The organism is Mycolicibacterium sp. XJ879 (assembly GCF_053483935.1).
On record NZ_JBEFTH010000020.1, the window covers coordinates 1 to 48006 of the forward strand.

Genomic DNA, 48006 nt, shown 5'->3' on the forward strand with positions numbered 1-48006 from the left:
ACACCGACAAATTCACTCGCACTGACTCAGACTTTTTGACGGGTCGCGTTATCCACAGCGCGGCCGACGTTGAGGAGGTTGAGTGAGGCATGGTCCGATTCCCGGGCCGCAGAGATCTAGCTCTTTTCGTTGGGAACTCACGAACGCCAAGCAATCAAGATCAGCGCACCGCTCGCGCCCACAGCGATCAGCAGCGCCACCAGCTGGTTGATCCGCACGCCGCCCCAGATGACAGCCGGCCGTTCCCGCAGGGGCTCGAGAATGAACCGTCCGACGCCATACCAGGCGAGAACGGCCAGCGCGCAACTGCCCGCAGGGGATCCCGTGGGCCACGAGGCGAGAAAGCCGAGCAGACCAAGCAGCCACCACGCCATCTCGAGGAATTGGACCGGAACGCGTCGCTTACGCACGCCAACGGTGTCATGCAGGAAAACCCCGAGCGGCCCGTCGGTCTCGCGCCCGCCGCAGCAGCCGTTGAACACACAGCCCAGCCGGATCCAGAAGCCGCCCGCGAGTACGCCGACGGCCATCTGATCCCACAACACGGCCGCCGGTATGTCGATCACGGCCGCAGCGATGACCGAGACGGGGACAAACGTCAGCAGGGCCCCGAACACGCTCATCCCTCCGGACGCGGTGCGCCACAACGCGCGTGGTGAGCCCGCATCGAGATAGCGCGGCGCATGGACGAGCAAGTGATACATCCGTGCGCCGATCAAGCCTGCGAGTGCCGAGACCATCGCTGCCAACCCCACGCGCAGCGGCGACAGCCCCGCCGTGTCTGCCATCGCCGCCGTGGTCAGCGTGCCGACACAGATGCCCGCTGCCAGAAAGATTTTGTACGCGTTGACCCGACGACCCGCGATCGTGAAGAACCGCGGAAACCCTGACACGGAGACGCCCGATTTACCCCGGGACGGCACCGACTACCCTCAGCAGTTCGATCCCAGTCCCAAGCGCACCGACCGCCAGCGCGACATCGGCGACATTGAACGCCGGCCAGAACCGCAGGCACACGAAGTCCGTGACCGAACCCCGCAGCCAGCTTTCCACGACGTTGCTGAGCGATCCGCCGAGCAGCAGCCCGACGAACACAGCGGACGACAGCAGCGCCGTGGCGGCGATCATCAGTGCCCCGGCTGATACGGCCCAGAGCCCCAGCGTGTTCGGCACAGTCTTGGCCGATCGCGCCAGCCACAATCTTCCCGCCACCATCCGCAGACTTCCGAACGGCCCCAGCCGCACGACGTCGAACTGGGGGCTGCGAACCAGAAGCTTCACCGCTTGATCGGTCGCCAGCACGACGACAGCGGTCAGAACCAGTTGCATCTCAACCATTCGTGACCGATTTCGGTCGCTCGTGGTGCGCCGTTCCGAATTGGACGTGTGCTACGCGCCCGTCGGCGTCGATCTGAATCGTGGTGGGCCAGCACCTAAGTCCGTATCTGCGCGCAATCCGCTGCTGGTGGTCCTGCGCGAGAGGGTAGGTCAGCCGCAGGCGCTTGCGGATGTCGTCGACCGCCTCGGCGTTGACGCCGCCGTGAACGCCGACGATGAACGGCGCCTTTCGGCCGTCCTGGTACATCTGCTGCAGGCGGCTCAACTCTGAAAGACATGGTACGGACCACGATTGCCAGAAGCTGAGAATCACATCGCGGCCGCGAAACCGGTGTAGCGCATACTGATGCTCGCCGTCTTGGAACCTGATATCGGGCGCCGACGCACCTGGTGAGACAGCCAGCTGGAGTGGACGAAAGCCTGACGGCGCCGACGGGCCAGCGCAGTTGTCCAGCGCGGCAACGATTTCATCGGGCTGGGGTCCGCCTTCGTGCTTCCAGACGAACTCTCGCCTGGCATTGATCAAATAGGTCGACGGCAGGCGGGAGACTCCGAACGTCGTTGTCCATCCGCCCTCGTCGTCCTGGGTGATGTGCATTGCGGGAAGACCTTCGCGAGGCAACCCGAGCCGGCGTTCCACCTCGCCACGAGGTGCGTCGAACGTGCCGTTCGACACCACGACAACGACCGTCACCGAAGAGCTGTCGCGAGCTCGGCGCAATGCCTCGAGGAGCGGCTGAAGCGGCCGATCCTGCTGATCATCCACGAAGTACACCAATGCATTCCGCCGTACCGAGGTGTCTCCGGGTAAGGCGACCACGCTTGCGTGCCCGGCGATCGCCTGGCTCAGCGGGACCGTGTCGGCCACATCGGGCCGCCAGATCGGCACCGTCACCGGCCCCCACCACGACGGAATGTCTATCGCGAACTCCGGTTCCTGCACCTGACACGTCGTACCGGCCGCGACGCTCGACTGCTGCCCCGACGGTCCGATCTGACTGCCCTCGATGCGCAGGCAGACCTGGCTGACGTTGGTGGGGCCTGCAGGCTTGGCAAGGATGAAGCGGTGCTCGTCGGCCACGGTTTTCTGGACGCCTGACCAGATGCTGGCGGGATGCGAGTGCTCCACCCACGTCCAGACGAAGCGTTGGACGGTGCCGGCGGGAATCCAACTGTTCAGTGCCGTGAACGCGGCGCCGCCGTGGGTCTCCTCGACGGTGACCACCGGCGGACGGCGGTTCTGGCTGCGAATCTCGCCGCGTACCAACGCGATCTCGGGGGTGATGTCGACGGCCGTGTAAGAAGCCGACGCGGCGGTGTCGAATGCGCGCAGCCCGCGGGTGAGTGCATTTCTAGCATCGTCGAAAACGCGGCGGATCGCTGGTTGGTTCTGCACGAGCGCGTTGTCGAGTTCGGTCGTCACGACGCTGGTCGCCCTGCTGTGCGGGATGAACCACGACTCGTCGACGTCGGGCTCGCCATCGCGTTCGAGGCTGATGCCCTGGCTGCTCGTATCCAGGACCAATACGACGCGCTGTTTGAAGCTGACGAACCCGTTGGGCGCCCACACGGTGTCGGTTTCTGCCGCGACCCGCCCGGCGATCTCGATCGCGCCCGACTTGAATGTCAACGTCGGTCCGGAACTGAACCGCAAGCGGTAGTTGACCGAAACGGATCCGCCGAAGATGGTGCTGATCGTGAAGGTCAACGGGGGTCGGTTTCTGACTGCCTGACGGATGGCCTCGACGTCGATGAAGGTGTTGACGTGTTCCTTGCTGACCGCAAAGCCGAATCCGCTTGAGCCGAGGAAGGATTGCGTGAGCCCTTGCAGCCCGCCAGGTGGAGCCGGAGTTCCTGAGAATTGGTACGGCAGGGCGATTATCTGGCCGGGCCCGGACCCGACGCCCTTGAAATCAGCGAAAGCGAAGTCGTGGGGCAGATCGACGGGCAGCAGGGACACCCCCTCGCGGATGAACTTGCGAACCTCAGCTGCGATTCGGCTCACAGCCGGCGGGGCCAATCCGCTGCCCGGCGCAGCGATGAAGTCGATCTTGGCGTCCTGCGCCGACGGCCGGATGAGCAGCCGGCGTCCGGTTCCGTACGGTATCTGGCTGACATCGAACGTGGCGTGCACCTCGCCGTGCACCGATGGCGGCAGCTCCGTCGTACCGGGGTCCGGGTAATACTGCGCCCGGACCGCCGCGCGGATGACGACCTCGGTGGACGAGCCGTCCGGCACTGACACCGTGATCGACGAGATCTGCAGTTTGGCTCTGCCGCGCACCACGTTAGGGGGCAGCTCGATTGCCCAACCCCGATCGAACCCATCGAATGCGTCCGCGAACCTTCGCACGGTGCCAGGCGGTGCGGTCGCCGTCAGTTGGCCGCGCAGATCGGCGAGCCCGCGGCCCGAGGTGGTGCGCTGGTAGGCGACCAACCAATTCGCGAACGCCCCGACGTCCGCGCGTCTGCGGCGAGGATCACCGATGCGCGTGGACACACTGTGCATCAGCTTCAGCGGCGTATCCAGGTCACCGTTCTGGTGCAGGGTTCCCAACAGGCCGTTGATCTGTCGCGCGGCGATGTGCACCGCCGCGGGGTACTCGCCGGTGAACGGATTGGCCATGGCTGCCTCGCTACGAGATCGGGGTAAGCCGCACAGCCAGCTCGGCGTAATCGACTCCGTCGGCGCGCTGTGCGGTGATCGGGACCGACGCGTTTCCCGGCGCATCTCCGATGACGATGCCGATGCCGTCGGCTTGACCGGTGAAACGCAACGTCTGGTTGTAGTTGGTGATGGCCCCCGACGCGGTGGTGAACATCTGCACGACCATCTCGTAGACGGCCGAGGTGACCGTCTGTGACAGCGATGTCCCAGCTTCCGTGCCGGCCGCTGCGGTTACAGCGCCGAACGCGGACACTGCGAGGTAGGAAGCCGAGCATCCTTCGACGGTGATGGACGCCGCGCCCGCGCGCTCAACGGCCACCGCTACCGGCTGGTCGCCCGTCGGAGGGTTCAGCAAACCAAAGAACTCCTGGTAGATGAAGGTGCCGTTGATCGCCGTCAGGGCCGCATTGTTGAGGCCGACGACGCCGAGTGAGGTCATCGGATTGTCGCCGTAGGTCGCCGTGCGGGTCGGCGATCCACTCGGCGGTAAGAAGCCACCCCGATGCGCCCACCGCATCCCGACGATGACCGCGGTGGAATCGGCAGATGCGGTGTGGTTCCATGTCGCCGCGGCGCTGTTGGTGCCGGACCCGGAACCGCCCGCGCCTGCGGCGTCAAAGGTCGGCGGAGGGAAGGTGGTGCCCGTGACAGGCGCGGACGGCAAAGATGCGTCGCCGTCGGCGAATATGGCCTTCGCCGTGTACGTATAGCTGGTGGCCGGATCGAGTCCGGGATCCTCGCGGCTGAGCAGCGACGCGACCACCTTGAATCGATAGGGCGGATCCGGGGGTCCGGTCGGGTTGACTCTAGTCCTTTCGAACTCGATTTCCGTTGCCGTTGGGTCGATCATCCACGTCAGCGTGATGACGCTCATGCTCTTGCCGGCGGCCGATTCGATCACGGGTCCGGGTTCTGGGTCGTCGATACGGTCAAGACCAAAGACCTGATCGCAACCGGCGAACCCGAGCAGCAGCACGACCGGCACGACGATGGCCGGAACAATGAGCACGAGCAGCAGCCACTCGGACATCAGAAGGTTGAGCATATTCCGCGGTGCCCCACACCGCGGGCCTTTGGTGGCGAGGGCGCCGAGCAAAACTCGCGCGGTTCGCGCGCGCTCAGCTTCGGTCGAGATCCCACTGGCCGAAATCAGAAGCGAGGACTTCGTTCGCATCGACCTGCGTGCCGCCCATGGCGATACCGGTGTCCGGCCCGGTGACCACCACCGCCTGATACAGCACCGCCCGCGGCTCGCGCTTACCGGCGGACCACGCCTTGGTCTGCCAGGCCCACCAGTGCCCGTCTGACGTCGAGCGGCCGATCACCGCATCGTCGATCGCCCACGCGCACACCCGCGCGTGGCCGTAGACGCCGGTGCGCTCCACGCCCACAACGGAGTTGATCCCTCGAAGCCACTGCACGGCAACGCTTTCCCAGGTGTCGAGGTCGATATCCTCGTCGATGCTGAAGAAGATCGGCGCAGACTCCGGACCGCCTGCTGCGGCGTGCCACCGCAACGCGGTCTGCGCATCCGCCGCCCCGCCCTGATAACCGCGGGTGTAGTCCGACGGCGTCGCCCAACCCGGCTTGCCGTACTGATAGCAGCTGACCACGTGCAAACCGGCCGCCCGCAGTGCATCCGCGTACTCGCGGGTGACCGGCTTGAAGTCGAAGTCGGCGCCCGGCCGCAACTCGGACACGTAGACCAGCGCCCCGTCATAGCCGGCCGCCTTGATCTGCTCGGCGGGCACCTGCCGGTGGGTGAAGTCGACCAGCCGCAAGGGCCGCGCATCGGCCGTCGGCGCAGCAACCGCCGCGCCCGCCATACCGAGCATCACCAGCACAGGTGCGGACGCGCCAAATCTGAGGACGTCGCGCCGCGAGAAAGGTCGCGGTCCGTCACTCGCGTTGTGCACCGCGTGATGGTAACAACGCTGCGAGGCTATCCATCGCGCTCTGAGCGCCCCGTCCGGATCGCTGCCCAGACCAGTTTCGCTGGTGGACTTCACGTATAGGCGACATGAACCTCATGAATGTGGCCCTCGAAGGGGAACGGGGCGCGTTCGCGGTAGTCCATTGACACGGGTGAGCCCAGACAGGTACCGATGTCTAAGCAGTCGTTGGCCGTGAACAGCAGCGGGGCGCTCACTGGAACCTGGCCTGCCGCGAGGATCTCCTCGCCGCTGCGCAATGTCACGTCCAGCGGACCACCGGGCCGCTCCTCGGCGTACCGGGTTTCGACGCTGATAGTCGCTCGGCCCGCCGATAGCTTGTTCGGGGATCGGATCTTTGTGCGCATCAGAATGAACAAGTTGTATTCGTAGCAGAGGTAGCCGTCGTCGAGGTAGCACGTCAGGCCGCCCGCCGCGGCCCCGAGTGCATACAGCACACCGTTGGCGCTCTCAGGTAGGTCGGCGTCGATCGTGACTAGATTGTTCTTATTGCCCAGCGCCGGGGCGCAGAACTCTGGCATCCGGATGGTGTCGCCGCAGAACCGCCACTGCCGGTACGGCGGCGCGATCCGCAACTCGGGGTGGTAGACGGGCACCCACAGGCCACCGCCGACGGGCAGTACCGAGTTGCGTGCGGCCTCGATGGCGAACATCTCGCGCATTTGAAGTAGCTTCTCCGGCTGCAACCTGGCAAGGTCGTGTGCTTGCGACCAGTCTTCGTCAAGGTGATACAGCTCCCACGTGTCGTTATCAGGGGTCCAAGTGTCGATACCTTCGGGTTGTCCTGGCACCCACGGCAGTCGCGGACCGCGCGCCGATGCCAGCCACCCGTCGTGGTAAATCGCCCTGCTGCCCATGATCTCGAAGTACTGCGTCTTCTTTCCGCCGGCTGCGGACCTGTCGATCAGCGTGTGCGCGAAACTGGCGCCCGCCAGGGCAATCTGCGGCTCCCCGTACACAACCCGGGGTGGCTCAATGCCGAGAACGTCGTAGATGGTGGGCACGATATCGTTGCAGTGCAGGAAGACATCGCGGGGCGTCGTGTCCGATGAGATCTTGGCGGGCCACCTAACCGCCATCGGGTTGCGGGTACCGCCGAGGTGCGATGCCAGCAGCTTCATTCCTTTGTACGGCGTGCTGCCTGCCCATGCCCACCCTGCGTGATACTGGTTGTCGACCAGCGGGGAGCCGAGCACCTCCAAACCGCCCAATTCATCGAGCGCATCGATGTGTTGACGAACAGTGGTAGGAATCCCGTTCTGCGCCAACAGTTCTGCGATGGTACCGTTCTGGCCTTCGCCCGACGAACCGTTGTCACCCCAGATATAGAAGAACAGCGTGTTGTCGCCGTAGCCCAACGCGTCGAGCTCGTCGGCAAGCCGGCCGACCTGCGCGTCGACGTGCTCGGCGTAACCCGCGGCGACTTCCATCAGCCGGCGCTGGAAGGGCCTCTCGTCTGCGGGGATGCTGTTCCATGAAGCAAGCGTCTCGTCACGCTCGGTGAGTTCACAGTTCTGCGGAATCCAGCCTTTCTCCTTGGCGCGCGCGAACACGCGCTCCCGGTACGCATCCCAGCCGTCATCGAACTTGCCCGAGTACCGGTCAGCCCATTCCTTCATGATGTGGTGGGGACCGTGCAGGCAGCCGCTGGCCCAGTACATGAAGAAGGGCTTGTCGGCATTGAACGCCTTGTGACGCCTCAACCACCCGATCGCATCGTCGGCCAGATCCTCGGAAAGGTGATAGCCCTCTTCGGGAGTTCGCGGTGGAGCCACCACGGTGGTGTTGCGGACCAGATGCGGCTCGTACTGAGACGCTTCGCCCGCGAGGAATCCGTAGAAGTATTCGAAACCCAATCCGGTGGGCCAGTTTTCGAATGGACCCGCAGCCGTGGTTTCTTCGGCGGGGGTGTTGTGCCACTTACCGAACGCGGACGTGGCGTACCCGTACTGTTTGAGCACCTCGGCGACCGTCGCGCTGCTGCGCGGGATCTTTCCCGCATAGCCGTCCCAGTCGTTGGCCAACTCGGCGATCTGGCCGTTGCCGATCTCGTGATGGTTTCGCCCGGTCAACAACGAGGCTCGAGTTGGCGAGCACATCGCCGTGGTGTGGAACCGGTTGTACGACACACCTTCCGCGCATATTCGGCCCATCGTGTCGGTGCGTACCTCACCGCCGAAGGTCGACGGCAGACCCGGCCCGGCGTCGTCGATCAGCACGATCACGATGTTGGGGGTGTCGTCGTGCAGGCGGGGCGGGATGACCCGCTGCGAATAGGTCGATTCCTGCAGCGTTCGCCCCGCGGTGCTCGCGGACGGCACCGTCGCGAAAGGCAGCGTCTCGCCGCCTGGCAGCTTCGGAGCAACGATGTCTTCCACGCCCACGGTGACTCATTCCCCTGCTGGTTTCTGCTTTTTTAGTCACCTTACGGCCGGCCTGACAATGTCATCGGAGAAACAACGGTTGTGATGCACTCCTGACGTCCTACGCTGGGGCGCGCCCGCACCGTCAATGGATGGAGGTGGCAATGGTCAGGTTCGCCGCGTCGGCCCTGCTTCTCCTGGCATGGGTCACCTCGTGTGGCCATGCGTCAGCGCCCGCTGTGCACCAACCCCCGTCGCATACCCTGACACCGCCGGTCGTGACCAGCCCGGTGCGGACGCCGACTGTCCCGCCCACGCCCGACATCCCGGCCGTCTCCGAGGTGATCACCGACGCGATCGCCGCACATCGGCTCCCCGGTGCCGTCGCCGCCATCGGGCACGGCGGCAAGGTCGTCTTCGAGCGCGCCTACGGAGTACGCAAACTGGCCGGCGAACAAGGGCTCCACGGCGCACCTTCACCCGCCGAGCCGATGACCGCGGACACCATCTTCGACGTCGCGTCGCTGACGAAACCGCTGGCCACGGCGACCGCCGTTATGCAGCTCTACGAACAGGGCAAGGTCGAACTCGACAAACCCATCCAGACCTACCTGCCCGCATTCAACCCGGACAACGATCCGCAGCGCGCCAAAATCACCGTGCGCATGTTGCTCACCCACACGTCGGGTGAACCGGACGTGCTGGACCTGCGCGAACCCTGGGGCCTCGACCACGCCGACAAGGCAGGGGGCATCCAGCGCGCTCTGAGCGCCCCGCTGCTGTCGGAGCCCGGCGCGGTGTTCCGCTACTCCGACATCGGCTTCATTCTGCTCGGCGCGATGGTCGAAAAGGTCACGGCCCAGACATTGGACGCCTACGTTCAGCGCAACATCTTCGCGCCGCTCGACATGCGCGACACCCGCTACCTGCCGCCGGCGAAAGCCTGTGGGCCCCACAAGATCAGGGGAGTGGCACTGGCGTGGGCGCCAGAACGAGGCAACCAGAAAAGCTGTACCGCGGGCACCTGGAACACGGATCTGTTACCGCGGATCGCACCGACAGCGCTCGACGGAGAACACGCCGCCGACCCCGCCGAGAACCCCAACTTCGGCCGCTTGCTGCGCGGCACGGTGCACGACCCGACAGCGCGTCGCATGGGCGGGGTCGCCGGATCAGCGGGCGTGTTCTCCACCGTGCACGATGTCAGCCGCTTCGCCCAGGCGCTGCTGGATCGGCTGGCGGGTCGACCGAGCCCATTTCCGTTGCAGCAGGCGACTTTGCAGTTGATGACGACCCCTCAACAACCTGGCCATTCGACCGACCAGCTGCAAGCAGCCAAGGCCGCAGCCCGCGCTGGCGCTCCGAGATATCCGGCGATCGGGGGACAAAACCTGCGCGGCTTCGGCTGGGACATCGACACCGGCCACTCCCGGCCGCGAGGCACGATCTTTCCGATCGGCAGCTTCGGCCACACCGGCTTCACCGGAACCTCGCTCTGGCTCGACCCGGGCTCAAACACCTACGTCGTACTGTTCACCAACGCGATCCACTTGCCCGGCAGCCGGCCCGTGTCCGATCTACAGGGTGCGGTGGCGACGGCCGCGGCCCAAGCGCTGGGTATCTGAGGTCGAGCTCGGTGTCATGGCCCAGGCCGCCAAACCCACTGCGACAGCGGAAAGTACGTGCCAGGCGCCGTGGAACTGCCACAGGCTGTCCGGCCGGCACAGCGGTGACCCCGAACGTCCTGCGGCATAGGCGAGCATGCCCAACGCGAAGACCCCGGCAGCCGTCGCCCACAATGCCCGTCGCGCCCGCAGGCGGCTGCGGGCCAGACCGGCGGCACAGATCACGACGAGGGCGACGATGGGCCAGTCGTGAGCGGTCTGCGCCCAAGGCGGCTGCGGTCCGTGGTAAGCGAAGCTGCCCAGCCCCACCGTCAGCGCCGCCAATCCGGTAAGAGCCACCAGCACGGCCGCCGTTCGCATCGCCCGCCACAACACGACCATCCCGACGACGAGGTAGGCCAGGCTGGTCACCGCCAACACCGGCTGCGCCAGCGCGGCGTCCGTAATGCGTGCGCAGTCGGCCTGACCGAGGCTGGCCGGGACCGTGAAGTTGTGCATCGGCGGCCACCGTAACCCGCCCGCATCCCGATGTGTGCCGTGCGAACATCGCATGGTGACGGTGGTTCTGGCGCTGCGCTGCGCCGACGGGTTGGTGATGGGGTCGGTTTCTCAGATCACCGATCCGGGTCGCGGGTTGAGCTATCCCGCGCAGAAGCTGCACATGATGGGAAAGCGCGCGGCCTGGGCGGCCGCGGTTCCGGTGCTCGACGCACTCGATGTGTCGTCGCCCAGCGTCGGTGGGCCGATGGACCTGTGTCGTATCACCCCCGACGGGTCGCGTCACCTCGACCCAGACGAAGTCGAGGGCGTCCGCGCGCAAGTCGACCGGTGGCTGCGGCTCGAGAAAAGCGCGCTAGACGGATTGTTCGAGTGAGAAGCCTCGTCAGGAGATGGTCAACAGCGCGTGGTCGACCCGTGCCCGGGTATCGTCCGGCAGGCCGCCAGCCATTTCATCGACGAACCGGCGGGCCAACTCGCGGACTTTGATGTTGGTCTCCTGCGAGCGCCAGACCAGGATGTCGAAGGCCCGGTCTGCGCTGATTCCGTACGCGGCCATCAACAAGCCCTTGGCCTGCTCGATCACGGCGCGGCCCTCGGCCATCTTGGACAGCGCCGCGGAGATGTCGGATTGCATGGTCTCGGTGTAATCGACGTAGAAGCCGGTTGTGCCCACGACGTTGCCCGCCTCGTCGACCATGCGGTCACCGACGACGATGACCCAGTGGGTGCGTCCAGCGGTGTCGACGATGCGGTGCCGGCTGCTGAACGGCTCCCCGTTCGCGACCCTCTCCAAAATTTCAGCGACCTGTTGACGGTCGTCCGGATGCTTGTGCCGCAGTAGCAGCTCGATTGTGGGCGTCACGGTGCCCGGCTCGTAGCCATGCATCCGCTCAATGTTGTCCGACCATTCCCACCGCTGCTCGGCGGTGTAAAAGCGGAAACTGCCTACTCGCTGGGGTTCGCCGGTGCCCACCGCGAGCTCGACGGCTTCGTGGTTGGTCTCCGAATCGCCGTCGCGCGAACCCGTCATCGTGCTGGGCATGGAAGTCACCGCCGTCGCGGCTCCCGGTCCTATGTCGCCGTCGTGGGTGTCATCGCTCGGATGCAACACCATGACTTCCTCCCCGTCGCTGCGTTCTCAACGCGAGCAAAAAATCTATGGTCGAACAGATAGATTTTTTATAGCAGTATCGATGTTTTTGTGCAATCTCGTCAGCAGATAGTGTTCCTGTTACAGTGCATATCGCTAAAGGGATGCCGGAACGCTACGCACACGATGGTTGACGACGAAATGACGGATGAGCTGGCAAACGCCGCGCCTCCCGCGTCTGACCGCGGGGTATACGGAATCTCGGTAGCTGCCGAACTGTCGGGTATCAGCGAACAGTCATTGCGGCTCTATGAGCGCCACGGTCTTCTGAAGCCCTCGCGTAGTCCCGGCGGAACACGTCGCTACAGCGCCGATGACATCGTTCGACTTCGGCGGATCAAAGAACTCGTCGACGACGGGGTCAACCTCGCCGGTATCGGTCGCATCCTCTCCCTGGAGGACCGCAACGCCGCCCTCGACGAACGCAACGTCACCCTGGAGAGTGACAACGACGCGTTGCGCAACGAAAAACTCGGTATGTAAGTCGCCACCAGTGCGGGCCACAGCTCGCCGATGGTGCTGCGGCGCCGACGCGCTTTGCGCAGTACGACGACCCCGTGGGCGAAGGCGCCGAGCGCACCTGGGCGGCGGGATTTGGTGCGCTGCACCTTGGCCGCCGCCCACCCCGTGACGGCGCCGAGCAGAAATAGTCCGCGGCTGCGTCTGTGGTTCCGCAGCACTGCAAACGCAGCGATAAAGCCAGATATTGCTCCGGTGACGGCAACCGTGATGAGAAGAAGGGCAAGTGCTGCTGCTCCGAGCACAGTCAAGGCGTACCTCTGGGCATCGTTTGGCGAACCAGTCGCTTGATCAAACCACCGGTGTTGCGCGAACAGGGGGCCGTGACCAAACCGAGGGTGAAGTGTTAGCGGGCCGCCGCATCCCGAGCGGATTGGCCCTAACCGGCCGCCTGAAGTGTGATCTCCGAGATCTCCGTGCGGCTCTGGCCGTTGGTCGTGCCCAAGGTGGAGATCCACACCAGCACATTGGACGTCTTGGTCTCGTTGTCCACTTCGATGCGGTTGTGCCCGGGCTGCAGCGGTGTGGTCGGCGTCAACTCGGTGGTATCCGACAGCTCAGCAGGGTTTTCGGTGGGCGACGAGCGGATCTGCACCTCGGTCCCCGTGCTGGACAAGTCGATCGTGACGACGCCGAGCTCGGTCGGTTCGGACAGGTGCAGCATCAGGCCCATGCCTTCGATGAAGTTCGGGAACGGGACGGCGTCCTTGTACGTGACGGTGGACCATGCCGTGTCCGGGTCGCCGTCGATCGCCAGATCGGCATCCTGCGGATTGTCCGGGGCGCCGGCGGGGGAGAACACCGTCGCGCTCACGGGCTTGACGATCGGTCCCGGGCCACCCCACAGGCCGAACCCATCGGTGACGTAGGCCACCGAGGCCGCGGCCAAAACGATCACGCCGATCAGCGCGCCGAGCGCGATGAACAGCCCTGAGCGATGGCGTTTCTTGTTCCGCCTCGACGGCTCGTCGCGTCGCGGCTGCGTTGGGGGCGGCGACGACCGCCTCTTGGGCCGGGCACCGGCTGACACGTTGACGATGGTGTCGGCGTCCAGCGTGTCGCCGTCCCAGACACCGCCCACCTCGACCTCGTCGCCTTCTGCCAGTTGCCCCGCGACCAGTTGCGTCTGGATCTCGACCGGAACCGGAGCGCCCCGGTTGTCGATGGGGTTGTGGGGCACTACGTGGAACGACAACACCCCGACGTCATGTTGGGCGTCGACGACGTTCTGCGCCACACCGCGCGCGGTGCCGTGCACCACCAGCCGCTCGAGCCGCTGTGTGGACACGTGGCCCGACGGCGTCGCGCCCGAATGCGGTTGCGTCCCGGGCGCTGCGAGGGCCCGAGCGAAGTCGAGGCAGTTTCGATATCGCTGGTTGGGATCTTTGGCCAGCGCCTTCATCAGCACCGCGTCCAGACGGGCGAGTTCGGGTCGATGATCGGAGAGCCGTGGTGGTGGCGTATTGAGCTGGTGGCTGATCACCACGGCGGGATTGGAATCCTCGAACGGTGGCTTGCCGGTCAGCAGGTGAAATGCCGTGGCCGCCAGCGCATATTGGTCTGCGCGCCCGTCGAGCGGCTTGCCGAGAAGTTGCTCGGGGGCCACGTAGTTGATCGTTCCCATCGCGACGTTGTCTTTGGTCAGGTTGCTGGACTCGTCGATTCTGCGGGCGATCCCGAAGTCGGTCAGCAGCACCCTGCGACGCTGGCCATCGGGCGCGGTGACCAGGATGTTCTCCGGCTTGATGTCACGGTGTAGCAGACGGCGCTCATGACCGAAGTCGAGCGCATCGGCCACCGCCATGACGATCTCTGCCACTTCGTGTTCCGGCATACCGCACGAATAGCGCTCCCGGATCAACCGCCCGGCGTCGGTGCCGTCCACGTAATCCATCGAGATCCACAGGCGGCCGTCGAACTCGCCGCGGTCGAGGACACCGACGATATGCGGGTGCCACAGTGTCGCGGCCAATTCTGCCTCGCGGATAAACCTCGCCCGGAACTCCTCGTCAGCCGCCGAAGACGCCGACAAGATCTTCAGCGCGTCATGACGAGGCAGCCGGGGGTGCTGGGCGAGGTACACCTCGCCCATTCCGCCAGTACCGAGCAACCGCTGAATGACGTAGCCCGCGAAGATCTCACCGTGGTTCAACGGCATGCCGAAAGCCTACAAACCAGCACAGTTGAGCCGTGAACTCCGCCGGTGACGAGGCATTTTCGGCCGGCGCGTGAGATAACGACGGGACGGATACAAAACGGTCGACCGTAGCTCTTGCCATGCTTAGGCTGGCCTAATAAGCTCACGGAAGTTAGGTGAGACTTAGCTTGTTTGACGCGGTCCGACCATCGAGGTGTCTTAGTTGTTCGTTTGTCTATGCACAGGCGCTACCAGCGAGTTGGTCGCTGACGCGGTAGCGAACGGGGCGCTCACCTCAAACCAGGTCACGGCCGCGTGCGGCGCCGGAGCGGACTGCGGACGGTGTCGGCGCAACCTCCGCGCGATCATCGCAAGCGTCAACGGTCAATCGGGCGGCCGCGCACGCGGCGGATCGTCGTTCGGGACCCATCGGTGCGCGATGGGACCGACCCCGTGTAGCGAGCCCGCCTGCGTGGCGTCGGGCAGCTAGCCGCTGCCCGACGTCAACTGCCGTCGCGGGTTTTGGACCGCGGCCGGGTCAGGCGCCATCGGCTCGGTTTCGGCGTCTGGTGCGACTGGGTCCAGTCCTCCCACATGATTTCTTCCGGGGTCTCCGCCAACGGGTTATCCGATACCGACCAGCCGAGCCTCTGCACTTCTGTTGTGCTCCAACGCAGTAGCGAGCCGTCGTTGCCGATCTGCTGTGCCAGCATGGTTCGATCGTCGGGATTCAGCTGGTCACTGAACGCCTGCATGGTGTTTTTCACCTGCCGGTAGGGGACATCGTCGTCGAACTGCTGACAGAGCTCGAGCAGCTCCTGACGGGCGTGGTCAAGCAGCGATTCCGGCTGCGAATCGGCTCGCGCGGCCGTGGGCGCACGCGGCCGCGGTTGTCTCACAGGTCGTGATGCCGGTGGGGCGCTGCCGGCGCTGGCCCGCAGCTCGTCGATTTCCGCGAGGGCGGCCAGGGCGGTGTTGCGCCACCACACGAGGTGATATTCGATGAGCTTCGCCTCGCAGTCGGGGCATACCGCAGTGGGCTGTTCTGCCTGGTCCAACCTGGTGGAGCCGTCGAACGCAAATCCGCAGAGCGCATGGTCGTCGCGGCTGTTGAGGTAGTCCTCATGGTGCACGACGGAATCGGATGCGTTCCGTACGTACCTGTGGGGCGGTTCCACATATGGAAACCTAGTTGACCGTCTCTGAGAAGTCGGCGCGATCGGGCGAACCCGTCTGTACATCAACGCAACTCGTGGACTTCTTGGTGGCGGGCCCGATACCCACCGCGTCGATCCTGACCACAGTGGGTACCAATGGCGAAGGTCGGCGACAGCAGCCACCCCGTCGAAAGGCACCGAGATGTCCACGGCAGATGATTCCTTCGCGACGAACGGCATCGACGAGGTGCAGGTTTGGCAGGAGGAGTTCTACAAGGACCTCCACCGCCACCCCGATGTGTGGGGTGAGGAAGCGCGCACCGCCGCGAAGGTGACGCGCAAACTCGAAGAGATCGGCGTCGACGAAATCCTGCAGATCGGCGGGGGAGTTGTCGGCGTCGTTCGCAACGGCGACGGCCGCCGCGTGCTGTTTCGCGCCGACATGGACGCGTTGCCGGTCACCGAGGCCACGGGCTTGGAGTACGCCTCCACCGAGGAGGGGAAGATGCATGCCTGCGGCCACGATGTGCACGTGGCGTGCGGCCTCGGCGCCGCGGCGCTGCTGACCCGCAACAAAGATGAATGGTCCGGAACCTACCTCGCGCTGTTTCAGCCCGGCGAGGAAACCGCCAAGGGCGCGCAGGCGATGGTCGACGGCGACCTGGTCGACAAGCTGGTGGCAGATAAGCCCGATGTTTGCCTGAGCCAGCATGTGCTGACCAGGCCGGAGGCCGGCCATGTGGCCACCGGAGGTGGGCCCGTGCTGTCGGCCGGTGACAGCCTCAAGGTGACGGTCTTCGGGACGGGCGCACACGGTTCGATGCCCCACCTCGGGGTCGATCCTGCAGTGCTGGCCTCGAGCATCGTGTTGCGGCTGCAGGCCATCATGTCGCGGGAAGTCGCGCCGGGGGAATTTGGTGTCGTCACCGTGGGCTCGGTGAAGGTGGGTGACTCACCCAACGTCATCGCGGACCGGGGCGAGTTGCTGCTCAATGTGCGCACCTACGACAACGCGGTGCGTGACACGATCCTCGGGGCCATCGACCGAATCGTCCGTGCCGAATGTGAGGCGTCGGGCTCACCGCGGGAGCCGACGTTCGAGTCCACCGCGACCTTTCCGCTGACGTCGAACGATCCGGACGTCACCGAAACGGTGAGCACGGCATTCACCCGGGCGTTCGGGGAAGATCGGGTACACGTGTTGGAGCCGGTTCCGGCGTCTGAGGACTTCAGCCGTATCCCGTCGGCGTTCGGTGTGCCCTATACGTTTTGGGGTTTCGGTGGTTTCCTGCCGGGGATGAAGGTGGTGGGTAACCACAACCCGCAGTTCGCACCCGCGATCCAGCCGACCCTGCGCACCGGCACGCAAGCCGCCGTCATTGCCAGCCTCGCCTACCTCGGCTGAGCCGACGTCGTCGCCGTCGGCAGGCCGACGCGTAGCCCGACTATGTTGTTCTGAGGGCGCGCGCTGGGCTGCGCCGGGGAACCGACCTTGTCAGGAGTGGCCAATGGGCGTCTATGCGGTGACGGGATCGGCATCGGGTATGGGGCACGCGGCTGCCGAACAGTTGCGGGCGGACGGTCATACGGTGATCGGCGTCGACCAACGCGACGCCGATGTGGTGGCCGATCTCGCCACCGCGAGCGGTCGTTCGGACGCCGCCGCCGCCGTGCTCGACCGGGTGGACGGCCGACTCGACGGCGCCATCCTGGCTGCCGGAGTCGGCCCGTTGCCGGGGGCGGAGAACGTCCCGTTGATCCTGTCGGTCAACTACTTCGGTGTGACCGAACTGCTCGACGCATGGCGGCCGGCGCTGGCCGCATCCGGAAGAGCCAAAGTCGTTGTGGTAGCCAGTAATTCGACCACCACCATGCCTATGGTGCCCAAGCGCACCGTACGCGCCCTGCTCGACGGTGACTTGGACCGTGCCGTGCGGGCGCTGCGGCTGTTCCGTTCGGCCGCACCATCGTTGGCCTACGGCGGCTCCAAGATCGCCGTCTCGCGCTGGCTGCGTCGCACCGCCGTGCAACCGCAATGGGCCGGCGCGGGTATCAGGTTGAATGCATTGGCTCCCGGCGCGATCCTTACGCCGCTGCTCGAAAAGCAGTTGGCGACCCCGCGGGAAGCCACCACCGTCCGCGCGTTTCCGGTCCCGGTCGGAGGTTTCGGCAGCCCGGACCAACTCGCGCAGTGGATGGTTTTCATGCTGTCGGATGCCGCTGATTTCCTCTGCGGCAGCGTAGTATTCGTCGACGGTGGCTCAGACGCCTACTTCCGTTCCGATGACTGGCCCACCCGGGTGCCGACACGTCGGTTGGCACGGTACGGGCTGCAGTTCTGGCGGGGGAGTCGGAATTGACTCCACACGCAGCAGGTATGTGAATGTTCATCGTCGTTCTCGGTGCGGTGCTCGCAGTGATGCACGTGTACCTGTGGAAGCGCCTAATCAAGGACACCACCGGGCCGGGGCGCACCCGAAGGATCCTCACCGCCGTGCTCGTCGCGCTGGCGGCGCTGTTGTTGGCGGCGCTGGTGCTGCCGCGCGTATTCGGAATCGCCGACGCCGGGTGGTACGCCTGGCCCGGTTACTTCTGGTTCGGTCTGGCGGCCTACCTGTTCCTGACATTGCTGCTGACCGAACCCGTCCGGCTGATGCTGCGCAGGTGGGCCAAACGCGCGCCGAAGGAACAGACCGGCGACGTGACCCCGATGCCACCTGCGATGGACCGGCGGGTGTTTCTGGCCCGGTCCAGCGCCGTGGCCGCCGGCGCGGTATCGGTCGGGATGGTGGGCGTCGGCGCCTTCCATGCGCTGGGCCCACCGCATCTGCTTGCGCTGCCGATGCGACTGCGCCGGCTCGATCCGGTGTTCAACGGTTTTCGAATCGCGGTCGTGTCCGACATCCATCTCGGCCCGTTGGCCGGACGCGCACACACCGAGCGCATCGTCGAGATGATCAACGGGGCCGACGCTGACCTGGTGGCGATCGTCGGCGATCTGGTGGACGGGACCGTTGAGGAGCTCGGTCCGGCCGCAGAGCCCTTGCGCGAGTTGACGGCCCGGGAAGGGACGTTCTTCGTGACCGGAAACCACGAATACTATGTCGCCGACCCCGAGTCTTGGCTGCGCGAACTCGAACGGCTCGACGTCCAGGTGCTGCGCAACGAGAACACCGTGATCCGGCGCGCCGGTGCAGCCTTCGACCTGGTCGGCATCAACGACATCGCCGGCGGCCAACGGTCCGACCCGCCGGACCTAGATCAGGCTTTGGAAATGCTCGACGCGTCGGGGCCCACGATCCTGCTTGCCCACCAACCGGTTCTGGTGACCGAGGCGGCCGCACGTGGAGTGGACCTGCAGCTGTCCGGGCACACCCACGGCGGTCAGATGTGGCCCTTCCACTACGTCGTACGCGCTGAACAGCCCTCGCTCGCCGGGCTGTCCACCGTCGGCGACACCCAGCTGTACGTCACGAAGGGCGCCGGGTTTTGGGGGCCGCCCGTGCGCATCGGTGCGCCGCCGGACATCGCCGTGCTCACGCTTCAGGCCGGCGCAACGTGAGCGCTCAACAAGTCAGCAGCATGCAACCGGCGATCGGCCCGCCCCCTGCCGCGGCGACCGCCACCTCGGGCCGTCGGGGCAGCTGGCGTTCACCGGCTTGACCGCGCAGCTGCAGGCATGCTTCGTGTACCAGCCAGTAGCCGTGCATCCGCCCTGCAGACAGCTGGCCGCCGTACGTATTCAGCGGCAGCTCACCGTCGAGCGCGATGCGGGCCGCCCCCTGCACGAACGGACCGCCTTCGCCGTCGGCGCAGAACCCCAGCGCCTCCAGCCACGCGAGCGTGAGAAACGTGAAACCGTCGTAGAGTTCGGCCACGTCGACATCTGCCGGTGTGAGCTCCGTGCGCGACCACATCTCGGCGGCCGCGTCCACCGAGGCCATCTTCGGGAAGTCGTCGCGATGAAACCAGCCACCCAGACCGTACGAGCCGCCGATAGCTTCCACTGCGACAGCGGGATTCGGGCAGTCGCGCGCGTAATCGGCAGGTGAGACCACCACCGCGATCGACCCGTCGACCGGCACGTCACAGTCGAACAATCCGAACGGTGTCGAGACGGGACGGGCCGCCAGATAATCGTCCATCATCATCGGCTCGCGGTAGGCCGCGCGGGGGTTGAGCGCGGCGTTGCGCCTGCTGTTGACCGCCAACCAGCCCAGCTGTTCTTTGGTTGTCCCGTAGAGCTCCATGTGTCGCCGACAGTGCATCGCCAACCAGTTGGCCGCCGAGTAGGCGTGTGCGGCCAACAGCTCGTCGATATCCTCGAAAGGTTTGAGCTGCCTGCGTGTTCCGGGCGTGCGCGGCGCTGCGGGCGGGTTGGCCAGCGGGTTGGGTGCTGATGACGGCGGTGACTGGGTCATCGTGCCGCCCAGCATCTGAACCGTGCGATATACGAGGACATGGCGGGCCCGCTTCTCGGACACCGCGAGGCAGGCTGACATCACCGGGGTCAGCAGACCGCCGGTGTCGAACCCGGACGTGTAGTTGGGTACATCGACTCCGAGCGCGGTGTTCACGTCGGCCAGCGCCACATCGCCGAGCGAAGCGATGCCGTCGATATCATTCGTGGTCAGGCCCGCATCCTCGACGGCCCCCCGGGCGGCTTCCAGGGTCAGATCCAGCCCAGGTATTCCGGTGCGCCGGCCGACCCGTGAGATGCCCAGACCGCTGATGATCGCGTTCTTCTCGAAGTGGCTCATCGGGTGACCATCCGTTTCATCCGGCTCCATTTTTGTAACGACCGCTGTCCGGAATGTACTTTGCTTGTCATGCCCGACGACGCCACCCCCGCCGTTCCCGCGCGCATTCTGCCCGTGCTGACCGAACACAATCGGGCCTTCTGGACCGGCGGAGCCGACGGCCAACTGCTCATCGCCCGGTGCACCGGATGCGCGATGTGGGTGCACCCTCCGGCATCGGATTGCCCCGAGTGCGGCGGACCGCTCGTCGCGCAACCGGTGTCAGGTCAGGCGACCGTGTTCAGCTACACCGTCAACCAGCAACCGTTCAACCCCGCAGTGCCGGTGCCGTACGTGGTGGCGATCGTCGAACTCGTCGAACAGGCCGATCTGCGCATCGCGACCAATATCGTCGACTGCGACCCGGATTCGGTGCGCATCGGCTTACCTGTCGAGGTGCGCTTCGAACGCCACGACGTCGACGACGACGCCGTCTTCGTTCCGGTGTTCGCGCCCCGCTAGTTCTCTGCCAGGCCCATCAGCTCGGTGACGTGGTGATCGCGTCCGGCCGTGTAGCCGCCGTCCACCGCGATCGTCTGCCCGCTGACGAAACTCGCGTCCGGGGACAACAGAAACGCCGCAACGGCGGCGACTTCCTCGGCGCGGCCGAACCGGCGTAGCTTGTGCTCGTGGCGCAACGCCTCGCGCGGTGTCTCCATCCCGGGCATGCCGAGGACCGCGTCGAACATCGGCGTCTCGATGAAGCCCGGGCAGATCGCGTTGACCCGAATTCCGCTCGGGCCGTAGTCGATCGCTGCGTTCTTGGTGAGCAGGTTGACGCCGCCCTTTGAGGCGTTGTAAGCGCTGCCTCCTGCGGTGCCCTCCAGGCCCTCGATACTTGCCAGGGTGACGACGGCACCGCGCTCGCCTCCGATCCGGCTCTGCTGCATCATCTGGCTCAGGGCGGCGCGAAGCACGACGAATGTGCCCTTGAGGTTGACGTCGACCACCCGGTCCCACTCTTCGTCGGGCAGCAGGTGAATCGGGCCGCCGCCGGCAACGCCGGCGCAGTGCACCACGCCGTCGAGTCGGCCCACCGCGGTGACGACGGCCGCCACCGCCGCGGCGACCGCGTCGGCGTCGAGCACGTCGGTTCGGCGGTAGGTCAACCTATCAGCACCGGAGTGCGCTGTGTCGGGCACTGAATCGATGCCCACCACGGTGGCCTGCTCGGCGAGCAGTCGCTCGACAGTGGCTTTTCCGATGCCCGATGCCGCACCGGTGACGAGTACGCCCTTGGCGTCGAACCTGGTCATCCATCTCCTTTTCGCAACGGCGCCAGCAGTGCATCGAGACCGTACTCGAACACCGCGTCATAGTCGGTGGGTGACCGAAGTGCGGCCACGAGTTCGCGGTCGGGCCAATCGTCACCCCATAGCGTCGGATCTTCTTCCTCGTGCTTGGCACCGCGCACAGCGGTGAATTGCATTACCGCCGAGGAGATGACGTGCACCTGCACGGCGCGAAGGAACAACGCGGCGTCGGTGCCGGTCACGCCGAGCTCGGCCAACTCGACGGCAAGGGTCTGCTGGATCGGCAGGAACAACAGCGGGGTACGGTCGCGTTCGTGGGCGACCGCGAGCAGATGCTGCCGCTCGATCAGGGCGCGCCGCTGTGCGCGCGCCAGCGACGCGATGCGGTCAACGGGTGTGGCGCCTTCGACGGGCAGCTGTGCCATCTGGCGAAGCAAACGGCCAACGAGGCTGTCCAGCAGCTTGTCTCGTCCTCCGACGTGCCAGTAGATCGAGGTGACGGCCACCCCGAGCTCCTCGGCCAGGCGGCGCATCGTCAACCCGTCGACGCCGTCGAGTTCGATGAGACGCGCCGCGGTCTCCAGAATCGCCTCGGCGCTGACGTTGTCCTGGCCGCGTCCGCCGTCGGCCTTACCGCCGGTCAGGGCGCCTCACCCCCGGTGATGCGATCCGGTTCTGGAAGGTCCAGATAACGTTCGAGGTTGCGGTGCATGTTGATCACGCGCCGCTCCTCGTTGGACAGGGTCAGGTGGGTGAACCCGGGCTGGTGCAGACCGCGCTGAATTCCGGGCAGCACGGTGATGTCCTGGGTCAGCACCACCCCGGGATGGGCTTCGTCGGCCGTCATCCGGACGTCGGCGGGTTTCAGCCGAGGTGAGCCCGGTGGCATCCGCGTCCACAGCATCATCACCAGCTCACCGTGGTCCGGGTCGGCGCCCGGAAGTGAAGACATGATCGTCAGGTGGTCGGCGTTGGTCAGCAGCGTCATGTTCGGAAAGACGTTGTACTGGTGCAGCTGCATCAGCTGATCGGTGCTCGCCCAACCCAATTCGACGCCGCGCTGCGCGGCGAACGCCCGAGTACGCTCGGCGATCACCTCGGCCACCGACTCGCCGGGCAACGGGCGGCCGTCGGGCAGCGGAGTGCCCTCCTCGACACCCATCAACGCGCCCTGTGTGTAGACGTAGGCATCCCACACTTCACGGCTCGAAAGGGTTTCTTTGATGTGTGGGCTCTGCACGCCGTACAGCTGCTCGGACTTGCCCGTGTGGCCCCAGATCACCTGGGGGGCATGGACGTCGTCCATGCACGAGCGAAGCTCTGGGTGCAGTGTCTGGATGTGGTACGTCTCGCTGTACCCGTCGGCGATGGTCTTCCAGTTCGCATCCACTTCGATGGTCATCGTTGCGTAGCAACGGAAGTCGCTCAGCGTATTCCACACGATGTCTGACGGTACTTGTTCCAGGTATTCGAGGAGAGGCATCGCGTCGACGTCGAGGTTGACGAAGACGATGCGCTCCCAGACGTCGACGGCGGCGGCGTGCAAGGGCAGTTCCGACATCCGCAGCGCGCCGAAACCTTTGCGGTTCGGTACCCGTTTGAGCGCCCCGGACAGCTCCCATGTCCAGCCGTGGTAGCCGCATTTCAATTCGCTGAGCCCCGAACCCGTTCCGGCGCACAGCGTGTTGCCGCGATGGCGGCACACGTTTTGAAATGCGCGAAGCTCGCCGTCGTCGCCGCGCACGATCAGCACCGAGTACGGTCCGCACCGGTATTCGAAGTAGTCGCCGGGTTCGGCCACGTGGTCGACGGAACAGGCCACCTGCCACACCTTCGGCCACAACCGCTGGGCTTCGCGCGCTGCGAACGCCGCCGAGTAGTACCGCTCGGCCGGTACCAGGGTGGGGCGCCGCGGCGGCGCGCCGATCGCATCGTCGCCCCGGTTACGGGGTGCGGGACCGGCGCGATCTGGAGTGCGCTCGGTCTGGGTCGTCATGGAAGCGTCCTGCCTGTCTGAAGTCTACGACATCGGCCTGTAACGGTGTTACATTGCCACTGTAGCGGCCGGTAGGGCACCCGAGGAGTGAATCGTGTTCGATCTCAAAATCACTGGCGGAACGGTCGTCGACGGAACCGGTGCGGACCGATTCCAGGCCGACATCGGCGTCCAGGACGGCAAGATCGTCGAAGTGCGCCGCCGTGGCCCGCACGACCCGCCGCTGGAAGGTGTCGCGCGCGAAACGCTCGATGCGACCGGAAACATCGTCGCGCCCGGCTTTGTCGACATCCACACCCATTACGACGGTCAGGTCAGCTGGGACGATCTGCTCGAACCCTCCAGCAATCACGGCGTGACGACGGTCGTCATGGGTAACTGCGGTGTCGGTTTCGCCCCGGTGCGGCCCGGCCGCGAGGAATGGCTTATCGAGCTGATGGAGGGCGTCGAAGACATTCCGGGTGCCGCGCTGTCCGAAGGCATCAGCTGGGGCTGGGAGAGCTATGCCGAGTACCTCGACGTGATCGGTGAACGCGAACTGGCGGTGGACGTCGGCAGCCAGATCGCCCACGGAACCGTCCGCGCGTATGCGATGGGGGAGCGCGGTGCGCGCAATGAGCCCGCCACTCCGGAGGACATCGCGACGATGAGTCGGCTCGTGCAGGAGGCGGCAGAGGCAGGCGCGCTGGGCTTCTCGTCGTCACGCACGCTCGCGCACCGCGCGATGGACGGCGAACCCGTGCCGGGCACCTTCGCCGCCGAAGACGAACTGTTCGCGCTCGGACGTGCGATGGCCGCGGGCGGTGCGTCGGTGTTCGAGCTCGCCCCGCAGGGCGCGGCGGGCGAGGACATCGTCGCGCCCAGAAAGGAGCTCGACTGGATGCGCCGGCTGGGCGCCGAAATCGACTGCGCCCTGAGCTTCGCGCTGATCCAGGTCGACGCCGACCCCAACCTGTGGCGCGAACAGCTCGAGATCAGCGCTGCCGCCCACGACGCGGGCAGCCGGCTGTACCCGCAGATCGCGGCGCGTCCGTTCGGGATGCTGCTGGGCTTTCCCGGCCATCATGCGTTCACCCACCGGCCGACCTATCGGCGGCTGAAGGCCGAATGCAGCCGCGAAGGGCTCGCCGCCCGGCTCGCCGATCCCGCCGTCAAGGCGGCGATCCTGGCCGAGGACGATCTGCCCGCTGACCCGAACGTGCTATTCGACGGGATGTTCGCGTTCGCGCAGCATTCGGCGGACCGGCTCTACGCCCTCGGCGAGCCGCCCGACTACGAACCCACCCCCGATCGCACGGTCACCGCCATCGCCCGCGAACGCGGTGCGGACCCACTGGCGACCATGTACGATCTGATGCTCGAATCCGACGCGGCCGCAATGCTTTTGCTGCCGCTGTACAACTACGCCGACGGTAATCACGACGCGATCCGCGAGATGCTCACCCATCCCGCAGGCGTTCTGGGACTGTCGGACGGCGGCGCGCACTGCAGCATGATCTGCGACGCGTCCTATCCCACGTTCCTGTTGACGCACTGGGCCCGCGACCGCCACCGCGGCAAACAACTGCCGCTGGAATATCTGATCCGCAAACAGGCCCACGACACCGCACAGCTGTTCGGGCTCTCGGACCGGGGCACGATCGCCGTCGGCAAGAAGGCCGACATCAACGTGATCGACATGAACACGTTGACGCTGCATGCCCCTCGGATGGCCTACGACCTGCCCGCAGGCGGCAACCGTCTGGTGCAGGGCGCGTCCGGCTACCGCGCGACGATCGTCAACGGTGCGGTGACGAGGCGCGACGGCGTCGACACCGGTGCCCGACCCGGCCGGTTGGTGCGCGGCGCGCGCTGAGCGTTCTCGGTGCGGCTACGGCCCAACGGACAGTAGGCTCTACGTCACCGACAGGCGAACTCGCCGAGCCGACGTGACCGGCTGGGCCTAAGGAGAACGTGTGGTCACGCTAGACCGGCTGGTCAACGTGCTGGGCAGCTACGGGGTTCGCTTGCGCTTCTGCCCGGTGCCGCGGTCCACAGAACTGGGCAGTGTCGTGATGCACGAGGTGGCCGGCGGCCGCACCGTCATCGGTGACGTGCTGCTGGCCATCGGCGCCCGGTCCGTGAAAGAAGCTGTGCGGTGGGCTGTTTCGGCTCGAGCGGTGGTCGTCCTGCTGCGCAGCGGCGATGACGAGGCCACGTTCTCCGGAATGGCCGAAGGTGTCGCGGTGATGGTGGTCGACCCGAGCGTGTCGTGGAGCGAGCTGGCGGCGGTGGTCTACGGCCTGGTGCTGGAGGGCCGAGAAACCGAATCCGGGCGCGGCCCAACAGATTTGTTCGCACTTGCCGACAGCCTTGCAGACGCCACCGGCGGCGCGGTGGTCATCGAGGACCAGCTGTTGCGGGTGTTGGCCTACTCCAGAGATCAGCAGAACGCCGACCCCGCGCGCACAGCCACGATCATGGACCGCCAAGCACCGGACCGGCTGAAGGAATTCTTCAGGACCCGCGGGGTTTATCCGCATCTAGCGGCCTCCGACGAACCGTTGTACATCGGTGCGCATCCCGAGCACGGTGTGACCGGCCGCATGGTGGTGGCAGTGCGCTCCGGGCGCGAACTTCTCGGTTCAGTCTGGGTCGCGTGCCCCGCGCCGCTGAAAGGTCAGGCGCGCGCGGCGCTGGTCGACGGCGCCCGCACGGTGGCCCTGCATCTGCTGCGGTCGCGCGCCAGTGCAGACCTCGAACGGCAGGTGGAGTCTGAATTGGTGATACGGCTGCTCGAGGGCAGCGCGGACACCACATCATCGGTCAGCAGGTTGGGCTTCTCATCCGGTCCGTTGCGCGTCATCGCGATTCAGGCGGTCAACGGCGCAGAACGAGATGCCGCGCTGCTGTTGGCATTCGACCGCGCCACCACCGGGTTCGGTTGGTCGCGCCCTGGCCGCAGCGCATTGGCGGGTAACACCGTCTACACCATCCTGCCCGGCGAGGACGCCGACGCCGCCCGGCGATGGGTCGCCGGTCTGCGCGCGGCGCTGCCCGACCCGGTCACGTTGTCGGCAGGGATCAGCAAGCCCGCGTACCTCACCGAGTTGCCCGCGGCGCGCCAAGAAGCCGACGAGTGCCTGGCGCTACACCAGACCTGCTCGGTCGACACTGCGCCGCCGGCCTACGACGAATCGTGGGACGAGATCCTGCTGCAGCGGCTTCGCACGGCGGCTCTGGCCGGGCGTTCACCCGACCGCGGCCCTGTGGCCGAACTGCGCAGGCACGACGAGGCGCACGCCACCGGCTACGTGGCGACGTTGCGCGCCTGGTTGGAAGCCCTCGGCGATCCTGCTGAGGCGGGCCGTCGGCTCGGGGTGCACGAGAACACCGTGCGGTACCGACTGCGCAAGATGGGTGAGGTCACCGATCTGCAACTCGACGACGCCGGCAAACGGCTGGCGATGATGATCGAACTTGCGGCCACCGAGGCCCATCGGCTCGATGAGCACACCAGCGGCGGACCCGAACCGCGCGGCAACGGGTAAAGACGGTTCCGACCACGCTTTTGCCGTGCGAAGCAAACTCACCGCCGACGTTGTTGGATCGCCACAACCTGGCAGCGCAGCGTTGTTGATTCCGGGCAATGGCCTGGTCGCGGATGGCGGCCATGATGGAGGGTACGAGCAGATTTTTCAGCTGTGGAGGTATTGATGGGCGGCGGCGACCGGTTAGACGGCGGGCCCCGATCGGCGATCGTCGTCGGTGCGGGCATCGTCGGGCTGTCGACCGCGTGGTTCCTCCAGGAGCGCGGGGTCGAGGTCACGGTCGTGGACCGCAGCGGTGTCGCTGCGGGCTCCTCTTGGGGCAACGCGGGATGGGTTTCTCCCGCGTTGACGCTGCCGCTGAACTCGCCCGGGGTGCTGCGGTACGGATTGCGGTCGTTGCTGGACAAGACTGCCCCGCTGCACATTCCATTCACCGCCGACCGCACGCTCGTGGCGTTCCTGATGCAGTTCGCGAAAAGCTGTCGTAAATCGACCTGGCGGCGCGCGGTACGGGCGAACGTCCCGCTGAACGAGGAAGCCATCGAAGCGTTCGACGTGCTGGTGGCCAACGGGGTCGACGCGCCGGTGACCGATGCGCCGCTCACCGCGGTGTTCCGCAGCACCCGCGCCGCCGAGCACATGCTTGCCGAAATGCGTGAGCTCGAAAAGGCTGGACAGGAACTGCACGTCACCGGGCTGTCGGGGGAGGCGCTGCGCGAGCAGGTACCGCTGGTATCCCCGGTGGTCACCGCGGGGCTGAGCATCAACCATCAGCGTTTCGTCGATCCCGGCCGCTTCGTCCACGCCCTGGGGCGCGCCGTCGTTGAGCGGGGCGCGTCGATCGTGACGAACGATGTTGTTGACGTTGACAGTTTGACGGCCGGAGTGAAGGTGTCCTCGGCAGGCGGCGACGTGCTCACCGCGGACGCGGCGGTGATCGCCACGGGCGCTTGGCTGTCACATCTGGTGGGTGCCCAGCTGCGGGTGCCCGTGCAGGCCGGCCGTGGTTACTCGTTCACCGTGCCTGTCGACCGTCCGGTGGTCGGCCCGATTTACCTGCCGGATGCACGGGTGGCATGTACGCCTTATCAAGGCGCGCTGCGGGTCTCGGGCACCATGGAGTTCCGCGATCCCGATGACGGGGTGGTCGACGAACGCGTCGATGCGATCGTTGCGTCGGCGAGTCCTCTGCTCGACGGTGTGCGATGGGCCGAGCGCCGTGCTGTCTGGGTGGGACCGCGGCCGGTAACGCCCGACGGCCGACCGCTCATCGGTGAAGTGTCGCGTGGCGTGTATGTCGCAGGTGGCCATGGGATGTGGGGGTTGGCACACGGGCCGATCACCGGCCGGTTGCTCTCCGAACACATCACCACCGGTAAACAACCCGAAGTCCTGCGGGAGTTCGATCCGCTGCGCCGAACCGGCAGGTAGCCGGCGCAGCCAGCGACCTTCGCCCGCCACGGGCGGTCGCGTCGTCACGGACGGCGGTAGGCGCTCACTCCGATCTGACGACATCCATCTCTTCTCACACCACGGTTGAAAGGACGAAAATGACATCTTCCCAAACGTTTTGGATCACCCCGAAGGCGCACGAGCGGCTCCAGGAAGAACTGGCCACCTTGCAGCAACTCACCGATGAGGTCGCCGACGACGAGGAAGGCAGCGACGAGAACACCGCCGCGATCCAGCGCGCCCGTCGGGCCCGGATTCAGCAGATCCACGATCTGCTGGTCAACGCCGTCGTCGGCGAGGACCCGCCCAATGACGGGATCGCCGAACCGGGGATGGTCGTGACGGTGCGTTTCGACGACGACGACGACGCCGAGACGTTCCTGCTTGGTGTGCGCGGCGCCGAGTACGCCGAAATCGAGGTCTATTCGGTGCAATCGCCGTTGGGCTCGGCGATTGTCGGTGCCCGCCCGGGTGAACAGCGCACCTACACCTTGCCCAGCGGGGACACGGCCACCGTGACCTTGCTCAAGGCGGTCCCGTACGGGATGCACGCCGCAGAGGACTTGAAGGCCGACGCGACGTAGCCGTCCGAGACGGTCAGCTGCTGCGGTCGGCTTCGGGGCGCGCGTTGGCGCCCTTCGGTGAATCCTCGGTGTCGGTATGTCTGCCGACGTGGGATTCGGCGCGCATTCGGGCGACCATGTGCGGGTAGTGCAGCTCGAAGGCGGGTCGCTCGGAGCGGATGCGCGGCAGTTCGGTGAAGTTGTGCCGCGGCGGCGGACAGGACGTCGCCCACTCCAGCGAGTTGCCGTAACCCCACGGATCGTCGACAAGAACCGGCTCACCGTAACGCCAGCTCTTGAACACGTTCCAGGTGAACGGCAGCACCGATATGCCCAGGATGAACGCGCCGATCGACGACACGACGTTGAGCGTGTGGAAGCCGTCGGTGGGCAGGTAGTCGGCGTAGCGCCGCGGCATGCCCTCGTCGCCGAGCCAGTGCTGCACCAGGAACGTGGTGTGGAAGCCGATGAACGTCAGCCAGAAGTGCAGCTTGCCCAGCCGCTCGTCGAGCATTCGCCCGGTCATCTTCGGGAACCAGAAGTAGATGCCGGCATAGGTGGCGAACACGATGGTGCCGAACAGCACGTAATGGAAGTGCGCGACCACGAAATACGAGTCGTGAACGTGGAAGTCCAGCGGCGGGCTGGCCAAGATCACGCCCGTGACGCCGCCGAGTACGAAGGTCAGCAGGAAGCCGATGGAGAACAGCATCGGTGTTTCAAAGGTCAACTGGCCTCGCCACATCGTGCCGATCCAGTTCACGAACTTGATGCCTGTCGGCACCGCGATCAAATATGTGGTGAACGCGAAGAACGGCAGCAGCACGGCGCCGGTGGCGAACATGTGGTGCGCCCACACCACCATGGACAACGCCGCGATACCGATCGTCGCGTAGACGAACGTGGTGTAGGCGAAGACCGGTTTGCGGGCGAAGACGGGCACGATTTCGGTGACGATGCCGAAGAACGGTAGCGCCACGATGTAGACCTCTGGGTGCCCGAAATACCAGAACAAGTGCTGCCACAGCAGCACACCGCCACTCGCGGGGTCGTAGACGTGCGCACCGAGGTGGCGGTCGTAGGCCAGCGCGAACAGCGCAGCCGTCAGGATCGGGAACACCAGCAGCACCAGGATCGACGTGACCATGATGTTCCAGGTGAAGATGGGCATCCGGAACATCGTCATCCCCGGTGCACGCATGCACACGACGGTGGTGATCATGTTGACGGCGCCCAGGATGGTGCCGAGGCCGGCCACCCCGAGGCCGAAGATCCACAGGTCACCGCCCGCGCCAGGGGAGTGGATGGCGCTGCTCAACGGCACGTAGCCGGTCCAACCGAAGTCCGCGGCCCCGCCCGGGGTGATGAACCCCGAAAGGGTGATCAAACCGCCGAACAGGAACAGCCAGAACGAGAAGGCGTTGAGCCGCGGGAAGGCCACATCGGGGGCGCCGATCTGCAGCGGCAGCACCAGGTTGGCGAAGCCGAACACGACAGGGGTCGCATAGAACAGCAGCATCACCGTGCCGTGCATGGTGAACAGCTGGTTGTACTGCTCGTTGGACAAGAACTGCAGGCCGGTGGCCGTGAGTTCGGCCCGCATCAGCAACGCCATCAGCCCGCCGATGAAGAAGAAGGCAAAGCACGTGACCACATACATGATGCCGATCAGCTTGTGGTCGGTCGTCGTGATCAGGTTGTAGATCAGGTTGCCTCTGGGGCCCATCCGCTCAGGAAACGGCCGGCGGGCCTTCAGTTCGCCAACTGGGGGCGCTTCGGCGGTCAAAGGACCTCCTTCAACGAAAATGTGCGAGGAGTCGCTCTTGCCATGCTAGTGAGTACCCGACAGGGCCAACAGCCTATTAGCGAAATGTCGGGGCGCGCGTCGGCTTGGCTCTGCGCTGGTGGGGTTCAATTGCGGACGTGGCCGGTGCCAGATCAGCGGGACGTCCGCGCGACGCGTCGATCGAGCAGCGGGTCTTCACCGTCACCCGCGAATTGCTGGTGGAAATCGGCTGGGACGACCTCAGCCTGCGACAGATCGCCGCACGTAGCGGGGTCAGCCGATCGAGTCTGAATCGCCGCTGGTCGTCGAAGGCGGAGTTGGTGCTGCACGCGATACTGGGCGCGACACCGGATCTGGCGCCCTTCGCCGGTACCGACCGGCGCGGCTGGGTCGACTGGGTGGTGCGCGGTAGCCGTGAGCTGTTTTCCCGTCCCGAGGTGCGGGCTGCGGTGCCGGGCCTGTTGCTCGCGATGTCGCAGAACGACGATTTGCGCAGGCAGTTGTGGGAGACGTTCAGCGGACCGGCTGTCGCCCTCTTCGCCGACGGTCAGGACGACGAACGCGATGCTCGTGCGGTGATGGCGATGGCCGCCGGGGCGGCTCTCTTTCTCACCATCGTCGGCGTCGAGGACGACACCGACGAGTTACACGCCCGCATCTCCGGCATCCTCACCGACGCGGTGTCGGGAGAACGACGCGACGATGGCCTCAACGGGTGAACGCCAGGTCAAGCCGAAGTCGCGGATCGTGGTCGAGTCGTCTGTCGGGGTCGCTGCGGTCAGTAGCAGCGCAGCCTCGTAGCTCAGACCGTCACCCATGGGAACGATCATCGACATCGCCTCGGCGATCCTGCTGCCCGAACGAAACATTCCAGGGCTCAATGGGATTCGGGTGAATCGCCGGCCGGAGCCCCGCTCGAGTGCGGAGATCATGTCGTTGAACGCGACGAGGGTGCCGCCGCACACGTAGCGGCGAGGTCCCCGACCCGGCGTCATGATCGCTGCGTGCACGTCGGCGACGTCGCGAACGTCGATCATCTGCATGCCGCCGCGCAACCTGGGCGCGATACCGAACCGCGCGATCGGTGCCCAACCGCGTTCGGTGACGCCGGGCGCGGTGTGGAACGCCGGGCCGACCACGCTCGAGGGGTAGGTGACGACGACGGGTGCGCCCTGGTCCTGGAGTCGTCGGGCGACGCGGTCGGCATAGCCCTTGGTCTGCGCGTAGTCGCTGCGTCCCGCGCTCGTCGGGGTGTCCGGGCCGATGACGCCGTCGGGCGGCGGGAACAGCGCGCTGTAACTGCTGATCGACACCACTGGGTCGAGGCCGGCGTCGACGGCGCGGGTCAGCACCGCTTCGGTGGCGTAGGCGTTGATCTCCCACATCAGTGCGCTGCGACGGCTGTCGGTGCCGACCACGCCGGCGCCGTGCAGTACTGCATCGCAGCCGTCGAGCAACGCGTCTATGGTTGGCCGGTCCCGAACGTCACCGGCCAACAGTTCGATGTCGCCCACGTCGGCGAACCGCTGCAACACAGGTGCGCCTTCGTCATGGGGGGCGACGAGTAGACGCACTCGGTGCCCGTCGGCGAGAAGCGCGCGTACGCAGTGCGCGCCGACGTATCCGGTACCGCCGGTGACGCAGATAAACATCGTGCAATATTACGGTACCGTTGGCATCGGAATTGTGTCGGCCTCGCTGCGAGGGCTATGTGCGTGCGGTGTTCTCGATGATGATCTCGCAGGCCGCCTTGTAGAACGCGCTGATCAGCGTGGAGAAGGACAGTTCGAACGGGTAAATCATGTGCACGTCCAGCGGTTGCGGCGTCCACTCCGGTAGGACGGGCACGACGGTGCCGTCGCGCAGTTCGTCGGTGCAGATGATCTGGGTCGGCATGGCGCCGATACCTAAACCCTCGAGGATGTATTGCTTGCACACCTGAAAGTTGTTGGCGCGCGCTCGCACTGGCGGGGTGAGTTCGTGTCGACGCTTGTTCTTGGTTACGGCGAGTTTGCGTTGCCCGCAGAAGCCGAAGTCGATGAACGGTAGTTCGTTGAGGTGAGCGGGTTCGGAGATCTGTGTGCGGACTTCTCGAACGAATTCCGCTGAGGCACAGAGGAACAACTCGAGGCTGAACACCTTACGCGCGATCAGCGTCGAATCTTGCAGTGGTCCGGTACCGAACACCACGTCGAACCCGTCTCGGACCGGATCGACGTTGCTGTCCACCAACCGGCACCAATGGCAACTTGGCGATCTGCTCATCTGGGACAACACCGGAACCATGCACCGGGCGCTTCCGTATGCCGAGGACAGCGGACGGCTGATGCATCGCACTATCCTGGCGCGCGAAGAGCCGCTTCTCTGACACGGCGCGGCCCGCACACCGAAGGGCGACATGACCGAAAACGCTGACGCACCGCTGCTGACCCCGCTGACCGCCGACGCGTGGGGCAAGGACGAATACGAGGCCGTCGGGGCACTGACCGGCGTTTCAGGCGACCAGATACCGCGGGCCGGATCGGGGCATCCCAGGGACCCGCTGAACTTCGACATCCTCGGATTGCTGGCCCAGCACCCCAAGTTGGCGCAGAAGTTCCTGAGCTACAACGGCTTTCTGCTGATGCATGGTGAACTTCCGGTGCGCCTGCGGGAACTGGCGATACTGCGCCTCGCCCACGCACGGCGCTCCGCTTTTGTGTGGGGCGAACACATCCGCATCGCCGTCGCAGGCGGCATCGCCGAAGAGGACATCGCCCGGCTGGCCCGCGGCAACGACGACTTCGACGGCCTGGACCGGCTGGTGCTGGAGGCCACCGACCAGATGCTGGCCGACGCGCACATCCACCCAGCAACGTGGCAGCGCCTGGTCGACGAGATCGGCACGCATCAGGCGATGGAGCTCATCTTCATCTTCGGCACGTACGCGATGTTGGCGACGGCGTGCGATACCTGGCGGCTCGCACCGCCGCCGGGCAGTCCGGCGTTGCCTTAGCCGGACGTCACCAAGGATGCTCGATCCTCGTCGGCGAACGTATCTTCGAGCTGAAGCGGCGAATAGTCGACGTCGATATCGGCCAGCGGCCGGCCTCGTGCACTGTCGATCGTTCCGAGTCGGCGCATACCTTTGTCGGCGGCGTAGGTCTGGAACTCGGCCATCGTGAGACCGAAGGGGATGTCGTCGTAGAGCGCGAATGCATCTTCGGTATTGGCTAGCGCCAGCGGAATGAGCTCGTTCATCCGCGTCTCGAACACCGTCCAGTTGGCGTCGTCAGCGGCGACGTGGCGCCGACAGGTGAACGTGCCCCATGCCATGTGGCGGCGCTCGTCATCGCCGATGCGCCGCACCAGCTCCTGCATGCCGGGAAGGATACCTCGGTCCATGCAAATCCGGTGCCACGCATAGTATCCCGTCAACGCCATCATGCCCTCGATGACATGGTTGTACGTCGCCGACGCCCGAACCTGCGCGGCCGGTGAGGGGTCGGTGGCCAGGGCGTCCAGCGATCGCGGCAGCTCCTCGTAGAACATCTGACGATAGGACGGCAGTTCATCGAGGTAGTGCTGCAGGTCGCCGGTCATCCCGACCGCGTCGAGCCACATGCGGAACACCTGCGTGTGTTTGGCCTCCTCGAACGCGAACTGCGTCAAATACATCTCGTCGCCGAGGCGACCTTCGGCCCGCATCGCCGCCATGAACGGCTGGATGTCCTGGGTGACGGCTTCCTCGCCGGCGATGAACTGGGCGCACAACCGCGTCGCCCAATCACGTTCCAGTTCGGACAACCCTTCCCAGTCTTCTCGGTCGCGGGAGAAGTCGATGTCGGCGGGATCCCAGAACTTGGCGTTACCGCCGGCGAACAATTTCAGCGGCAGACTGTCCCAGTTCAGCCCGCCTGAAACGAGTGAGTGTGAATAGTTACGTGTCATGGGCCTGACCTCCGCGGCCCATCCTAATGTGAGTCAGCTCACAATCAAGCTCAGCTGGGCCTGTTCGCCCCAGACCGCGCCCGCCAGGTCCGGAAGCCGCGGTGCGTGGCGAAGGCGCCGACGACAGCCATCACGCACCAGACCGCGACCGCGGCATAGACCAATGGCGACGACAAGTCCCCGATCGACGCACCCAGCGCCGTGTAGACGAACGCACGCGGCGCCGACCCGATGAACGCGCCGACGGCCATCTGCCACAACGGAACTCCGAAGGCGCCGAACGCATAGGACGCCAACGCGTCGGAGACACCGGGGACGAATCGCTGGCCGACCACCGCCCACAGCCCGCCCCGTAGGATCAGCCGGTCGAGGCGCTCGGCGTGCTGCGCGCCGAGCAGGGCCCGCGCGCTATCCCTGCCTGCCCGACGTCCGATCAGGCTGGCGATGGTGGCGGTACCGACCGTCGCGCCGAGCGTGACGAAAACCCCCAGCACGGGTCCGAACAGCAAGCCGCTGCCCGCCGCCAGTATCGGGCCGGGCACGAACACCGCGCCGAGCACCGCGGAGGCGACCACGTACGCGAGCGGAGCGATAGGGCCGGTGGCCGCGACCGCGTTTCGCACGGCTTCGACGTCGATGACCCGGGCGACCGCGACCAGGTAGAACAGCCCCAACAGGAACGCCGCGACCGCGACCAGGCGCAGGACGTGGCGACGACGCGAGGTGGGCGGTGGGTCTTCGATGTCGGTCATGTCGGATGCGATTGTTCCGCACCCGGCTTCACGGTCAGGGCTGCGGGTAGGGCGCCCAGCGCCTGTCGTAGCCGGCCTTGCGTAAGGCGAGTTGCTCCGCGCGCTGCTCTTCGGTGATGAAGTCCTCCGGCGGCAGATAATCGCGCAACTCCTCATGGGACATCACCTGCTGATCAAGGATGCGCGGCGGGTTGTCGTCAGGGTTCGGGCCGAGGTCCTGGAACCGGATCGAGATCGCGCCCTGGTGCAGCCCTCCGGTCGAAATCCAATTGGTCGCACCGGGATCGGTCGGGGAGATGACCACCGTGTAGGTGCCGTCCCCGTTGGCGACGGCCTGCTCGTTGTTGAGGCTGGTTTGTTGGTTCCAGTAGTCGTCGGTGATGGTCCAGATGTTGTAGGTCGGGACGATGAAGTAGCCGGCGCTGCCGGGATCGATGGTGAGCATTAGTACTTCGTCGTCGGCGAGCTGGAAGTGTCCGGTGCTCTGTAGCTGGTTGGCGAGAAACTCGGCGTTGGAGGACGGTTGCGCAAGCACGTTGGCCTCGCGCGGCTGTCCGGTCTCCGGATCGGTGCTCGCCAGCGCCATGTACTTGGCCTGCTCGTTGACCCCGCGCACCAGCAGGATCACCGCGGTGAACGCCCCGCGCAGCACCGGCGGCATATACGGCAGGGGCGGCACCAGCGACACCAACGTCGTCAGGAAGCGGTTGGTGCTGACCTGCGGACCGAGGAACACGAAGCCGCCGATCTGGGCGAACAGGCTGTTGGGCGGGCCGGCGACGCGTTCGATCGATAGGCTCATCGGCGTCTCTTCGTTCCAGTTGCCCAACGTGTCCCGCGCGGCGATGAGCGTGGAACCGGACGTCAGCTGCAGATGGTTTTTGCGCCCGTTGGCCGGTTCGGTGCTGACCGTGATGACGAAGGTGCCGTCGTCATTGATCTCCAGATCGTCGGCACTCAGGATCGTCGAGGTCGTACCCGCCAGACCTTCCAGCACGCTGAACGTGGTGTCGGCCGGCCGGCCGTCTTCGGTGAGATCGTGAAACCGGCCGGTGATCACATACTCCGATGAGGCGCTGACCGCCATGAACCGGTAGATCGTGTCGGGGTTGTCATAGAGGATCCGAGACCCGCCCGCGCTCTGCCCGTACCAGATGTGGGGCGGGGCGACCTGGGTGACCACCGTCGGGGTCAGCGGGTTCAGTAGTTGCTGCTGATAGGCCGCGGCCATCGCGTATTCGTTGACCGCCCTGTTGAGCGACGCCAGGCTGCCCTGGTCGAGCCCGCCGGGATACTGCCGGTGCGCGGCGAACAAAAAGCCCACCCGCAGCACGACTTTCATCAGCGCGACCGGTAGCGAGTTGGCGGTCTGCCGGGCAATCCGTTCGGCGGCCAGCTGCTGGGGTGTGCCCAGCGGGCTGACGGTGGTTTCGGCGGCGGTTTGTGACGTCGTCACGGTCGAGGCGGCAGGGCTGAGCGTCGGCGTGCTCGTGGTGCCGATCTCGCGTCGCGCCCATGCCAGCATCGCCCACAGCGCGACCGGCTGCTGCGGTGCCGGCGCACCATCGGCTGCGTGTGCGCCAAAACCCAACGCGGACAGGACGGATGAGACGACGCCGTCGATGTGCGTGACGACCGGTGCGTCGGCGGTTTCCTGCTCGGGTGTGTCGGCGACAACGGTCGCGACGGTTTCAGTCGCGACGGTTTCTGTCGGCGTCGGGTCGGGCTGGGGATCGGGCTGCGTGGTCACCTGCGACACGGTTACCGCCGGCGGTTCCTCTTCGTCGATCGGTTCGGCGGTGCCGGTCGGCACCTCTACGATCGGTGTGGCCGGGTGATCGCTGCCGGAGTCCGACGTGGGCTCGTCGTCGTCTTCCTCGTCGTCCTCAACGTCAACGTCCTCAACGTCCTCAACGTCGTCGTCCTCCACGGACACATCGTCCTCAACGTCGTCGTCCTCCACGGACACATCGTCCTCAACGTCGTCGTCCTCCACGGACACGTCGTCCTCAACGTCAACATCGTCCTCAACCGAACCGTCGTCGTCGGAAACTGCGGCGGATTCCGACACCGAAGCGCTCGTGCTGTCGGCGGTGTCGGCCGTGCCGTTCTCGGCGAGCGCGATGCCGGGGCTGTGGGCGATGGCGGCGCCGACACCCAGCGCGACAGCCAGTGCGCCGACCCTGCCGATGAATCGCCCGTATGCGTTCGCGGTCGTGGTCAACGAAGGCATCCTTTCGTCAATCCTGCGGCGAGGGCCGATGGAATGACGGTATGGCTGCCCGACCGGTTCTGCACGCACTTTCGCCGGTTCTGTTTGCTACGGGGCCTTTCGTCGATCCGACGATGGATGTACCATCTGGTACATGATTACTGAATGTGCCGTCGAGATCGAGGCGCCCGCCAATGTGGTGTGGGATGTGTTCAGCGACGTCGAACGCTGGCCGGAGTGGACGTCCTCGGTCACCCGGCTCACCGCTCTGGACGGCTCGGAGCTGGCTATCGGAAAGCGCTACGAGCTCAAGCAGCCCCGGATGCCCAAGTTGATATGGGTGGTGACCGAGATATCGCCGGGCACGGGCTGGAGCTGGGAGCAGCGCTCCCCAGGAGGGTTGACCGTGGCGCGCCACGAGATTGCGCCGGTAACCGACCGTCGCACCCGGGTGCGCCAGCAGGTCGACCAGCGGGGCCCTGTCGGCGTCGCGGTCGCTGTGCTGATGCACCGGATGACCAAGCGCTATCTGGATCTCGAGGCCGCGGGCCTGAAGACCCGAAGCGAACAGCTCTACCGCCTCGATGGCGCGGCCTCCTGACGTCGGGCGGCGCAGGGAGCTGCTCGACGCGTTGGTCACCGAGTTTGCGAAGGCCGGCATCGGCGACCGTTCGCTTCGGGAGATCGCCGCGGCCGTCGGCACCAGCCACCGCATGCTGCTGCACCACTTCGGGTCCCGTGATGAGCTGCTGCTGTCGATTGTCGAGGAGGTCGAGCGCCGGCAGATGGCGCTGCTGAGCGAGCTGCCGCCCGAGCCGGATAAAGCGATCGCCGCCATGTGGGCGAACCTGCGGCGCCCCGAACTACGCCCGTTCGAACGGCTTTTCTTTGAGTGCTACGCGCGCGGCGCACAGGGCGAGCAGCCGTTCGCCAGGATGCTGCCGGGCGCCATCGACGCGTGGTTGGCCTGTGCTGTCAGTACCGGTAGCGCGCCGGATCCCGCGTTGACGCGCCTCGGCCTGGCGGTAACCCGTGGGTTGTTGCTCGACCTCGTGGCCACCGAAGACCTCGCCGGTGTCGATGCCGCGGCCAACGCATTCGCCGACCTCGTCGGCATGCGGTCTACTCGGGCTTGACAATCGCCAACACTTCGCTATTCGGCAGACCGGCCAACACATCGGTGGTCCCAAGGAGCTTCGAGGCCCGCATACCGCTGCCGATGATCACCCGGCCCTGCCGGATCACGTTGTCGTCGATGAGGATCGGCCACTCCGGTGGGAGGCCGATCGGGGTGATGCCGCCGTACTCCATACCGGTCAGCGACACCGCGGTATCCATCGACGCGAACGAGATCTTTCGCGCGCCAAGGTGTTTGCGGACCACACCGTTGATGTCGGCGCGGGTGGTGGCCAGCACCAGACACGCGGCGTACCACGTGCGCTCGGCGCGGCGAGCCTCGACCACGACGCAGTTCGCCGACTCGTCCAGGCCCACCCCGTAGTGCTCGCAGAATGCGGCGGTGTCGGCAAACTTCGGGTCGATCGCGCTGACCCACAGGCCGTCGCGCAGCTGGCGGCGTACCGGTGCCGCGACAAGCTCCACCGCATCGACGGCGGGCACGAAGGTGAGCTGGCCGACCTGCACGCCTCACTCCTCGCTGCTGCGCCGGTCACCGATGAAATCCAGCAGGCGGGGATCGTCGGAGGTGAACCGGTCTACCTCCTCGCCGCCGTCGCAGCGCAACAACGCCACGATCACGGCGCCGCCGCGCCGAGACAGCACTTCCCACACCGCGCCGGCATCCTCCCAACGCTGAAGTTCTGCGACCCGATCGATGTCCATCGTCCTACCATCCCACGCATGAGTCGACGCTCAGGCATCAAGCTCGCCCGGGTGTATGACGACCCCGCTTCCGACGAGGGCGCGCGGGTGCTCGTCGACCGGTTGTGGCCGCGCGGTATGCGCAAGGACGATCCCAGGGTCGGCCGCTGGCTTCCGGACGTGGCACCGTCCGCCGAGTTGCGACGCTGGTACTCGCACAAGCGTGAGCGGTTCGACGAGTTCGCCACCCGCTACGCCGAGGAACTCGAATCCGATGCAGGGTCAGCCGCCTTGTCCGAGGTGCGTGACCTGATGCGCGACGGCCCCGTCGTGCTGGTGACAGCGTCTCGCGATATGGATATCAGCCAGGCGGCGGTATTGCGGAAGCTGCTGTCCTAAGGTGGATGTCGTGCATGCGGCGCCGACGTCGGGTCGTACAACGCCACCGGGGCGTTGCCGCTCGCACCCGCCCGGTGCGCGCCTCAATGGAGGTAAAGCTTGCCTAACTTGGTGGGGTAGGGTCGGAGGCCGATGACCGACATTGAAGAGGCGCCGACCCCGGTGCTGCCGCGCGAGCTGAAAGACATCTGCGAAGAGGTGCGTCAGGTGGCGGCGCCGGCTATTCCCATCGTCGGCGAGCCGTACGCCGCGCGCCTCGTCGACCCCGACACCGACGCGGAGTTGATTTCGGAGTGGATGAACCGCCCGCATCTGGTCGAGGCGTGGGAGTACGCGTGGCCGCCGGCGCGTTGGCACCGCTATCTGACCGCTCAACTCGACGGCCAGTACTCGCGCCCGTTGCTGGGCTTCTTCCGCGGTAAGCCGTTCGGCTATATCGAGCTCTACCGGGCGGCAAAGGATTCCATCGCCACCCGGTACGCCGCCGACCCGCATGACATCGGTCTGCACGCAGCCATCGCCGATGCCAGGTTCGTCAACCGGGGGATCGGGCCGATCGTACTGCCGCGCATCGTCGCCAGCATCTTCGAGCTGGAGCCACAGTGCCAGCGCATCATGTTCGACCCGGACCACCGCAACAGCGGGGCCCGGCGCCTGTGCGAGTACGCCGGATGCGAGTTTCTCGGCGAGCACGATATGCCCAACCGGCGCATGGCGCTCTATGCGCTGCCGCGCAATTCCGACGTCGCCTAACCCTCGCTGATGTTCACGAGTTCATCTGTGCGGCAGGCTCTTTTGCGAGGATTGCGGCTTCGAGATCGCCGACCGTGTTGCAGCTGAGCAGATCTTCTTCTTCCAGCGTCACCCCGAGACGATCTTCGATCGCCACCATCCCGACCGCGAACGCGACCGAGTCGAGACCGACGTCGTCGATCAGCCGGGATTCCCGGGTCACCCGGCTGATGTCGACGTTCATGTCGTCGCGCAAGATCTCTGTGAGCGCGGCATTCACTGCTTCTGGAGTAGACGGCTTCACGGCGAGTGACGGTACACCGTCGAAGCAGGAGAGGCTGGCTTACCTCGGCGGGTTTAGCAGTCGTGCCGGGCCAGGCGCGTGCCGCCGAGCCGTTCACCGCCGTCGATGGACACCACGGCGGGTACCAACTCGCTGGTGACCAGGCCGTGTTCGGCGGTCAGCTCATCGACTATGTCAAAGCAAGCCGAGATCCGCTCGGGTGTGTCAACGATCACGGTGCTCACCGGGACCTGTCGGGCAATCTGAAACAGCTTGTCGCCGTGCGGTTCATGGTCGCCATGAAAGCCCCACACACCGCGCAGCGCGGTCGCGCCGCTCACCGCGGCGGACTCGCGCAGGCGCCGGACGAGCGCCCGGTGGATCGGCACACCGTCGTGCAGCGTTGCCTCAGAAGTGCGGACGGTCAGTCTCTGTGACAGCGCTAGTCCCTCGCTGTCGACGGGCGGTAGCGGCGGTGGCCGGTCCACCAGCAGGCCATCGCGTTTACACAGGTGCGCGCGTTCGAGCGTCATCAGCGGATCGTCCAATACGGCACGCAGTTCGGACGTCGCATCATCGATCTGCTCTGCGCGCGCGATCGCGGTGATCATCACCGGTACGTGGCGGTTGCGGCCGAAGAACCGGGCCTGCCGACGTCGTCCCAGCCGTGTGCCGTCGACGCCGAGAAATGCGGTGGCACCGGCGAATCCGCGGCGGTACAGGAGGTCGCAGACGGCGCGGTAGGCGGGCTGATCGGCCACCCGGCCATAGCGGCCCACGTACACGGTCAGCATCGAGACCTCGGCCGTCGTCGCGTCGAACTCGTCGACGGGACGCACGCGCTCGAGGGTGATCAGCCCATCGGTGGTCAACGCGGCCGCCTGTTCGGCAAGACCGTGCATCTTCGTCGCGGTGTCGACCGCGGTGACGACGATCGGCGGATCCTCGGACGAGGTGAGGGTCCGATCGGTGCGCAACCGATGGCGCGGACCGAAGCCGGCGATACCGCGCAGCACGACGCTGGCGGCGACCTCGGCGTCGGCGTAGAGCCCGACGAGCGCTTCGGCCAGAAACCGGTTTCCCGCCCGGTGTCGTTCACCGAAGTAGCAACTGAGCTTGATGTAATCGTCGGTCACAGGCGCAATCCCAGCCACAGACCACATGCCGCCGCGGCAAGTCCCAGCACCAAGCTGGCACCGATATTGGCGACGGCCATGCCGACCCGGCGTTCTTCGCCGAGCCGGTGGGTCTCCAGCATCCACGTCGAGAACGTCGTATACGAGCCGACGAACGCGGTGCCCGCGAGCAACGCCAGGTGCGGGTCCAGGGCCAGGCCCGCCAGAAATCCAAGGAGCAGGGCGCCGCTGATGTTCACCACCAGCGTGCCGTAAGGGAAGGCGCTGTTGACTCGATTCGACACCGTGCGGTCGACGACGAAACGCAGCACCGCGCCGAGACCTCCGAACAGCGGCACCGCGGTCCAGACCGCAACCGTCGTCATGTGCGCACCCGAACGCGTCGCACCATCGCAGTGGCGACGTAGAGCGCCACCAAACCGGCGGCGATGCTGGTGGCCGTGTAGCCAACGGCCAGCGCGTAGTGGCCGTGCTCGATCATCTTCAGCGTTTCGACCTGCATGGTCGAGAACGTCGTCAAGCCACCGCAGAGGCCGGTGCCCAGCAGCGGGCGCCGGTAGCTCGAGACCGGCAACCGTTCCAGCAGTCGGGTAGTGAAGTACCCCAACAGAAGTGCCCCGACGATGTTGGCGACGAACGTCGGCCACGGCCACCGCCCCGGGTCCGGCGCGGCCAGTGCCTCGAGCGCTGCGCGGGCAAGCGTGCCGAGCGCACCGCCCACAAACACCGCGGCTAGCTCGCGGCCGTCGTAACTGAGCACAACGCAAAGTATGGCGGTACCACCGAGCGTTCCGCTCCGGTGTGGAGCACAATCGAGTCCATGGCGGCCAATCCGCGTGCCGGTCAGCCGGCACAGCCCGAAGACCTCATCGACGTCGCCGCGGTGGTCACCGCGTACTACACCACCAGGCCGGATCCAGCAGATCCGGATCAACAGGTGGCGTTCGGCACGTCGGGACACCGCGGGTCGAGCCTGGACGCGTCGTTCAACGAGGCGCACATTCTGGCCACCACGCAGGCGATCGTGGAGTACCGCGCCGCGCAGGGCACCACCGGCCCGTTGTTCCTCGGCCGTGACACCCATGCGCTCTCAGAGCCGGCGTGGGAATCGGCGCTGGAGGTACTGGCCGCCAACAACGTTGTGACGATGATCGATTCGGCCGACCGCTACACACCGACGCCGGCGATCAGCCACGCGATCCTCACCTACAACCGCGGCCGCGCCGACGGCCTGGCTGACGGCATCGTCGTCACACCGTCACACAATCCCCCGCGTGACGGCGGCTTCAAGTACAACCCGCCAAGCGGCGGCCCCGCCGACACCGACGCCACCGGCGCGATCGCCAAACGGGCCAACGAACTGCTGGTCGGCAAGCTCAAGGACGTTCGTCGGGTGTCGCTGGCGCGGGCGATGAGCGACGTGCAGCGCCACGATTACCTCAACGCCTACGTCGACGACCTGGCCACCGTCGTAGATATGCACGCGATCAGCGCGGAAGGTATTCGCATCGGCGCCGACCCGCTCGGCGGCGCCAGCGTCGACTACTGGGGCGCGATCGCCGAGCGGTACAACCTGGACCTCACCGTGGTACATCCCTACGTCGACCAGACGTGGGCGTTCATGACGCTGGACACCGATGGCAAGATCCGGATGGACTGCAGCTCACCGCACGCGATGGCGCCGCTGGTCGCCAACCGCGACGTCTATCAGATCGCGACCGGCAACGATCCCGACGCCGACCGGCACGGCATCGTCACACCCGATGCAGGCCTGCTCAATCCGAACCACTACCTGGCGGTGGCGATCGAATACCTCTGTGCCCACCGGCCGGACTGGCCGGCCGCCACGGCGGTCGGAAAGACCATCGTCAGCTCGTCGATCATCGACCGGGTGGTCGCCGGGCTGGGCCGTAAGCTGGTGGAGGTGCCGGTCGGCTTCAAGTGGTTTGTCGACGGATTACTCAGTGGCACAATCGGTTTCGGTGGTGAGGAAAGTGCCGGCGCGTCGTTCCTGCGGCGCGACGGTTCGGTGTGGACCACCGACAAGGACGGCATCATCCTGGCGCTGTTGGCCTCCGAGATCCTCGCGGTCACCGGCGCCACGCCCTCGCAGCGCTACCACGCGCTCGCCGAGGAGTACGGCGCCCCGACCTATGCCCGCATCCAGGCACCCGCCGACCGCGAGCAGAAGGCGCGGCTGGGCAAGCTGTCGCCCGAGCAGGTGACGGCCACCGAACTGGCGGGTGAACCGATCACCGCCAAGCTGACCGAGGCGCCGGGCAACGGGGCGCCGCTCGGGGGCTTGAAGGTGACGACCGAGAACGCGTGGTTCGCCGCGCGCCCGTCGGGCACCGAGGACGTCTACAAGATCTACGCCGAATCCTTTCGTGGGCCCGAGCACCTGGCACAGGTGCAGGACGCTGCCAAGGAAGTGGTCAACAAAGTCGTCCAATAGGGTCGCCGTGTGAGTTCGTCCGCGGCGGCTGCACGCACCAAGGAGCGGTTGCCCCCCGAAGTCTGGGTGCTGATCTTCTCGAACGCCGTGATCGCGCTGGGCTACGGGGTGGTGTCGCCGGTGCTGCCGGAGTATGCCCGCCATTTCGGTGTGGGCATCGGCGCGGCGACGTTCGTCATCACGGCCTTCGCGATGATGCGGCTGTTGTTCGCCCCCGCCGCTGGGCAGCTGGTACAGCGGCTGGGGGAGCGGCGCATCTACGTCAGCGGATTGCTGATCGTCGCGCTGTCGACGGGAGCGTGCGCGTTCGCGCAGACGTATTGGCAGCTGTTGTTGTTCCGGTCGGTCGGCGGGGTCGGCTCGACCATGTTCTTCATCTCCGCGCTGGGGTTGATGATCCGGATCAGCCCGCCCGATGCCCGCGGGCGGGTGGCCGGCATGTTCTCCTCGGCATTCCTGGTCGGCTCGGTGGGCGGGCCCGTGTTGGGCAGCCTGACCGCTGGCTTCGGGTTATCGGCGCCGTTTTTGATCTACGGCGGTGCGCTCTCGGTTGCGGCCGCGGTGGTGTTCATCAGCCTGCGGCACTCGTCGCTGGCGGCTCCCGCGCCGGACACCCAGATCAAGGTCACCTTCGGCGAGGCGTTCCGCCACGGGGCGTATCGCGCCGCGCTGCTGTCGAACCTGGCCACCGGGTGGTCGGCGTTCGGGCTGCGTATCGCGCTGGTGCCGCTGTTCGTCGTGGAGGTGCTCGGTCGCGGCGTCGGCACTGCGGGACTGGCGCTGGCGACGTTCGCGATCGGCAACGTGGTCGCCGTGATCCCCAGCGGACATCTGTCGGACCGAGTCGGGCGCCGGATCCTGCTCATCATCGGGCTGGCCGCGGCCGGGGCGGCCACGATTGCGGTCGGGTTCAGCGACAACCTGACGGTGTTCCTGGTCACGGCGTTTCTGGCGGGCGCGGCGACGGGGATGTTCAGCTCGCCACAGCAGGCCGCCGTGGCCGACGTCATCGGCAACAAGGCGCGCGGCGGCACCGCGCTGGCGGGGTTTCAGATGATGGCGGACATGGGCTCGATCGTGGGTTCGCTGCTGGTCGGGCAGATCGCCCAGCACCTGTCGTTCGCGTGGTCGTTCGTGATCAGCGGGGCGATCCTGCTGGCCGCCGCGGTTGGGTGGCTCTTCGCGCCCGAAACCCGAAAGCCGTCCGCCGAACACACCCCGGCCCGCCCACTCGGACCCGACGCCGCCGGGGAGCTACCGTGACCAGCCATTTTGAACGGCAACCTGGCAGTGGTGTAACTTCGATGGGCACGACACGGGGCTATGGCGCAGTTGGTAGCGCACCACACTGGCAGTGTGGGGGTCAGGGGTTCGAATCCCCTTAGCTCCACAGTCCGAAACCCGCTCTGACCATCGGTTGGGGTGGGTTTCGTCGTTTTGCGCGGACGGGTCGGAGATCCGTCTTGACGACAGTCTTTGGCGACAGTCGTCGTTCGAACATGGATTCCACACATCGAGTCGAGTGCGTCGAGCTGCACCGCCTCGATCACTTCGACGTAGGTTTCCCGTGGTCACGGTGATCGAACGATGGCGCAGGATCCGCTGGACGGTGGCGGGCTGCACGCCCATCGTGAAGAGCGACGTGGCGCACGAGTGGCGCAGGTCATGCACCCAATACCTCAGATTGAGGCCATCAAACCCGTTGCAACGCATGTAGATTCGGCCAAAAGTGCCGGGGACTGACCCACTCATAATCCATCGTTGCCGGTTCGCCGGCCTAACAGGACCGGCTGCGTCGCCCGGCTCGCGCGGCGAACGCGTCGAGCGCGCTGAGGACTTCTGGTGCGCGCCATGCTCTGTTGCGGGTGCGGTCGGTGAACTCAATGATGATTCCGGCGGTGGTCAACGGGTCGACATATCGGCGGGCGTTCCCGGTCCTGATGCCGAGTTCACGCTGAAGAAGTTGCGCGTTAAAGACCGGGTGCTGGATGAGCAGGTCGGCGACCCGATGAACAGCTGAGTCCCGCCGGGCAGTGATCCTTGTATCCCATTCCTCGCGAATTGATCTGAGGTCGGTGACCAGTCGGCGTCCGTTCGCGACTGCGAGCAGCGACGCTTCCGAGAGCCGCTCGACCATGTGTGCGGGATCACCGTCGCGATAGGAGCCGAGGGCGCCGAAGTAGGCAGCGGTGTCGGTGAGGAGCCCGGCCGAGACCGGGACGGTGATCTGGCGAGTGAGTCGCTTGTGGCGCAGCATCGCTTGGATAAGTGCGCGGCCGGTCCGGCCGTTGCCGTCGGTGAAGGGATGGATGGTCTCGAACTGTGCGTGGGCGATGGCGATCTGGGGGAGGCTGGGCACATCGGCGCGACGGGTGAAGGCGAGGAGATCCTCGATCGCGCCGGGCACGCGGGTGTGGTGAGGTGCGACGTAGTCGGCGCCGCGGGGCCCGAAATTTCCACCGCCAATCCAAACCTGCTCAGTGCGCCAGTTTCCGGCGGAGACAGGGTCGGTGTGGTGCATCAGGGCGGCGTGCATAGCCAGGATCGCTTTGTCGTCGAGTCGGTCGGCCAGCGCGACTGCAGCCTTCATGGCTTCGGTGTTGCTCACGATCAGGGCGGCATTGCGCCGGCTGGTGTCGCCGAGGGCTTCGGCTTCAGCGATCGCGCGCGCGGAGGCGGTCAAGTTCTCGATGTTCGAACTCGCCGCGGACTCCGATCGCAGCAAGACGGCGGCGAAGGGCGCGATCTCGTCGCCGAGCTCAGCGTCGAAACGTGTGATCTCATTGCTCGCTTCTTCAGCGTCGGCCAGGACCGCCGCCGGAAGCGACACGGCGAGTTCGGCGATGGACGCCGGGATCGCGGCCTCGTACTCTCCGGCTTGTCGCTGCGCCGCCCGCAGGTCCGCAAGGCCGTAACCGGCTTCGACGGGCGCGTCCCACGTCAGCGTCTCGTACGTGAGCGCGGTGCCCTCCCCAGCTGATGCCACATACCGAAGATAGCATCACTTCACGTCTTAAGTGATGCTATCGAGCGCCGCGGGCATCAAATGTCGGCTGGCTGTTCGCGGACCTCCTCGCCTCCTCTGACCCGTGGAAGGGCTGACGCCGCTGAAGTGCCGTCTCGTCGGTATGGGCACTCCGTTGACCACAATTCTGACGACAACACTGACGACAGTAGCGTGCCCAACTACGTCAACGACACGGCGTTCAAGCCGGTAAAAGGCCTGGTCACGGCTCCCGCCCCGTCCTGCAAGTGGGGGTCCGGGGTTCGAATCCCCTTAGCTCCACGAGAAGAACCCGCTCCAACCACCGGCCGGGGCGGGCTTTGTCGATTCGCTAGCGCCGGTCGGTCCGGGCGTGCTGATGCTGGCGCCGTCGGATTTTTCGAGGCGCTGCGGTTTCTCGGGTCGGCCGTTAGGCCGCCCGGTTTTCGGGAGGTGCCGGTCCGCCGGGCTCGTCGGCTCCGCGGCCTGACGCCGCGGCGCCGGGCTCGTCGGC

At 66.1% G+C, this 48006-nt stretch carries 46 protein-coding genes, 1 tRNA gene and 4 pseudogenes; 22 read left to right on the forward strand and 29 right to left on the reverse strand.

Going from position 1 to position 48006, the window contains the following annotated elements; all coding sequences use genetic code 11:
• Positions 1-137 precede the first annotated feature (137 nt).
• From ABQF13_RS24715 to ABQF13_RS24740, 6 genes are all read right to left on the reverse strand, one after another.
• Positions 138-893, reverse strand: a complete 756-nt coding sequence (locus ABQF13_RS24715; RefSeq protein WP_448395446.1) for a prolipoprotein diacylglyceryl transferase — start codon at positions 891-893, stop codon at positions 138-140.
• A gap of 13 nt (positions 894-906) precedes the next feature.
• A complete protein-coding gene (locus tag ABQF13_RS24720) occupies positions 907-1329 on the reverse strand; it encodes a signal peptidase II (RefSeq protein ID WP_448395447.1) in 423 nt (140 codons plus the stop codon).
• A gap of 1 nt (position 1330) precedes the next feature.
• Positions 1331-3964 (reverse strand): TlpA family protein disulfide reductase, encoded by a 2634-nt coding sequence (locus ABQF13_RS24725; protein ID WP_448395448.1) that lies wholly within the window; start codon positions 3962-3964, stop codon positions 1331-1333.
• Between the two features lie 10 nt (positions 3965-3974).
• Positions 3975-5036, reverse strand: a complete 1062-nt coding sequence (locus tag ABQF13_RS24730) for a fibronectin type III domain-containing protein (RefSeq protein ID WP_448395449.1) — start codon at positions 5034-5036, stop codon at positions 3975-3977.
• Between the two features lie 88 nt (positions 5037-5124).
• Positions 5125-5841 carry a DUF1906 domain-containing protein gene (locus ABQF13_RS24735; RefSeq protein ID WP_448395487.1) on the reverse strand — a complete coding sequence of 239 codons (717 nt, stop codon included), beginning with the start codon at positions 5839-5841 and terminating at the stop codon, positions 5125-5127.
• A gap of 170 nt (positions 5842-6011) precedes the next feature.
• The gene (locus ABQF13_RS24740; RefSeq protein WP_448395450.1) at positions 6012-8342 is read right to left on the reverse strand and encodes an arylsulfatase; all 2331 of its coding nucleotides are present in this window, start codon (positions 8340-8342) and stop codon (positions 6012-6014) included.
• Positions 8343-8473: 131 nt separating this feature from the next.
• On the opposite strand from ABQF13_RS24740, the gene ABQF13_RS24745 reads away from it, so the two are divergent.
• Positions 8474-9946: a serine hydrolase domain-containing protein gene (locus ABQF13_RS24745; protein WP_448395451.1), complete on the forward strand. Its 1473-nt coding sequence runs from the start codon at positions 8474-8476 to the stop codon at positions 9944-9946.
• Here ABQF13_RS24745 and ABQF13_RS24750 read toward each other — a convergent pair.
• On the reverse strand, positions 9899-10444 hold the full coding sequence (locus tag ABQF13_RS24750; protein WP_448395452.1) for a hypothetical protein: 546 nt from the start codon (positions 10442-10444) through the stop codon (positions 9899-9901). The two genes, ABQF13_RS24745 and ABQF13_RS24750, sit on opposite strands and share 48 nt — an antisense overlap.
• A gap of 52 nt (positions 10445-10496) precedes the next feature.
• On the opposite strand from ABQF13_RS24750, the gene ABQF13_RS24755 reads away from it, so the two are divergent.
• Positions 10497-10820: an Ntn hydrolase family protein gene (locus tag ABQF13_RS24755; RefSeq protein ID WP_448395453.1), complete on the forward strand. Its 324-nt coding sequence runs from the start codon at positions 10497-10499 to the stop codon at positions 10818-10820.
• Positions 10821-10829: 9 nt separating this feature from the next.
• Here the strand turns inward: ABQF13_RS24755 and ABQF13_RS24760 are convergent, their stop codons facing one another.
• Positions 10830-11477: a PAS and ANTAR domain-containing protein gene (locus tag ABQF13_RS24760; RefSeq protein ID WP_448395488.1), complete on the reverse strand. Its 648-nt coding sequence runs from the start codon at positions 11475-11477 to the stop codon at positions 10830-10832.
• Between the two features lie 261 nt (positions 11478-11738).
• Between ABQF13_RS24760 and ABQF13_RS24765 the strand changes: the two genes are divergently transcribed.
• A complete protein-coding gene (locus ABQF13_RS24765; protein ID WP_448395489.1) occupies positions 11739-12080 on the forward strand; it encodes a MerR family transcriptional regulator in 342 nt (113 codons plus the stop codon).
• Between the two features lie 415 nt (positions 12081-12495).
• On the opposite strand, the gene ABQF13_RS24770 is transcribed toward ABQF13_RS24765, so the two are convergent.
• Positions 12496-14274, reverse strand: a complete 1779-nt coding sequence (locus tag ABQF13_RS24770) for a serine/threonine-protein kinase (protein ID WP_448395454.1) — start codon at positions 14272-14274, stop codon at positions 12496-12498.
• A gap of 202 nt (positions 14275-14476) precedes the next feature.
• On the opposite strand from ABQF13_RS24770, the pseudogene ABQF13_RS24775 reads away from it, so the two are divergent.
• Positions 14477-14629, forward strand: a pseudogene (locus ABQF13_RS24775) ((2Fe-2S)-binding protein); the annotation flags it as partial.
• Between the two features lie 127 nt (positions 14630-14756).
• On the opposite strand, the gene ABQF13_RS24780 reads toward ABQF13_RS24775, so the two are convergent.
• A complete protein-coding gene (locus ABQF13_RS24780) occupies positions 14757-15386 on the reverse strand; it encodes a hypothetical protein (RefSeq protein ID WP_448395455.1) in 630 nt (209 codons plus the stop codon).
• Positions 15387-15612: 226 nt separating this feature from the next.
• Between ABQF13_RS24780 and ABQF13_RS24785 the strand changes: the two genes are divergently transcribed.
• The 3 genes from ABQF13_RS24785 (at position 15613) to ABQF13_RS24795 (ending at position 18972) form a co-directional block, all read left to right on the forward strand.
• Positions 15613-16815, forward strand: coding sequence for an amidohydrolase (locus tag ABQF13_RS24785; RefSeq protein WP_448395456.1), 1203 nt, complete (start codon positions 15613-15615; stop codon positions 16813-16815).
• 103 nt (positions 16816-16918) lie between these two features.
• The gene (locus ABQF13_RS24790) at positions 16919-17770 is read left to right on the forward strand and encodes an SDR family oxidoreductase (RefSeq protein WP_448395457.1); all 852 of its coding nucleotides are present in this window, start codon (positions 16919-16921) and stop codon (positions 17768-17770) included.
• 23 nt (positions 17771-17793) lie between these two features.
• Positions 17794-18972, forward strand: coding sequence for a metallophosphoesterase (locus tag ABQF13_RS24795; protein ID WP_448395458.1), 1179 nt, complete (start codon positions 17794-17796; stop codon positions 18970-18972).
• A gap of 4 nt (positions 18973-18976) precedes the next feature.
• On the opposite strand, the gene ABQF13_RS24800 is transcribed toward ABQF13_RS24795, so the two are convergent.
• A complete protein-coding gene (locus ABQF13_RS24800; RefSeq protein ID WP_448395459.1) occupies positions 18977-20170 on the reverse strand; it encodes a thiolase family protein in 1194 nt (397 codons plus the stop codon).
• A 69-nt stretch (positions 20171-20239) separates the two neighbouring features.
• Here ABQF13_RS24800 and ABQF13_RS24805 point away from each other — a divergent pair, with 69 nt between their 5' ends.
• Positions 20240-20671: a Zn-ribbon domain-containing OB-fold protein gene (locus tag ABQF13_RS24805; RefSeq protein ID WP_448395460.1), complete on the forward strand. Its 432-nt coding sequence runs from the start codon at positions 20240-20242 to the stop codon at positions 20669-20671.
• On the opposite strand, the gene ABQF13_RS24810 is transcribed toward ABQF13_RS24805, so the two are convergent.
• The 3 genes from ABQF13_RS24810 to ABQF13_RS24820 are packed head-to-tail and all read right to left on the reverse strand — an operon-like array spanning position 20668 to position 23458.
• Positions 20668-21465, reverse strand: coding sequence for an SDR family NAD(P)-dependent oxidoreductase (locus tag ABQF13_RS24810; RefSeq protein ID WP_448395461.1), 798 nt, complete (start codon positions 21463-21465; stop codon positions 20668-20670). The genes ABQF13_RS24805 and ABQF13_RS24810 overlap by 4 nt on opposite strands.
• Entirely contained in the window at positions 21462-22106 is a 645-nt protein-coding gene (locus ABQF13_RS24815) for a TetR/AcrR family transcriptional regulator (protein ID WP_448395490.1), read from the reverse strand. Before ABQF13_RS24815 ends, ABQF13_RS24810 begins: the two co-directional genes overlap by 4 nt.
• The gene (locus ABQF13_RS24820; protein ID WP_448395462.1) at positions 22103-23458 is read right to left on the reverse strand and encodes an aromatic ring-hydroxylating oxygenase subunit alpha; all 1356 of its coding nucleotides are present in this window, start codon (positions 23456-23458) and stop codon (positions 22103-22105) included. Before ABQF13_RS24820 ends, ABQF13_RS24815 begins: the two co-directional genes overlap by 4 nt.
• Before the next feature lie 94 nt (positions 23459-23552).
• Between ABQF13_RS24820 and ABQF13_RS24825 the strand changes: the two genes are divergently transcribed.
• The 4 genes from ABQF13_RS24825 to ABQF13_RS24840 all read left to right on the forward strand — a co-directional run bounded on the left by ABQF13_RS24825 (position 23553) and on the right by ABQF13_RS24840 (position 29024).
• On the forward strand, positions 23553-25313 hold the full coding sequence (locus ABQF13_RS24825; RefSeq protein ID WP_448395463.1) for an N-acyl-D-amino-acid deacylase family protein: 1761 nt from the start codon (positions 23553-23555) through the stop codon (positions 25311-25313).
• 100 nt (positions 25314-25413) lie between these two features.
• A complete protein-coding gene (locus ABQF13_RS24830) occupies positions 25414-26988 on the forward strand; it encodes a PucR family transcriptional regulator (protein WP_448395464.1) in 1575 nt (524 codons plus the stop codon).
• Positions 26989-27153: 165 nt separating this feature from the next.
• On the forward strand, positions 27154-28419 hold the full coding sequence (locus tag ABQF13_RS24835) for an NAD(P)/FAD-dependent oxidoreductase (protein ID WP_448395491.1): 1266 nt from the start codon (positions 27154-27156) through the stop codon (positions 28417-28419).
• A gap of 119 nt (positions 28420-28538) precedes the next feature.
• Positions 28539-29024: a GreA/GreB family elongation factor gene (locus ABQF13_RS24840; RefSeq protein WP_448395465.1), complete on the forward strand. Its 486-nt coding sequence runs from the start codon at positions 28539-28541 to the stop codon at positions 29022-29024.
• 13 nt (positions 29025-29037) lie between these two features.
• Here the strand turns inward: ABQF13_RS24840 and ctaD are convergent, their stop codons facing one another.
• The gene (gene ctaD / locus ABQF13_RS24845) at positions 29038-30789 is read right to left on the reverse strand and encodes an aa3-type cytochrome oxidase subunit I (protein WP_448395466.1); all 1752 of its coding nucleotides are present in this window, start codon (positions 30787-30789) and stop codon (positions 29038-29040) included.
• 137 nt (positions 30790-30926) lie between these two features.
• Here ctaD and ABQF13_RS24850 point away from each other — a divergent pair, with 137 nt between their 5' ends.
• The gene (locus ABQF13_RS24850; RefSeq protein ID WP_448395467.1) at positions 30927-31508 is read left to right on the forward strand and encodes a TetR/AcrR family transcriptional regulator; all 582 of its coding nucleotides are present in this window, start codon (positions 30927-30929) and stop codon (positions 31506-31508) included.
• Here ABQF13_RS24850 and ABQF13_RS24855 read toward each other — a convergent pair.
• Both ABQF13_RS24855 and ABQF13_RS24860 read right to left on the reverse strand, forming a co-directional pair.
• A complete protein-coding gene (locus ABQF13_RS24855; protein WP_448395468.1) occupies positions 31434-32441 on the reverse strand; it encodes an NAD-dependent epimerase/dehydratase family protein in 1008 nt (335 codons plus the stop codon). The two genes, ABQF13_RS24850 and ABQF13_RS24855, sit on opposite strands and share 75 nt — an antisense overlap.
• 55 nt (positions 32442-32496) lie before the next feature.
• A pseudogene (locus tag ABQF13_RS24860) lies at positions 32497-33024 on the reverse strand (LysR substrate-binding domain-containing protein); the annotation flags it as partial.
• On the opposite strand from ABQF13_RS24860, the pseudogene ABQF13_RS24865 reads away from it, so the two are divergent.
• Together ABQF13_RS24865 and ABQF13_RS24870 are read left to right on the forward strand one after the other, a co-directional pair.
• Positions 33023-33157, forward strand: a pseudogene (locus tag ABQF13_RS24865) (TauD/TfdA family dioxygenase); the annotation flags it as partial. The pseudogenes ABQF13_RS24860 and ABQF13_RS24865 sit on opposite strands and share 2 nt — an antisense overlap.
• A gap of 30 nt (positions 33158-33187) precedes the next feature.
• The gene (locus tag ABQF13_RS24870; protein WP_448395469.1) at positions 33188-33784 is read left to right on the forward strand and encodes a carboxymuconolactone decarboxylase family protein; all 597 of its coding nucleotides are present in this window, start codon (positions 33188-33190) and stop codon (positions 33782-33784) included.
• Here ABQF13_RS24870 and ABQF13_RS24875 read toward each other — a convergent pair.
• From ABQF13_RS24875 to ABQF13_RS24885, 3 genes are read right to left on the reverse strand one after another with little or no spacing between them, the layout of a single operon-like run.
• Entirely contained in the window at positions 33781-34719 is a 939-nt protein-coding gene (locus ABQF13_RS24875) for a R2-like ligand-binding oxidase (RefSeq protein WP_448395470.1), read from the reverse strand. The two genes, ABQF13_RS24870 and ABQF13_RS24875, sit on opposite strands and share 4 nt — an antisense overlap.
• 50 nt (positions 34720-34769) lie before the next feature.
• The gene (locus ABQF13_RS24880) at positions 34770-35471 is read right to left on the reverse strand and encodes a TVP38/TMEM64 family protein (protein WP_448395471.1); all 702 of its coding nucleotides are present in this window, start codon (positions 35469-35471) and stop codon (positions 34770-34772) included.
• Between the two features lie 34 nt (positions 35472-35505).
• Positions 35506-37695 carry a hypothetical protein gene (locus ABQF13_RS24885; RefSeq protein WP_448395472.1) on the reverse strand — a complete coding sequence of 730 codons (2190 nt, stop codon included), beginning with the start codon at positions 37693-37695 and terminating at the stop codon, positions 35506-35508.
• 142 nt (positions 37696-37837) lie between these two features.
• Between ABQF13_RS24885 and ABQF13_RS24890 the strand changes: the two genes are divergently transcribed.
• Together ABQF13_RS24890 and ABQF13_RS24895 are read left to right on the forward strand one after the other, a co-directional pair.
• The gene (locus ABQF13_RS24890; protein ID WP_448395473.1) at positions 37838-38284 is read left to right on the forward strand and encodes an SRPBCC family protein; all 447 of its coding nucleotides are present in this window, start codon (positions 37838-37840) and stop codon (positions 38282-38284) included.
• The gene (locus ABQF13_RS24895; RefSeq protein ID WP_448395474.1) at positions 38268-38819 is read left to right on the forward strand and encodes a TetR/AcrR family transcriptional regulator; all 552 of its coding nucleotides are present in this window, start codon (positions 38268-38270) and stop codon (positions 38817-38819) included. The genes ABQF13_RS24890 and ABQF13_RS24895 overlap by 17 nt, the downstream gene beginning before the upstream one ends.
• Here ABQF13_RS24895 and ABQF13_RS24900 read toward each other — a convergent pair.
• Positions 38806-39327: a YbaK/EbsC family protein gene (locus ABQF13_RS24900; protein WP_448395475.1), complete on the reverse strand. Its 522-nt coding sequence runs from the start codon at positions 39325-39327 to the stop codon at positions 38806-38808. The genes ABQF13_RS24895 and ABQF13_RS24900 overlap by 14 nt on opposite strands.
• A gap of 3 nt (positions 39328-39330) precedes the next feature.
• Positions 39331-39525 (reverse strand): hypothetical protein, encoded by a 195-nt coding sequence (locus ABQF13_RS24905; protein WP_448395476.1) that lies wholly within the window; start codon positions 39523-39525, stop codon positions 39331-39333.
• An 18-nt stretch (positions 39526-39543) separates the two neighbouring features.
• Here ABQF13_RS24905 and ABQF13_RS24910 point away from each other — a divergent pair, with 18 nt between their 5' ends.
• Complete coding sequence (locus ABQF13_RS24910; protein ID WP_448395477.1) at positions 39544-39903, forward strand: DUF488 domain-containing protein; 360 nt, start codon at positions 39544-39546, stop codon at positions 39901-39903.
• Positions 39904-40035: 132 nt separating this feature from the next.
• Positions 40036-40656, forward strand: coding sequence for a GNAT family N-acetyltransferase (locus ABQF13_RS24915; RefSeq protein ID WP_448395478.1), 621 nt, complete (start codon positions 40036-40038; stop codon positions 40654-40656).
• Between the two features lie 13 nt (positions 40657-40669).
• Here ABQF13_RS24915 and ABQF13_RS24920 read toward each other — a convergent pair whose 3' ends face one another.
• The 4 genes from ABQF13_RS24920 to crcB (ABQF13_RS24935) are packed head-to-tail and all read right to left on the reverse strand — an operon-like array spanning position 40670 to position 42814.
• Positions 40670-40939, reverse strand: coding sequence for a mycobactin biosynthesis acyl carrier protein MbtL (locus ABQF13_RS24920; RefSeq protein ID WP_448395479.1), 270 nt, complete (start codon positions 40937-40939; stop codon positions 40670-40672).
• A gap of 53 nt (positions 40940-40992) precedes the next feature.
• Positions 40993-42054, reverse strand: coding sequence for a putative PII-like signaling protein (locus ABQF13_RS24925; RefSeq protein WP_448395480.1), 1062 nt, complete (start codon positions 42052-42054; stop codon positions 40993-40995).
• On the reverse strand, positions 42051-42419 hold the full coding sequence (gene crcB / locus ABQF13_RS24930; RefSeq protein ID WP_448395481.1) for a fluoride efflux transporter CrcB: 369 nt from the start codon (positions 42417-42419) through the stop codon (positions 42051-42053). The genes ABQF13_RS24925 and crcB (ABQF13_RS24930) overlap by 4 nt, the downstream gene beginning before the upstream one ends.
• Positions 42416-42814 carry a fluoride efflux transporter CrcB gene (gene crcB / locus ABQF13_RS24935; protein ID WP_448395482.1) on the reverse strand — a complete coding sequence of 133 codons (399 nt, stop codon included), beginning with the start codon at positions 42812-42814 and terminating at the stop codon, positions 42416-42418. The genes crcB (ABQF13_RS24930) and crcB (ABQF13_RS24935) overlap by 4 nt, the downstream gene beginning before the upstream one ends.
• 60 nt (positions 42815-42874) lie before the next feature.
• Between crcB (ABQF13_RS24935) and pgm the strand changes: the two genes are divergently transcribed.
• From pgm to ABQF13_RS24950, 3 genes are all read left to right on the forward strand, one after another.
• On the forward strand, positions 42875-44509 hold the full coding sequence (gene pgm, locus ABQF13_RS24940) for a phosphoglucomutase (alpha-D-glucose-1,6-bisphosphate-dependent) (RefSeq protein ID WP_448395483.1): 1635 nt from the start codon (positions 42875-42877) through the stop codon (positions 44507-44509).
• A gap of 9 nt (positions 44510-44518) precedes the next feature.
• Positions 44519-45772: an MFS transporter gene (locus ABQF13_RS24945; protein ID WP_448395484.1), complete on the forward strand. Its 1254-nt coding sequence runs from the start codon at positions 44519-44521 to the stop codon at positions 45770-45772.
• Positions 45773-45826: 54 nt separating this feature from the next.
• Positions 45827-45899 (forward strand) — tRNA-Ala (locus tag ABQF13_RS24950).
• A 191-nt stretch (positions 45900-46090) separates the two neighbouring features.
• Here the strand turns inward: ABQF13_RS24950 and ABQF13_RS24955 are convergent.
• From ABQF13_RS24955 to ABQF13_RS24965, 3 genes and pseudogenes are all read right to left on the reverse strand, one after another.
• A pseudogene (locus ABQF13_RS24955) lies at positions 46091-46261 on the reverse strand (tyrosine-type recombinase/integrase); the annotation flags it as partial.
• A gap of 25 nt (positions 46262-46286) precedes the next feature.
• Complete coding sequence (locus ABQF13_RS24960) at positions 46287-47495, reverse strand: Fic family protein (RefSeq protein ID WP_448395485.1); 1209 nt, start codon at positions 47493-47495, stop codon at positions 46287-46289.
• 291 nt (positions 47496-47786) lie between these two features.
• A partial coding sequence (locus ABQF13_RS24965; protein ID WP_448395486.1) for a hypothetical protein occupies positions 47787-48006 on the reverse strand: 220 nt, incomplete at its 5' end.

What these genes read in the sequence shown, in the direction of transcription:
- ABQF13_RS24730 (WP_448395449.1), bottom strand. Translation starts at nt 5,036, where the DNA reads ATGTCCGAGTGGCTGCTGCTCGTGCTCATTGTTCCGGCCATCGTCGTG.
- ABQF13_RS24785 (WP_448395456.1), top strand. Translation starts at nt 15,613, where the DNA reads ATGTCCACGGCAGATGATTCCTTCGCGACGAACGGCATCGACGAGGTG.
- ABQF13_RS24755 (WP_448395453.1), top strand. Translation starts at nt 10,497, where the DNA reads ATGGTGACGGTGGTTCTGGCGCTGCGCTGCGCCGACGGGTTGGTGATG.
- ABQF13_RS24820 (WP_448395462.1), bottom strand. Translation starts at nt 23,458, where the DNA reads ATGACGACCCAGACCGAGCGCACTCCAGATCGCGCCGGTCCCGCACCC.
- ABQF13_RS24725 (WP_448395448.1), bottom strand. Translation starts at nt 3,964, where the DNA reads ATGGCCAATCCGTTCACCGGCGAGTACCCCGCGGCGGTGCACATCGCC.
- ABQF13_RS24890 (WP_448395473.1), top strand. Translation starts at nt 37,838, where the DNA reads ATGATTACTGAATGTGCCGTCGAGATCGAGGCGCCCGCCAATGTGGTG.
- pgm (WP_448395483.1), top strand. Translation starts at nt 42,875, where the DNA reads ATGGCGGCCAATCCGCGTGCCGGTCAGCCGGCACAGCCCGAAGACCTC.
- ABQF13_RS24720 (WP_448395447.1), bottom strand. Translation starts at nt 1,329, where the DNA reads ATGCAACTGGTTCTGACCGCTGTCGTCGTGCTGGCGACCGATCAAGCG.
- ABQF13_RS24735 (WP_448395487.1), bottom strand. Translation starts at nt 5,841, where the DNA reads ATGCTCGGTATGGCGGGCGCGGCGGTTGCTGCGCCGACGGCCGATGCG.
- ABQF13_RS24760 (WP_448395488.1), bottom strand. Translation starts at nt 11,477, where the DNA reads ATGACGGGTTCGCGCGACGGCGATTCGGAGACCAACCACGAAGCCGTC.
- ABQF13_RS24870 (WP_448395469.1), top strand. Translation starts at nt 33,188, where the DNA reads ATGACCGAAAACGCTGACGCACCGCTGCTGACCCCGCTGACCGCCGAC.
- ABQF13_RS24855 (WP_448395468.1), bottom strand. Translation starts at nt 32,441, where the DNA reads ATGTTTATCTGCGTCACCGGCGGTACCGGATACGTCGGCGCGCACTGC.
- ABQF13_RS24810 (WP_448395461.1), bottom strand. Translation starts at nt 21,465, where the DNA reads ATGACCAGGTTCGACGCCAAGGGCGTACTCGTCACCGGTGCGGCATCG.
- ABQF13_RS24745 (WP_448395451.1), top strand. Translation starts at nt 8,474, where the DNA reads ATGGAGGTGGCAATGGTCAGGTTCGCCGCGTCGGCCCTGCTTCTCCTG.
- ABQF13_RS24800 (WP_448395459.1), bottom strand. Translation starts at nt 20,170, where the DNA reads ATGAGCCACTTCGAGAAGAACGCGATCATCAGCGGTCTGGGCATCTCA.
- ABQF13_RS24910 (WP_448395477.1), top strand. Translation starts at nt 39,544, where the DNA reads ATGAGTCGACGCTCAGGCATCAAGCTCGCCCGGGTGTATGACGACCCC.
- ABQF13_RS24880 (WP_448395471.1), bottom strand. Translation starts at nt 35,471, where the DNA reads ATGACCGACATCGAAGACCCACCGCCCACCTCGCGTCGTCGCCACGTC.
- ABQF13_RS24835 (WP_448395491.1), top strand. Translation starts at nt 27,154, where the DNA reads ATGGGCGGCGGCGACCGGTTAGACGGCGGGCCCCGATCGGCGATCGTC.
- ABQF13_RS24750 (WP_448395452.1), bottom strand. Translation starts at nt 10,444, where the DNA reads ATGCACAACTTCACGGTCCCGGCCAGCCTCGGTCAGGCCGACTGCGCA.
- ABQF13_RS24915 (WP_448395478.1), top strand. Translation starts at nt 40,036, where the DNA reads ATGACCGACATTGAAGAGGCGCCGACCCCGGTGCTGCCGCGCGAGCTG.
- ABQF13_RS24840 (WP_448395465.1), top strand. Translation starts at nt 28,539, where the DNA reads ATGACATCTTCCCAAACGTTTTGGATCACCCCGAAGGCGCACGAGCGG.
- crcB (WP_448395481.1), bottom strand. Translation starts at nt 42,419, where the DNA reads ATGACGACGGTTGCGGTCTGGACCGCGGTGCCGCTGTTCGGAGGTCTC.
- ABQF13_RS24805 (WP_448395460.1), top strand. Translation starts at nt 20,240, where the DNA reads ATGCCCGACGACGCCACCCCCGCCGTTCCCGCGCGCATTCTGCCCGTG.
- ABQF13_RS24895 (WP_448395474.1), top strand. Translation starts at nt 38,268, where the DNA reads ATGGCGCGGCCTCCTGACGTCGGGCGGCGCAGGGAGCTGCTCGACGCG.
- ABQF13_RS24875 (WP_448395470.1), bottom strand. Translation starts at nt 34,719, where the DNA reads ATGACACGTAACTATTCACACTCACTCGTTTCAGGCGGGCTGAACTGG.
- ABQF13_RS24765 (WP_448395489.1), top strand. Translation starts at nt 11,739, where the DNA reads ATGACGGATGAGCTGGCAAACGCCGCGCCTCCCGCGTCTGACCGCGGG.
- ABQF13_RS24770 (WP_448395454.1), bottom strand. Translation starts at nt 14,274, where the DNA reads ATGCCGTTGAACCACGGTGAGATCTTCGCGGGCTACGTCATTCAGCGG.
- ABQF13_RS24905 (WP_448395476.1), bottom strand. Translation starts at nt 39,525, where the DNA reads ATGGACATCGATCGGGTCGCAGAACTTCAGCGTTGGGAGGATGCCGGC.
- ABQF13_RS24790 (WP_448395457.1), top strand. Translation starts at nt 16,919, where the DNA reads ATGGGCGTCTATGCGGTGACGGGATCGGCATCGGGTATGGGGCACGCG.
- ABQF13_RS24795 (WP_448395458.1), top strand. Translation starts at nt 17,794, where the DNA reads ATGTTCATCGTCGTTCTCGGTGCGGTGCTCGCAGTGATGCACGTGTAC.